This is a genomic window from Ruegeria halocynthiae, assembly GCF_900106805.1.
In the GTDB taxonomy this organism is placed as follows: Bacteria; Pseudomonadota; Alphaproteobacteria; order Rhodobacterales; family Rhodobacteraceae; genus Ruegeria; species Ruegeria halocynthiae.
The window spans coordinates 1-55969 of the sequence record NZ_FNNP01000013.1 but is presented as its reverse complement, the minus strand read 5'-3'; the positions used below and the strand labels follow the sequence as shown (position 1 = coordinate 55969).

General features: G+C 55.8%; 56 protein-coding genes and 3 pseudogenes (1 of these 59 cut by a window edge). 30 read left to right on the top strand and 29 right to left on the bottom strand.

The window, feature by feature from the left end; genetic code table 11:
• Nucleotides 1–439: the beginning of a TRAP transporter substrate-binding protein gene (locus BLU89_RS19625; protein WP_074739193.1), read on the bottom strand. It extends 551 nt beyond the left edge of the window; only the first 439 of its 990 coding nucleotides appear in the window; it begins with the start codon at nt 437–439; its stop codon lies off the left edge, out of view.
• A gap of 114 nt (nt 440–553) precedes the next feature.
• On the opposite strand from BLU89_RS19625, the gene BLU89_RS19620 reads away from it, so the two are divergent.
• The 6 genes and pseudogenes from BLU89_RS19620 (at nt 554) to BLU89_RS19595 (ending at nt 5353) form a co-directional block, all read left to right on the top strand.
• On the top strand, nt 554–1474 hold the full coding sequence (locus tag BLU89_RS19620; RefSeq protein ID WP_074739191.1) for a LysR family transcriptional regulator: 921 nt from the start codon (nt 554–556) through the stop codon (nt 1472–1474).
• Nucleotides 1475–1877: 403 nt separating this feature from the next.
• Nucleotides 1878–2109 (top strand): annotated as a pseudogene (locus BLU89_RS21170) (DDE-type integrase/transposase/recombinase); the annotation flags it as partial.
• 135 nt (nt 2110–2244) lie between these two features.
• Nucleotides 2245–2358, top strand: a pseudogene (locus BLU89_RS21815) (IS6 family transposase); the annotation flags it as partial.
• Nucleotides 2359–2557: 199 nt separating this feature from the next.
• Entirely contained in the window at nt 2558–3604 is a 1047-nt protein-coding gene (locus BLU89_RS19605) for a Hint domain-containing protein (RefSeq protein ID WP_074739187.1), read from the top strand.
• 252 nt (nt 3605–3856) lie between these two features.
• The gene (locus tag BLU89_RS19600) at nt 3857–4540 is read left to right on the top strand and encodes an IS6 family transposase (RefSeq protein ID WP_074739184.1); all 684 of its coding nucleotides are present in this window, start codon (nt 3857–3859) and stop codon (nt 4538–4540) included.
• Between the two features lie 36 nt (nt 4541–4576).
• Entirely contained in the window at nt 4577–5353 is a 777-nt protein-coding gene (locus BLU89_RS19595) for an HlyD family type I secretion periplasmic adaptor subunit (protein WP_074739182.1), read from the top strand.
• 228 nt (nt 5354–5581) lie between these two features.
• Here BLU89_RS19595 and BLU89_RS19590 read toward each other — a convergent pair whose 3' ends face one another.
• On the bottom strand, nt 5582–6151 hold the full coding sequence (locus tag BLU89_RS19590) for a DJ-1/PfpI family protein (protein WP_074739180.1): 570 nt from the start codon (nt 6149–6151) through the stop codon (nt 5582–5584).
• Nucleotides 6152–6340: 189 nt separating this feature from the next.
• On the opposite strand from BLU89_RS19590, the gene BLU89_RS19585 reads away from it, so the two are divergent.
• From BLU89_RS19585 to BLU89_RS19575, 3 genes are all read left to right on the top strand, one after another.
• Nucleotides 6341–6703 (top strand): putative quinol monooxygenase, encoded by a 363-nt coding sequence (locus BLU89_RS19585; RefSeq protein WP_074739178.1) that lies wholly within the window; start codon nt 6341–6343, stop codon nt 6701–6703.
• 290 nt (nt 6704–6993) lie between these two features.
• Nucleotides 6994–7545: a gluconate 2-dehydrogenase subunit 3 family protein gene (locus BLU89_RS19580; RefSeq protein ID WP_074739176.1), complete on the top strand. Its 552-nt coding sequence runs from the start codon at nt 6994–6996 to the stop codon at nt 7543–7545.
• Between the two features lie 42 nt (nt 7546–7587).
• The gene (locus BLU89_RS19575) at nt 7588–9165 is read left to right on the top strand and encodes a GMC oxidoreductase (RefSeq protein ID WP_074739174.1); all 1578 of its coding nucleotides are present in this window, start codon (nt 7588–7590) and stop codon (nt 9163–9165) included.
• On the opposite strand, the gene BLU89_RS19570 is transcribed toward BLU89_RS19575, so the two are convergent.
• From BLU89_RS19570 to BLU89_RS19560, 3 genes are all read right to left on the bottom strand, one after another.
• Nucleotides 9162–9872 (bottom strand): glutathione S-transferase N-terminal domain-containing protein, encoded by a 711-nt coding sequence (locus tag BLU89_RS19570; protein ID WP_176797734.1) that lies wholly within the window; start codon nt 9870–9872, stop codon nt 9162–9164. The two genes, BLU89_RS19575 and BLU89_RS19570, sit on opposite strands and share 4 nt — an antisense overlap.
• 91 nt (nt 9873–9963) lie before the next feature.
• Nucleotides 9964–10917 carry an autoinducer binding domain-containing protein gene (locus tag BLU89_RS19565; protein ID WP_074739171.1) on the bottom strand — a complete coding sequence of 318 codons (954 nt, stop codon included), beginning with the start codon at nt 10915–10917 and terminating at the stop codon, nt 9964–9966.
• Between the two features lie 185 nt (nt 10918–11102).
• A complete protein-coding gene (locus BLU89_RS19560; RefSeq protein WP_074739169.1) occupies nt 11103–11501 on the bottom strand; it encodes a replication initiation protein RepC in 399 nt (132 codons plus the stop codon).
• Nucleotides 11502–11513: 12 nt separating this feature from the next.
• Between BLU89_RS19560 and BLU89_RS22030 the strand changes: the two genes are divergently transcribed.
• The 3 genes and pseudogenes from BLU89_RS22030 (at nt 11514) to BLU89_RS19540 (ending at nt 12804) form a co-directional block, all read left to right on the top strand.
• Nucleotides 11514–11783: a type IV secretory system conjugative DNA transfer family protein gene (locus tag BLU89_RS22030; RefSeq protein ID WP_074739168.1), complete on the top strand. Its 270-nt coding sequence runs from the start codon at nt 11514–11516 to the stop codon at nt 11781–11783.
• Nucleotides 11756–12529, top strand: a pseudogene (locus BLU89_RS21810) (type IV secretory system conjugative DNA transfer family protein). Before BLU89_RS22030 ends, BLU89_RS21810 begins: the two are co-directional and overlap by 28 nt.
• 80 nt (nt 12530–12609) lie before the next feature.
• Nucleotides 12610–12804 carry a YqaE/Pmp3 family membrane protein gene (locus tag BLU89_RS19540; RefSeq protein ID WP_074739164.1) on the top strand — a complete coding sequence of 65 codons (195 nt, stop codon included), beginning with the start codon at nt 12610–12612 and terminating at the stop codon, nt 12802–12804.
• Nucleotides 12805–13362: 558 nt separating this feature from the next.
• Here the strand turns inward: BLU89_RS19540 and BLU89_RS19535 are convergent.
• The 5 genes from BLU89_RS19535 to BLU89_RS19515 are packed head-to-tail and all read right to left on the bottom strand — an operon-like array spanning nt 13363 to nt 18610.
• On the bottom strand, nt 13363–14238 hold the full coding sequence (locus BLU89_RS19535) for a MurR/RpiR family transcriptional regulator (protein WP_074739162.1): 876 nt from the start codon (nt 14236–14238) through the stop codon (nt 13363–13365).
• Between the two features lie 37 nt (nt 14239–14275).
• On the bottom strand, nt 14276–15394 hold the full coding sequence (locus tag BLU89_RS19530; protein ID WP_074739161.1) for a Gfo/Idh/MocA family protein: 1119 nt from the start codon (nt 15392–15394) through the stop codon (nt 14276–14278).
• Nucleotides 15391–16359: a hydroxyacid dehydrogenase gene (locus BLU89_RS19525; RefSeq protein WP_074739160.1), complete on the bottom strand. Its 969-nt coding sequence runs from the start codon at nt 16357–16359 to the stop codon at nt 15391–15393. The genes BLU89_RS19530 and BLU89_RS19525 overlap by 4 nt, the downstream gene beginning before the upstream one ends.
• Complete coding sequence (locus BLU89_RS19520; RefSeq protein WP_074739242.1) at nt 16359–17168, bottom strand: HpcH/HpaI aldolase family protein; 810 nt, start codon at nt 17166–17168, stop codon at nt 16359–16361. The genes BLU89_RS19525 and BLU89_RS19520 overlap by 1 nt, the downstream gene beginning before the upstream one ends.
• An 11-nt stretch (nt 17169–17179) precedes the next feature.
• Complete coding sequence (locus BLU89_RS19515) at nt 17180–18610, bottom strand: NAD-dependent succinate-semialdehyde dehydrogenase (protein ID WP_074739158.1); 1431 nt, start codon at nt 18608–18610, stop codon at nt 17180–17182.
• Nucleotides 18611–18764: 154 nt separating this feature from the next.
• On the opposite strand from BLU89_RS19515, the gene iolD reads away from it, so the two are divergent.
• The 6 genes from iolD to BLU89_RS19485 all read left to right on the top strand — a co-directional run bounded on the left by iolD (nt 18765) and on the right by BLU89_RS19485 (nt 25384).
• Complete coding sequence (gene iolD, locus BLU89_RS19510) at nt 18765–20624, top strand: 3D-(3,5/4)-trihydroxycyclohexane-1,2-dione acylhydrolase (decyclizing) (protein WP_074739156.1); 1860 nt, start codon at nt 18765–18767, stop codon at nt 20622–20624.
• 5 nt (nt 20625–20629) lie between these two features.
• Nucleotides 20630–21523 (top strand): myo-inosose-2 dehydratase, encoded by an 894-nt coding sequence (gene iolE / locus BLU89_RS19505; protein WP_074739240.1) that lies wholly within the window; start codon nt 20630–20632, stop codon nt 21521–21523.
• Nucleotides 21520–22335: an SDR family oxidoreductase gene (locus BLU89_RS19500; protein ID WP_074739154.1), complete on the top strand. Its 816-nt coding sequence runs from the start codon at nt 21520–21522 to the stop codon at nt 22333–22335. The genes iolE and BLU89_RS19500 overlap by 4 nt, the downstream gene beginning before the upstream one ends.
• 92 nt (nt 22336–22427) lie before the next feature.
• Nucleotides 22428–23375, top strand: a complete 948-nt coding sequence (locus tag BLU89_RS19495; protein ID WP_074739152.1) for a sugar ABC transporter substrate-binding protein — start codon at nt 22428–22430, stop codon at nt 23373–23375.
• A 101-nt stretch (nt 23376–23476) separates the two neighbouring features.
• Entirely contained in the window at nt 23477–24562 is a 1086-nt protein-coding gene (locus tag BLU89_RS19490; protein WP_074739151.1) for an ABC transporter permease, read from the top strand.
• A 39-nt stretch (nt 24563–24601) separates the two neighbouring features.
• A complete protein-coding gene (locus BLU89_RS19485; protein ID WP_074739239.1) occupies nt 24602–25384 on the top strand; it encodes an ATP-binding cassette domain-containing protein in 783 nt (260 codons plus the stop codon).
• Nucleotides 25385–25995: 611 nt separating this feature from the next.
• On the opposite strand, the gene BLU89_RS19480 is transcribed toward BLU89_RS19485, so the two are convergent.
• From BLU89_RS19480 to BLU89_RS21390, 4 genes are all read right to left on the bottom strand, one after another.
• On the bottom strand, nt 25996–27042 hold the full coding sequence (locus BLU89_RS19480; RefSeq protein ID WP_074739149.1) for a hypothetical protein: 1047 nt from the start codon (nt 27040–27042) through the stop codon (nt 25996–25998).
• 87 nt (nt 27043–27129) lie between these two features.
• Nucleotides 27130–28965 carry a relaxase/mobilization nuclease domain-containing protein gene (locus BLU89_RS21165; protein WP_083347822.1) on the bottom strand — a complete coding sequence of 612 codons (1836 nt, stop codon included), beginning with the start codon at nt 28963–28965 and terminating at the stop codon, nt 27130–27132.
• Nucleotides 28962–29381 (bottom strand): ubiquitin-activating E1 family protein, encoded by a 420-nt coding sequence (locus BLU89_RS19465; protein ID WP_074739147.1) that lies wholly within the window; start codon nt 29379–29381, stop codon nt 28962–28964. Before BLU89_RS19465 ends, BLU89_RS21165 begins: the two co-directional genes overlap by 4 nt.
• 473 nt (nt 29382–29854) lie before the next feature.
• The gene (locus BLU89_RS21390; protein ID WP_143030629.1) at nt 29855–30055 is read right to left on the bottom strand and encodes a hypothetical protein; all 201 of its coding nucleotides are present in this window, start codon (nt 30053–30055) and stop codon (nt 29855–29857) included.
• Nucleotides 30056–30734: 679 nt separating this feature from the next.
• Here BLU89_RS21390 and BLU89_RS19455 point away from each other — a divergent pair.
• Nucleotides 30735–31247: a class I SAM-dependent methyltransferase gene (locus BLU89_RS19455; RefSeq protein ID WP_074739143.1), complete on the top strand. Its 513-nt coding sequence runs from the start codon at nt 30735–30737 to the stop codon at nt 31245–31247.
• A 68-nt stretch (nt 31248–31315) separates the two neighbouring features.
• Here BLU89_RS19455 and BLU89_RS19450 read toward each other — a convergent pair whose 3' ends face one another.
• The 5 genes from BLU89_RS19450 to BLU89_RS19430 form a co-directional block, all read right to left on the bottom strand.
• Nucleotides 31316–31918, bottom strand: a complete 603-nt coding sequence (locus BLU89_RS19450) for a class I SAM-dependent DNA methyltransferase (protein WP_074739141.1) — start codon at nt 31916–31918, stop codon at nt 31316–31318.
• A 246-nt stretch (nt 31919–32164) separates the two neighbouring features.
• Entirely contained in the window at nt 32165–32701 is a 537-nt protein-coding gene (locus BLU89_RS19445; RefSeq protein WP_074739139.1) for a hypothetical protein, read from the bottom strand.
• Nucleotides 32702–32878: 177 nt separating this feature from the next.
• On the bottom strand, nt 32879–34744 hold the full coding sequence (locus BLU89_RS19440) for a ParB/RepB/Spo0J family partition protein (RefSeq protein WP_074739137.1): 1866 nt from the start codon (nt 34742–34744) through the stop codon (nt 32879–32881).
• 254 nt (nt 34745–34998) lie between these two features.
• Nucleotides 34999–35403, bottom strand: a complete 405-nt coding sequence (locus tag BLU89_RS21610; protein WP_074739135.1) for a DUF3768 domain-containing protein — start codon at nt 35401–35403, stop codon at nt 34999–35001.
• A gap of 525 nt (nt 35404–35928) precedes the next feature.
• The gene (locus BLU89_RS19430; RefSeq protein ID WP_245709802.1) at nt 35929–36267 is read right to left on the bottom strand and encodes a WGR domain-containing protein; all 339 of its coding nucleotides are present in this window, start codon (nt 36265–36267) and stop codon (nt 35929–35931) included.
• A gap of 54 nt (nt 36268–36321) precedes the next feature.
• On the opposite strand from BLU89_RS19430, the gene BLU89_RS19425 reads away from it, so the two are divergent.
• The 5 genes from BLU89_RS19425 (at nt 36322) to BLU89_RS19405 (ending at nt 40831) form a co-directional block, all read left to right on the top strand.
• A complete protein-coding gene (locus BLU89_RS19425) occupies nt 36322–36999 on the top strand; it encodes an ankyrin repeat domain-containing protein (RefSeq protein WP_074739133.1) in 678 nt (225 codons plus the stop codon).
• A gap of 137 nt (nt 37000–37136) precedes the next feature.
• The gene (locus tag BLU89_RS22025) at nt 37137–37646 is read left to right on the top strand and encodes a nucleoside deaminase (RefSeq protein WP_083347820.1); all 510 of its coding nucleotides are present in this window, start codon (nt 37137–37139) and stop codon (nt 37644–37646) included.
• Nucleotides 37647–37981: 335 nt separating this feature from the next.
• Nucleotides 37982–38548, top strand: coding sequence for an OsmC family protein (locus BLU89_RS19415; RefSeq protein ID WP_074739131.1), 567 nt, complete (start codon nt 37982–37984; stop codon nt 38546–38548).
• Between the two features lie 27 nt (nt 38549–38575).
• Nucleotides 38576–39811 carry an NAD(P)-binding domain-containing protein gene (locus BLU89_RS19410; RefSeq protein WP_074739129.1) on the top strand — a complete coding sequence of 412 codons (1236 nt, stop codon included), beginning with the start codon at nt 38576–38578 and terminating at the stop codon, nt 39809–39811.
• 12 nt (nt 39812–39823) lie between these two features.
• Complete coding sequence (locus BLU89_RS19405; RefSeq protein ID WP_074739128.1) at nt 39824–40831, top strand: NAD(P)H-dependent flavin oxidoreductase; 1008 nt, start codon at nt 39824–39826, stop codon at nt 40829–40831.
• Here BLU89_RS19405 and BLU89_RS19400 read toward each other — a convergent pair.
• Nucleotides 40828–41529: a winged helix-turn-helix transcriptional regulator gene (locus BLU89_RS19400; protein ID WP_074739126.1), complete on the bottom strand. Its 702-nt coding sequence runs from the start codon at nt 41527–41529 to the stop codon at nt 40828–40830. The two genes, BLU89_RS19405 and BLU89_RS19400, sit on opposite strands and share 4 nt — an antisense overlap.
• 145 nt (nt 41530–41674) lie before the next feature.
• Between BLU89_RS19400 and BLU89_RS19395 the strand changes: the two genes are divergently transcribed.
• Genes BLU89_RS19395 through BLU89_RS19385 form a run of 3 tightly spaced genes read left to right on the top strand, consistent with a single transcriptional unit; the run spans nt 41675 to nt 43172 of the window.
• Nucleotides 41675–42235, top strand: a complete 561-nt coding sequence (locus tag BLU89_RS19395; RefSeq protein WP_074739124.1) for a carboxymuconolactone decarboxylase family protein — start codon at nt 41675–41677, stop codon at nt 42233–42235.
• Entirely contained in the window at nt 42232–42639 is a 408-nt protein-coding gene (locus tag BLU89_RS19390) for a DUF6632 domain-containing protein (RefSeq protein WP_074739122.1), read from the top strand. The genes BLU89_RS19395 and BLU89_RS19390 overlap by 4 nt, the downstream gene beginning before the upstream one ends.
• A complete protein-coding gene (locus BLU89_RS19385; protein ID WP_074739120.1) occupies nt 42636–43172 on the top strand; it encodes a GNAT family N-acetyltransferase in 537 nt (178 codons plus the stop codon). The genes BLU89_RS19390 and BLU89_RS19385 overlap by 4 nt, the downstream gene beginning before the upstream one ends.
• Nucleotides 43173–43439: 267 nt before the next feature.
• On the opposite strand, the gene BLU89_RS19380 is transcribed toward BLU89_RS19385, so the two are convergent.
• Nucleotides 43440–44396, bottom strand: coding sequence for an EamA family transporter (locus BLU89_RS19380; protein WP_074739118.1), 957 nt, complete (start codon nt 44394–44396; stop codon nt 43440–43442).
• 78 nt (nt 44397–44474) lie between these two features.
• Between BLU89_RS19380 and BLU89_RS19375 the strand changes: the two genes are divergently transcribed.
• Both BLU89_RS19375 and BLU89_RS19370 read left to right on the top strand, forming a co-directional pair.
• Nucleotides 44475–45869: an aminotransferase-like domain-containing protein gene (locus BLU89_RS19375; RefSeq protein WP_074739117.1), complete on the top strand. Its 1395-nt coding sequence runs from the start codon at nt 44475–44477 to the stop codon at nt 45867–45869.
• A gap of 365 nt (nt 45870–46234) precedes the next feature.
• The gene (locus BLU89_RS19370) at nt 46235–46543 is read left to right on the top strand and encodes a hypothetical protein (protein ID WP_074739116.1); all 309 of its coding nucleotides are present in this window, start codon (nt 46235–46237) and stop codon (nt 46541–46543) included.
• A 387-nt stretch (nt 46544–46930) separates the two neighbouring features.
• Here the strand turns inward: BLU89_RS19370 and BLU89_RS19365 are convergent, their stop codons facing one another.
• The 7 genes from BLU89_RS19365 to BLU89_RS19335 form a co-directional block, all read right to left on the bottom strand.
• Nucleotides 46931–47533 (bottom strand): glutathione S-transferase N-terminal domain-containing protein, encoded by a 603-nt coding sequence (locus BLU89_RS19365; RefSeq protein WP_074739115.1) that lies wholly within the window; start codon nt 47531–47533, stop codon nt 46931–46933.
• The gene (locus BLU89_RS19360) at nt 47530–48039 is read right to left on the bottom strand and encodes a cupin domain-containing protein (protein WP_143030628.1); all 510 of its coding nucleotides are present in this window, start codon (nt 48037–48039) and stop codon (nt 47530–47532) included. Before BLU89_RS19360 ends, BLU89_RS19365 begins: the two co-directional genes overlap by 4 nt.
• 135 nt (nt 48040–48174) lie before the next feature.
• Entirely contained in the window at nt 48175–48897 is a 723-nt protein-coding gene (locus BLU89_RS19355) for a hypothetical protein (RefSeq protein WP_143030627.1), read from the bottom strand.
• A gap of 106 nt (nt 48898–49003) precedes the next feature.
• The gene (locus tag BLU89_RS19350) at nt 49004–50548 is read right to left on the bottom strand and encodes a cytochrome-c peroxidase (protein ID WP_245709801.1); all 1545 of its coding nucleotides are present in this window, start codon (nt 50546–50548) and stop codon (nt 49004–49006) included.
• 43 nt (nt 50549–50591) lie between these two features.
• Nucleotides 50592–50804 (bottom strand): YjiS-like domain-containing protein, encoded by a 213-nt coding sequence (locus BLU89_RS19345; protein WP_074739109.1) that lies wholly within the window; start codon nt 50802–50804, stop codon nt 50592–50594.
• Nucleotides 50801–52021 carry a flavin-containing monooxygenase gene (locus BLU89_RS19340; protein WP_074739107.1) on the bottom strand — a complete coding sequence of 407 codons (1221 nt, stop codon included), beginning with the start codon at nt 52019–52021 and terminating at the stop codon, nt 50801–50803. Before BLU89_RS19340 ends, BLU89_RS19345 begins: the two co-directional genes overlap by 4 nt.
• Before the next feature lie 49 nt (nt 52022–52070).
• Nucleotides 52071–53003 (bottom strand): homocysteine S-methyltransferase family protein, encoded by a 933-nt coding sequence (locus BLU89_RS19335; protein WP_074739105.1) that lies wholly within the window; start codon nt 53001–53003, stop codon nt 52071–52073.
• Nucleotides 53004–53171: 168 nt separating this feature from the next.
• Here BLU89_RS19335 and BLU89_RS19330 point away from each other — a divergent pair, with 168 nt between their 5' ends.
• Entirely contained in the window at nt 53172–54206 is a 1035-nt protein-coding gene (locus tag BLU89_RS19330) for a GlxA family transcriptional regulator (RefSeq protein ID WP_074739103.1), read from the top strand.
• 115 nt (nt 54207–54321) lie between these two features.
• Here BLU89_RS19330 and BLU89_RS19325 read toward each other — a convergent pair whose 3' ends face one another.
• On the bottom strand, nt 54322–55599 hold the full coding sequence (locus BLU89_RS19325) for a tetratricopeptide repeat protein (RefSeq protein WP_074739101.1): 1278 nt from the start codon (nt 55597–55599) through the stop codon (nt 54322–54324).
• Nucleotides 55600–55969: the final 370 nt, after the last annotated feature.

The following is a 55969-nucleotide window of genomic DNA, read 5'->3' as shown; positions in this document are numbered from 1 at the left end:
CGCCGACAAAGCCAAAGGTCAGCAAATGAACGTTGGTGGCTTCGTGAAGTTTTTTCGCAAAACCCTGACCGACTTCACCCTCGAGGACACGATAGGCGTGGGATTTGTCTTCGAAGATGTAAGGTAGAACAAAAGCATCCATCAGCGGAAAGTGCGGTGAAATGTTATTGCCGGTGATGATGTGCATGTCGACAGTGCCCAGCTGCATCGCCTTGAACGCTTCGTCTTCGCCCATCAACTGGCCGCAGCAACGGACTTTCACATCAATGGATCCGCCTGAATATTCTTCGGCCAGTTCCTCGAATTTGTTGGCAAGAACAGCATATGAGCTGCCTTCGGCGGCCGCATACCCAAGGTTGATGACGACGTCGCCAGCAAGGGTAGCTTGCGAGGTGAGAACGAGGGCGGATGCCGCCGTGAGTGTTTTAAGGGCTTTCATTGGTTTCTCCCGGTTGGTTTTTGGGTGATCTTTTTTTGTTATTGCCCCGAAATATCACAACTTGTATTGCCGGTATAATATCACTTTGGTACTAATTGATGCCGGAAAAGCATTATGAAATTTGGCCTCAGACATATCCGATATTTCATCGCCGTCGCTGAAGAGCTCCATTTTCGGCGCGCTGCTGAACGTCTTGGCGTTGCTCAACCGGCGCTAAGCCGTGCAATTCAATATCTGGAAAGAGAGTTGGAAGTGACGCTTTTTGTGCGCTCCAAACGTGAGGTTCAGATCACCCGCGCCGGGGAAACATTCCTCAAAAGCTGTCGCGGCGTTGTCAATTCCATCGGTCATGCGGTCGAAACCACACGGATGGTGCATAGTGGCGAAATGGGGTCTTTGCGGATTGGGTACACCGACATGGCCATCGCCGGACAGCTTCCCACTTTGCTGAAAGAATTTCAGGAGCAGCGGCCAAACATCGTCTTGCGGCCGCATCACGACGTTACAGTTACCCAGCTGAAAAAGCTGGATGAAGGCGAGCTGGACATTGGGTTTGTGACCGGCCCAATCAGCCGAACTGGATATGAACAATGTCCTATCCAGTCCGAAAACTTCGTCTGTATTGTCTATGAAAGTCATCCGCTTGCAGGGCGAAATAGCATTCGTCTCGAAGAACTTGCACACGAGGATTTCGTGCATGGTTCGTCAAAAGACTGGGAGCAATTCTATTCGTATCTGTTCCCGCTTTGCCGCAGGTCAGGGTTCGTTCCGAACATCGTGCAGGAAGCGTTCAACTCTGCGGGCATTCTGGGGTTGGTTGCCTGCGGGATGGGCGTAACCATCCTGACCGATAGCGTCAGCAATTCTATCAGCTCCGGCTTGGTCGCTATTCCGATCGAAGACGTCACAGAGCAGCTTCAGACAGTGGCGTTCTGGAAAGTTGGCGCCGAAGATGGTGCAATGGATCTGTTTGTTGAGTTTCTTCAACAGCACGACGTTCACCGCTTTCCGGCGGACACTCCGAAAACGTACTGAAGGATTCGGAACAGGGATGCTGCCCGAAACGCGAACTTTTCACATCTTCCTCCCAGAAGATTTGGGGGTGATGCGCCATAAACAGACATTTATGCTGCCGCAGCGAATTATGCTGCCGCAGCGAATTCGCCGTTTGTCCGCAGACTCCCAGTTGGTTGTCGGCTAGATTTTGCATCCGCAGCGAACGGCGGGATTGACGGGCTGCACCGGGGCATCTGATGCCCCGAACGGAGGGCAGCTTTTGGGCCGTGTGATAAGTTATTAGCGGGGCAGGGACCCTTTCTGCAACGGCACCGGGGTCCGTTGTGAGCCCAAATTGACTGATACTGCGATCGGCATGAATGTCAGCTTTGCGGACCTCTTACACAGCTGTTTCATAGTCGCATACGGGTTGATCAACTTTGCCCTCGACGAGGTTTTCGTGAAGATCAATGGTGAGGCGCGTAACTTGTGGCGCGCCGTGGATCACGAATGCGAAGTGCTGGAAAGCTTTGTCAAGAAGCGCGGTGATCGCAAAGCAGCGTTGAAATTCCTCAGGAAAGCAATGAGGCGGTACGGTCAGCCTGATATTGTCCTCACGGATCGGCTCAGGTGTTACGACGCTGCTATGAAGGGAATCGGCAATGCCCAGCGTCGGATAACACTTGAAAATCCCATGTCGATCACTCCATATCTCCCTGACCAAATCCGTCGGGGTAACGTGTTCACATGGGTCAATTCTTAGTGGAAATTAGGGGGGGCTACCGGGTCACTTCTCAGCGGAAATCAACAATTCTTCTGTCCACAATCACTTCAATCAGGAAAGTCATCTCTACTCACGAGAAAATTTCAAACGTAACCGAACCGTGGCTCTCACCGAGTGGCGGCAGCTTTGTTCCGCATAGGTTCCGGGATCAGGCGGCATACTGAGACTGGTTCGAAATTGTCTGACAACATCACCTCGTGCACAAAGCATTTGTCAAAAATCTTAGGCAAAAACCGCCCGACCTCAAGCGATCGTCAATAGGTCGCCTAGTTGTTTCCTGATTCTCGTGCTATTGTTGCCCTTACGTTATTACGAGTTGCTAAGGTGAGGCAGAAAAAATGGTTGTCTATTATGGCTATCAGAATGCCATTTTTGGGACGCAAAGCACAGTCAACGGCTCTGGGTTTAACTACAACTTTGTCCCGCCCGTTGGCAGCACTTGGAGCTGGTCTGGTACAAGCACAAACTTTGCGGTCAAAGAAAACGACGGTGCCGTCAATTTCAACGGCGACGTGACCAACGAACAGGTTTCGGCACAGGAACAAATTGGCGGTGTCTGGGCGCAGACAGTCGAGATCGGCGGGACCGATCGTCAGGTTATCTGGGACTATACTTTTGAAGTCACAGCCGCTGACGGAACTGTCTACCGCGTGGCGGTGATTGACGTTGATCTGAACAATGATGACGATCTGCAGGATGCTGGCGAGGACGGCTACTATCTGGTTTTTCCGGATGGAATTCCACCTGCGGGCACCGACCTGACCGTCGGCCCCATCGTGAATAACGACAACTCGACGGCGCATCTAGATCTGGGGGCTCAGGTGGTTTGTTTCACCAAGGGAACCTTGATCGAGACGTGTGCAGGCGCAACCCGCATTGAAAATCTTGAGCCTGGGGATCTGGTGTTAACGCAGACGGGGGACTACCAGCCTCTGATTTGGGTTGGCCAGACCACGGTAGCTGCGACCGGAAAGCTTGCGCCGATCGTGATTGCAGAAGGCGCGCTTGGGAACACGCGCGAGTTGGTCGTGTCCCCTCAGCACGGGATCGTGATCAATGACTGGCGTGCTCAGCTTCTGTTTGGCGAGGATGAGGTGATCGTGCGCGCGGTTGATCTTGTGAATGGAGGCACGATTTATCGTCGACCGGGGGGTATGGTTACATATTATCATGTTCTGTTCGAACATCATCAGATCATCTATTCTGAAGGCATTCCGACCGAGAGCCTGTATCCGGGCGTCGTGGCGATGGGTGCGGTCTCGGCTGAGTACCAAGAGGAGCTTCTGTCGCTCTTTCCAGAGCTGTTTCAGGAAGGGGTTTTCCGCGGCCCAAAAACTGCGCGTTTTCTTCGTTCTTACGAAGCATGTTGTCTTAAAACGTACTAGGTTCTGCGCTTCTGCGATCTCCCCGCAAGCACCAGACTGTAACGGGTTACAGTCCTTCAAAACCGCATTTACGCCCGGATGCGGAAATCGAAGTAGGTGTCGTCTTCCACCATAAAGAAAGTGCGATATTTGGCTCACTCGAATTGTAGTTCGTGCAACGCGGATGTGCCGCAAACTCTGGGGTCTAGTTGACGAGCCTGCGTGATTTGAGGTTTGTACTCTTAGAAAAGTTTTCGAACAGGTTACTTGAGCATGATCTCATTGAAGGGCTGTCATTTCCCCAAGGATGCGGTTTTGTACGCTGTGTACTTCTATCTGCGGTACACGGTGTCCTATCGTGACTTGGAAGAGATCATGGCTGAGCGCGGTGTCCGAGTTGACCATGCCACATTGAATAGGTGGGTTGTGAAATACTCGCCGATCGTCGCAGCGCGTGCGCAGTCAAAGAAGCGTCCAACGCTGAGTTCATGGCGCATGGACGAGACCAATATTCGTGTTCGCGGCAAATGGATGTACCTCTATCGGGCCGTCGATAAAGCTGGGAATACTCTTGATTTCATGCTGTCTGAGCGTAGGAACCGTCCAGCAGCAGCACGGTTCTTTGGCAAAGCGCTGGCTTCAAATGGAATCCCGAGCAAGATCGTCATCGACAAAAGTGGAGCCAACGCGGCGGGCATTCGAGAGGTGAACAGGATCCTGAAGCGGTTCGGTAGCCTAGCCAAAATCCAAACGGTCAAGTCCAAGTATCTGAATAACCTGATCGAACAAGATCATCGGTTTATCAAGCGTCGCATACGGCACATGTGCGGGTTCAAATCGTTCAGATCCGCATCAGCTACTTTGGACGGTATCGAAGTCGCCAATATTATCCAGAAGCGGCAATTCTCAAGCGATACGACTTCCGGCTTTCAGCTATTCGCCGAGATCGCAGGATAGGTGTGTCCAGTAAGTCGCTGACTTTGGCCGTTCCAAATGTTTGCGACACATCCGGAGCGGCAGCTGACCTACATCAACGAGGAAATCGCTGCCCAGACAATACTCACAAACAAAGGTCTCGCGCCGGCCAACCAGCTCAGGTCCCTGCAGCGTAATGAGGCGGATCTTTTGGGTCAGATTGCCGAGCACAGATCTGAACTAGCGCGGATCCAAAACTCCATCCGCGATACCGAGCTTGAGCTCTTACAAGGGCAGCGCCAGACGAAGGAGGAAGTGGTCACTCAACTCCGTGAGACGATCACTTCAATACAGGAACTGCGTCAGCAAATTCTAACGACGAGCAAGCAGCTTGACCGGGTCGACATCCGTGCGCCCAACAGCGGTCGGATACACGAAATGCAGTTCAGCACGATTGGCGGAGTGGTGTCGCCTGGCGGTTTAATCCTGCAAATCGTGCCGCTGAATGAAGGTTATGTATTACGTACAAGGATCGATCCAAGTGCCGTAGACCAAGTGTATATCAGGCAACCCACCAAGGTTCGCTTCCCGGCATTCAACCAGCGGACGACGCCAGAGCTTGTTGGGTTGGTGGCAGATGTTTCAGCATCCACATCGGTTGATGAGGCCACAGGCCTCTCGTTCTATTGGGTGACTGTATCCGTCGAGCCAGAGGAACTGGAACGCCTTGGTGATCAGGAGCTCATTCCCGGCATGCCGGTAGAAGCTTATCTGACCACGTCGGATCGAACAGTGCTGAGTTACCTGTCTAAACCTCTGTTGGATCAGGTGAACCAGGCTTTCCGCGAGGAATGATAAGTGAAATTATGATAAATTTGCGCGAGTCCCATCCACGCATTTCGATTTTTCTATCCAGGGACTTCTCCAGACGAGCTTTCCCCAATCTCGTGGACATCATCTTCCGCCAGGTCCATTGGCATCCGAACCCAATCTTAGTCCAAGCGGATTGCACCGGGAGGACTCATCGAGGAACGCTCAGTTCGTTGTGGAGACTCTCGCTACAGCTGTTGTGACAATCCGCAATCAGTTATGCTCGGCAGTGATCATGTCTTTGAACTGAGACACTGTTTCTTGCGGAACACCGGCGACTTCAAAGATAGCGGCGGCAAAGCTCACTGGCGCTGTTCCAGGCGCGGTAACAACACGGTCTGAGGAAACAGCCGTTTTACTTTGAACGTAGTTTGATACGCCGTCATATCCGACAGCGTTCTTGATCAAGAAATCCCCTTCATTCGAAGTGTGCGGTTCCGCGTTTAGCAATCCCGATCGGGCCAGAGCCAGGGTTCCACCGCAAATTCCACCGACAGGAACACCGTTTTCGTACTGAGTCACAAGCAGATCTGAAATGTCCGGTGCGGCCTCAGAGTCCCACACGGTTCCGCCAATGACTGCCACTACATCCGGTTGCCACAAGGCGAGTTCTTCCAGTCCATTGGATACGACAACGGTCATTCCACCCATCGAGCTCAATTGCCCGGGAGTAGGAGAAAAATACGCGACTTCGAGCCCATAAAAGGAGCCGCCGATTCCGCCGATCATTGCGTATTCCCAGTCCGCGAAATCATCTGTGAGTACCAATGCGACTTTCGCCATTTTGGTTATACCTCCTGAGGGTCCCGCTTTAGAACATATAGGGAACATACCGGGTGTGCAATATTACTGGGTAACGAAAGTCTGCTGTCTTTCGATGTGTTGGTCAGGGCAACCGTCAGGCATTTTGCCGATGAGTAGAAAGCACCTATTCTGGGAAAATATGTAAAATCGAATTATTGGAGAAAAGTTATGCCCGTGCCCCAGATTGTGACCATCGTCGGTTATATGACAGTCCCCGAAACCCACGCAGATGCTTTTCGGAAAAACTGTGCAGATATGATTGAACTGCGCAACCAAGAACCTGGCCACTTGGTGTCGGCCTACAGTTTCGGCGCCGACGGGACGGTGGTGTCCCGTGAAGATTATGACAGCGCAGATGCGGTAATCCGCCATATGGAACTGGGCAGCCACATTTTTGAAAGCACTCAAGATCTGGTCAGTATCACCGGGGTCGAATTACATGGTCCCGCGATTGAGCTTGAAAAACTGCGCGACCTGTTCAGCGGAATTTCTCCTGGTTTCTTTGTAACCGAGTTCGGGTTTCGGCGGTAGCCGGGCTTGGAAAAGGGATCTACGGCAAGTCGGTAAGGCAGAGCCCAGCCCAAATAAGACGGTATCATCCTGCCAAAGGAAACCTGCAGAGGCTTGGCACAATCCAAAGGTGCAGCGCTTTGAATCCGCGGCTCAATATGTGGGTTGGTTAAACCCCAAGCCGCGCGGCTGTCTGCAATTAGGATGGACGTCCAATTCAACATTGAAGCCGGAGACAATTCCAAGTTTGACAAAAGCCGCATGGCTGCGACAATCGAGACATCTGTTTGCGATAGGTGGAGACAGGTCGAATGAAGGGCAGACGACGCTTTCTAACTCGTGTGATCCCGACCACATTCTGGGCGTCCATCACAATGCGTAGTCTTTCCCAAAATGCGGAGGCAAAGACCGTCGAAAACACAAGCCACAAAATATTCACAACAACAGAGGCAAAAACTCTGACGGCCTGGTGCGCGGCCATCGTTTCCGGCGCTGAAGAAGCCGGAGTTGCCCAATTTGTCGACCAAAACCTGGCGGGCGATCAGGCCGCGTCCCTGTTGCTTCTCAGATACCTGGATGCCAGCGACATGGCGGGATTTTATCGCAAGGGTATCTCGGGCATTGAAAAAGAATGCCTCCACCGCTTTGGCTTGCCCTTTGTGCAGGTGACCGACGATCAACGTGTAGAGATGATCCAAGCCGCCATCGCTTCAGACATGCAGGTCTGGACCGACCCGGACCCCAATTTCTTCTATTTCATTTCGCGCAGCGACGCGGTGGATGTTGTTTATGGCACGCAGGAGGGGTTTGCGGAACTGAACATCCCATATCTCGCGCATATTCCACCTCCCAGACCCTGGTAGCAAATCCGCCGCCAGCAGAATGACCGGAGATAATGCGGCCCAATGACGAAAATCTCACATGATAAGGTTGAAGTTGTCATCATCGGCTCTGGCATCGTCGGTAGCACAATGGCGGCTGAACTGGGTGAGGCGGGGTTCAACGTGCTGGTTCTTGAGGCCGGGCCGGAACGACGGCTTTCAGACATGATCAGTTCGCAAATCTGGTCCCGGCGGCTCAGATGGGCGGGTCCGGAAGTTCGGGAAACAGGTGATCTTGTGGGGGCCGCGAACTTTGCCATGGGGTGGGGGACCGGTGGCGCGGGCTTGCATTGGTACGCAAACTGGTTCCGGCTGCACCCCGACGACTTTCACGTCAGGTCTCTGTACGGGCGCAGTCTGGACTGGCCCATCGGATATGATGACCTGCGCCCATGGTATGACCACGCGCAATTCTATTTCGGCGTGTCGGGGGATGACGATTCCAATGCGCCGCCCGGTGAGGCTTATCCCATGCCTGCCATTTCCCTATCCAAACAGTCTCAGGCCATCAAAGCCGGGTTTGATGCCGAAGGTCTGACGCTCACGACAAATACCCTTGCGGTAAACTCAGCCCCTTATGACGGCCGGGCCGCTTGCCTGCTTGACGGCTGGTGCGACGCGGGATGCCCGATTGGGGCTTTGGCCAACCCGCTGGTTCTGCAATGGCCACGGGCGAGAAAGGCGGGCGTTGAGCTACGCCACAATGCCTATGCCGCACGGATTGAAACAGACCCTTCGGGATCGAAGGCAGCCGCCGTCGTTTATCTTGATGAGCAGGGTCGGGAGAACCTGCAACCTGCAGACATTGTCATCTCGGCCTGTCACACAATCTGGAATGCACGGCTGCTCTTGCTGTCAGTCAGTGACAAGTACCCCGATGGGCTGGGCAATGGCAGCAAGACACTGGGGCGCTATTTTACCTCTCACGCGCTCACAACCATCCACGGGCTGTTCATGCAGGAAACAGAGCCGCATTTGGGTGTTGCGGGTGCCAACACGCTTTGCCTTGATGGATATGACGACAAGCAACCGGCAAAGGATGCTTTTGGCAGCCGCGCGTGGCTTGTCGGGCAGGCGGCAAAGCCCAACGACCTGTTGGGGACCGCTCTGGCCAGGCCCGAAAAGTATGGTGAGGCTTTGGACGCGTATCTGCATCAGGCCAGTTTGCATTACGGAAACATGACAGTGCTGTGCGAGGAAGACAGCATGCCGGAAAACCGTATCACGCTCGATCCATCAAAACTCGATCGTTATGGGTTGCCGATGGCATATGTGAGCAATTCACTGCCACAGGCAAATGCCGCCAGGTCGGAACTGGCCAAGGCAGAGGGTCTCCGCATCTTCAAGGCGGCGGGGACCAGCGATGCTTGGGCAGGCCCTCGAAACCCGATGCATATGATGGGTGGAACAATAATGGGGAATGATCCATCAGCATCGGTCGTAAATTCATATGGTCAGGTGCATGAAGTCGACAATCTGTTTGTCGCGGGCGCAAGCCTGTTTCCCACGCCGGGCGCGATAAATCCGACGGCCACGCTGGCTGCTTTGGTGTTTCGCACGGCAGAATACATTCGCACCCACCGATCAGAGTTGCTGCCCTAAAGCGCGCTGCGCGGCGGTTGCGACCGCCCCAACCCGTCGAAGGCGTCCAACAGGGTTTCAAACCAGCGGTGTAGTGTGCTGTCTGGAGGCCAGAACGCAGCTCGACTGGCAACCCGCGCCCATTGAAATGTTCCGAACAAGATGTAGTCTGAATAATCCGGCGCATCACCGCCCAGGAAAGAGGTTTCGGCGAGGGTTGCCTCAAGCGGGCTCAGTGCTTGTTTGATCGCGTAACGTGCGGATTCAGGGTCAACTCCGATTTCTTCGATGGCCTGGCCGAATTTGCGCAGTGTTCGTTCCCGATAGTAATCCTTGTCGCAAATCGCCGTCAGAGGAAACTGCTCTGCTATAACAGCGCGAAAGATCAGCGGGTGCAGCGTGTTATCCGCCCAATGATTGACGAACAGCGACTTTGCCTTGCCGGAAGGTCCGGCAAACAGTGGATAGGCCGGATAGGTGTCATCCAGATAAGATGCAATGTTCCAACTGTCCCGAACCCACTGCTCGCCATCCACCAAAACCGGTGCTGTCACACCGCCAGATCGTGCTATCCGTTGCTTTTCGGTTATGTGCCAAGGCTCTGAGTCAAAGCTGAGTTGTTTATTCGCCAGTGCCATGCGGCTGCGCCAGCAATACGGGCTCAGATGGGCTTTTGGATTTGCACCAACAACTTCGAAAAGCCTGCGTTTGATTTCATGTGATATCACGTTGAACCACCATTCCGATTGCAACATTCTAACACATTGCCAGGAACGACCCGGGCCGATCCCGGGTAGCGTGCCGCATCAAGAATCTGACTCAAATACGTCTGATCCAAACAACTTGTTTTTTGTTTGCACCAATTGCCTCAAGTACTTCGTTGATGTCCAGATTGTATTCTCTAGCTAGATTTTCAACTTGAACCGCGTGGAAGCTCTCGAGATTGCGCACCGTTCGACCTTCTTCAAAAGCGATGAACTCGTACGACCTACCACCCCAACGTACGATCCCACCGCTGAGCACTCCGCGCTCAGCATCCGCTAGTTCTGCCACCGGGTCCGCAAAGAAGTCCGTCCACTTAAGAAAGCCAGTACTGACTGCCCTTGCAACCGCCTGTTCGATCGTCCGGCTTTTGAGCTTGGTGGTGATGGAAGCAGTCAGTGCATCGACAGTTCGCGAGGCGTGCCCCGTCTGCCTGGCAATGACTGACGGAATCAAACCAGACGCGAGCATCTTCAATACATCCAGCTCATCCCCAGACAGGGAATCCGACGGAAAGTTGAATACGGTTTCAATGACATCGAGGGCAAGCAGATGCAGAACCTGTGCTTCATGACGTAGGGCAGGGAGCATTTTAGCGATCAAGGCGTCCCATTCGGGGCGAGGCGATTTGGACGTGACGGTAAATACGCCGCGCTCCCCAAAAGGGTTGATCACTGGAATGGAAAGCCCGTTACGCCCAACCCCGAACTTTCTGGCCGCCTGAAAGAGTGCCGCATAGTCGGTCTGGTTGTCGAATGCTGACCAGTCAATCGGTGCAATCATGGTGGCGCCGAACCGAATGAGGGGATCGGCCAAGACAAGATCGTTATCGACATAGTACCTGACCCATTCCTCCGGAAACGTGGTGCAGCCGTGAACAACATTGTGATGCTTGTCGATATGGGCATAGGAGGCATTTTCTAATCCAAACCTTTGGCAAATCTCCTGGAGGCGCGCTTCTCCGGTTTGCCTGAAATCCAGTTCAGAATTGCCAATATCCGCAATTTTCATAGATCGTCTTTCTGCTCTGCGTCACCGTCGAGGCCGCATAGCAACCTAAAGCTGAACAAACTACTCGGGAATTCCCGTAGCCAATCACAGATTTGAATACAGTTCTGTTCCGGAGACGGAAACAGAGCGGAAACTTGCTGATGAGACGCGTAAATTGAGCAGCTGGCGGGCATAATCCGACACGGCTAAATCCGGTTCTTGTGATCCTGCGGAAGCCCGTCCTCCTCCTCTCGGGCTCTTCGTGCCAGCAGCCCCATGAAACTGGAGATCAGGTTCAGTTCACCTCGTTGATCGGCCTGCACCATCCCCCGGAGGTATCCGCCCGGGTTGACCACCTGAGGTAGTTTCGGGTCGCTCAGCCTCGCATCCGTGATCACTCCAGCCAGGATCGCCCCCATGGTGGTCAACCGTTCAATCGCCGCGTGCCAGGCGGAGACATTGGTGCCAATTTCCGACAGACGAGACCAAACGCCGGTCTCGATCGCATAGAGGGTGGGGTTGAAATTCTGGGCGCCGCTTCCAGCGATATCGATATGCATACGAAGCTCGGGAGATGCCAGGTCATAAAGGATGCGGTTATTCACCCGAGGTAGCTTTTGGGCTTTGCGCGGAGCTATGCCCGGGCGGCAGATGAGTTCCTGAATCTTGCCGCCGAAGAATCCAGAATCCTGCGGTCAACGATTTCGGTTATGAACAACTCCGGCCTTCAGCTCTGGCGCAACCCATCTGTAGCCAGAGCTACGCAGGGCAATGACATCAACTTTGAGGATCTGCGTCGGCGCCCCACCTCGATCTATTTTTCTGTGCCGGGGAAAAGGTCAAAGAGTTCCGGACACTCATTCGCCTGTTCTTCCTCGATCTGGTGAACACAATCGAAACCGTTGAGCCGGGCGACGATGAACCGTTCAAGGTTCTGATCCTGCTCGATGAGTTCCAGCGCCTTGGCCATCTGGAACGCGTAGTGGAAGCCTATGACACCATGCGATCCTTCGGCGGTCGGATCATCGTGATTTCGCAAACACTGTCGCGCCTGCAGGACATCTATGGGCATGAAGGTGTGGGGGCGATGCTGGCAAACGCCGGAACGCAAATGTTTGCGGCTTCTGAGGATTGAGAGGTACGCGAACACGTGTCCAGGTCGATCGGTGACAAAACCGTCATGAGCAAGTCAAAATCTCGGGCGCTCGGCAAAATGGAAATGGGCAGCATATCGGAACGTGAGGAAGGCATTCGCCTGCTCCGGCCCGAACACGTTGGCCGATTGCCTGAAAATGAGGTTGTGCTGATCCGCGAAGGCAAGATGCCGGTGATTGCAAACAAGATCCGATATTTCGAAGATCCTTATTTCATGCAGTTCTTGGGTGGCGAAAGTCCGAAGATCAAAGGCACACACCTCGATCTGGCTGCAGAGCAAGCCAGGGACACGGCAAAGGCGCTGGCTGAAGCGAAACTGGCCCCTGCCCCGGTGAAAGAGGTTTCCGAAAAAGATCAGGAACTTCAGGCGGCTTTTGATGCGCAGCGCACGGTCGCAAAGCGGAAAAGCCGGTCAGCGAAAGATAGGGCGATGGTGAAAATGAGAGCCAAACGGCCTGAAAGCAGTGCCTCCGCTTGACGGGGGTGCTGATTCAGTAAATCTGCGTTTAACCATGTTTGTGAGAACATAACGGTCCAACTATCAGAAGGTCAATTGAGATGAGATTGATACTCGCGATTTTGCTTCCGTTTGTGGTGTTCTTTACGATCAAACGCCCATTTCAGGGCTTTTTCTGTCTGCTCCTGCAATTGACGCTCATTGGCTGGATTCCGGCTGCAATATGGGCTGTGTACTCGCTGAGCCAGTACAACACAGACAAGAAGATCAAAGCCGCGACTAAGGATAGGGCATAGAAATGGATGAAATTCGAGCTGGATCGGCTAAAGGGGTCACGTGCGGCTGAGTGTTAAATCCCCCTTTAGGCGATTTCTTGGCAAAGCCGTCTTTCGCGCACGGCGCAGCGGATTCAACGAAAGAGCCCGCTTTGACCGATGCTGCGCGACGTATGAAGGGGAACAAACCACGCATTGCTGCCTTCGATCACCGATGGAGCGCCCCATAACGGACCCTCAGCACCTTACTCGGTTGCCGCGACCGCAGCCCGCTTTATTGCCATCCGCTGCATGCGTGAACTCCGTTGCTGCCCGAATTCAAAACCTCGGGGCATAGCCGCCCTTTGTTGGCGCAGAGTGAGTTAACGCAGAAAACTTTCGCCCATGCAGTATCAAAAATATGCAAACTCAGCAGGATTCGCCCAGCCGCCCATTCAGTTGGGTCGATCTCGCCCGGCTTCAAACAGCCCTTTCGCCAAAGCGACGATCCAACGAAAAACGTGTTAGCGGACAAGCATGAAATTCTGATTGCGTTGATGCGAGCTACTCGATCTCGCAAATATTAATTTAACACCGGCACTACGACTGCAAACTGGTGACAGTGGGAATCTCTACCTTCTCTGACTTGCTTCCGCGGGTGGCCACTGCAACGACAATTGCTTGCGCCAGACAAATGGGGGCGGTCAGGGATCGTGCAATCAGACTTTTGTTTTCAGGAACCGAAAACAGCACATCGGCCGACTTCGCCAGCGGAGACAAAGTGCTGTCAGAAATCGCGACAATGGGAACGTTACGGGCGGCCATGTCTTCGGTAATCGAGACGACTTCATTCGCATAAAACCGAAAGGACACCGCCACGAGCGCATCCTTCGGGCCAATGGTTTTTGCAATATGCGTTGCCAGCCCGCCACTCGGATCAAGCAGAAGGCATTTCTTGCCGACCATGGTCAATAGATAGCGGAGCATTTCGACCACTGGCGCGGCGCGAAGCTGCCCCAAAAGAAAAACGGTGTCTGCGTCCCCTAAAATCTCTGCCGCTTTGGACAGGTCGCCTTTGTGTGTGTCGGCGAGTAGCCCCTGAACGGACGCGGTATCACTGATCACGAGATCTCGGAAATAGTCTGCCTCTGACAAATCTTCGCGGGCCTTCATTTCCTGTTCGAGCGCATTGACGCGGGATTCGAACCCCGGTGCAGCTGTTGCCAGCCTTTGCTGAAATAGCGCCTGCAGATCCTTGAACCCGGAATAGCCAAGCGATTGAGCAAAGCGGACAAAGCTCGAGGCGTGAATTCCGCATTGCTCAGCGATCGAGGTGACCGATCGAACTGCAACGTCATTGGGGCTTTGTGTCAGATAGACAGCAATCTTGCCATATGTCCGGCTCATCGTATCGTGACGATCATGGATAAGCCGGATCAGACTTTCATAGTCGGTTGGAGGGGAAGGTTGCGTCATCTGGTCCTTGGCGGCTGCCTGTCTGGTTTCGGCTGGTCTACACTGAAATCCATGCGTTTGTCGCGGAAGATTTTTGGATTTGTTCGACAAGCGTCTGAATGCGCAACCCGTCACGGAAGGAGAACGGTTCTTTCCCCTGGCGCGCGATGGCATTCACATATCCGGCCACTTCGATGGCTTTCAGGTCGTTGAAACCGATCTGGTGCCCAGGAGCGACGCAGAAATTGCCATAAGGGGGATGGTCCGGGGCGGCTTCTATCTTGCGGAACCCGCGGCGACCCGGTGCATCCTCAACCGAATAGAAATGCAACTCGTTCAGGCGCTCACCGGTAAAGACCAGACCACCTTTGGAACCATGGACCTCAAAGTCGTGTTGCATCTTTCGTCCGGTGGCGATCCAGTTCCCTTCGATCGAACCCGAGGCGCCGTTGGCAAAGCGCAGGAAAGCACGGCCAATGTCATCCACCTTGATGGCCTTTTGTCCCCCCTTGCCGTCGGGACGTTGGGAAATGGCTGTGACGCAATCCCCTATCACCTCGCGGATCGGACCCAGCAGATATTCAGCCGTGGCAAGCGCATGGCTGCCCAGATCCGCAAGCGCGCCGCCGCCCGCCGGATCGTGGCGGAACGTGAAAGGGTCCTTGGCATTCGCCATGTAGTCTTCGGCGTGCAGGCCCCGGTAGGATCGGATTTCGCCCAGCTCTCCGGCCTCGATCATTTCCTTTGCCAGCCGCATCATCGGGTTGCACAGGTAGTTGAACCCGACCTGGGTTTTGAGCCCCGCCTGCTCGGCCGCCTCGGCCATTTCCGCTGCATCCAAGGCAGACGGCGCGAGGGGCTTTTCGCAATAGACATGCTTACCCGCTGCAATCGCCGCCATCGCCATTTCCTTGTGCAGCGCGTTGGGGGCGGTGATGTCGATCACATCAATTTCCGGGTTGTCCAGCATCTCGCGCCAGTTCGAGGTCGCGTGGGCAAAGCCAAAATCATGAGCTGCGCGTGCTGCGGCCGCGTCCGTTATATCGGCGAGCGTGTGCAACTCGATTTCCATGGGAAGGTCGAACACTTTCTGCGCAGTGGCGAAACCGAACACATGGGCTTTGCCCATGAAGCCGGATCCGATGAGGCCAATGGAGAGTTTAGGTTTTTCAGTCATGTGAGTGCATTTCTATTGACGATCAGATCGGGGTCAATCGTCTGATCCAGGTAGGTTAGTGTGTTTTCAATCGACGCCAGCGCCATACGTTCGCTGGCCTCTTCTGTCAGGCCCGCAATATGCGGCGACAAAAGCGCATTGTCACAATTTGTCAAAGCCATGTCCGATGTCGGGGGTTCGGTTTCAAAGACATCCAGCCCCGCCGCATGCACCGTGCCATCGCTCAGGGCCTTGCGCAGCGTGTCCTCGCAGACGACGCCCCCGCGCGCGGTGTTGGCGATAATCATGCCCTGCTTCATCAGGGCGAATTCCGCTGCCGACAAAAGGGGGCTGTCCCCGCGCGGCACATGGAGCGACAGGCAATCGGCCCAACGCAACCCTTCGGGCAGATCAGAAACAGGGGAGACCGCGCCATCGGGCCAGCCATGCGCCAGAAGATTCGGATCATAGGCCCGTACCTTCATGTCAAAACCTGCGGCCATCTGTGCCAGTTTTTGACCAGCGCGACCATAGCCGATGATCAACAGGTTTCGCCCTGAGATCTCTCGTTGTTCCAGCCGGTTGCGCCAGCCCCATTGCGCCGGATCCCGCACGGCGCGGTCCGCCCGGATCGCCTGTTTGGCGCAGGCCAGAAGCTGCATCATTGCATGTTCAGCCACCGAAGCCGAGTTGACGTCTCCGACAATGGTCAAGGCAATGCCACGCGCATTCAGCGCCCCAACATCGACCGCATCATAGCCAACGCCGTGACGGGACACCACTTTCAGGCGCTTTGCCTGCTCAATCGTTGCCGCAGATAGCGGTTGCGTCCGGATCACCAGCGCATCCGCTGTTTCGATATGCTGGCTGTACGAATCCTCGGAAATTTCTTCAATATAGGTGACTTCAACCCCATCGCGTTGCAGGGCGTCCAGCCGGGCGACACCCGTAGGGTGCAACTTACCGGCAACCAGGAGGTGGGGCATCAATACATTCCCCCCTGGTCCTTGGATGCGGCGTCGCGCCCAGTCAGGTCTTTCCATGCGGAAACCGAAGCCGCTGCGGCACCGGCAAGCAGCCGGGAATCTCCGCCAACCGTTGTCAGGTCATACCCCCAGTCAATGGCCTTGGCGGCATAGTCCGGCGTTCCGCAATGCAGGCAGGCTTTGATATCATTGGCCTTGCAGACGTCTGCGATGCGTCGGATCAGTTCGATCATCTCGGGTTCCTGCCGGTCAAAACCGGGAGGCAACCGTCCCTGTTGCGTGCCAAGGGTCAAATCGGCAGGTCCGACATAAATGCCATCAAGGCCGGGAGTCGCGGCTATCTCTTCCAGATTGGCCACGCCATCTGCGGTTTCGATCATTGCCAGCGCCAGGACTTCGTCATTGGCGGCCACGCCGTAGCCCGGCAAGGCAATAGCGGCGCGGGTGGGGCCAAAGCTGCGCTGTCCGTAGGGAGGGTAGCGCATATACGAGACGAACTCCTCCGCTTCGGCGCGGGTGTTCACCATGGGGCAGATGATCCCCATCGCGCCCGCATCCAACGCTTTCATGATATAGCCCGGATCGCGCCAGGGCACCCGCGCCATAAGGGTCGCCCCCGACGCACGCATGGCCTGGAACATGGGCAGGGCACTGGAATAGTCGAGCGCCCCGTGCTGGATATCGATGGTCACGCTGTCATAGCCTTGCGCGGCCATAATTTCAGCGGTGAACGGGTTGCCAATGGAACACCATCCGTTCAGGGCGGGCTGTCCCTTTGCCCAGAGGGCTTTGAGCTGGTTCTTTTGCATCTCCGCCCCCATCAGAAGACGATCTGCGACAGTTTGGTATCAAGGTAATCCTCGATGCCCTCGGAGCCGCCTTCGCGGCCAAGGCCGGAATAATTGGTGCCGCCAAACGGCGCTTCGGACGCGGCAAGCGCAAAGGAGTTGATCCCAACCATCCCTGCTTTCAGCGTTGCCGTTGTACGCCGCGCGCGGTCTGCGCTTTGGGTGAACGCGTAGGCCGACAACCCCATTTCCGAGGCATTGGCGCGTGCCAGCACCTCATCTTCGTCCTTGAAGCGGGTGATGGCCGCAACCGGCCCAAAATTCTCTTCGGCAAACACGCGCATGTCATCTGTGACATTGCTCAGCACGGTGGGTTCGTAGAAATGACCCGCATTGAAAGCTGCCGAACGCTGCCCGCCGGTTTCCAGTTTCGCACCGTTCTGCACGGCATCCTGCACAATGGCGTCGATATTGCCCACATGGCCGACATTGATCAGAGGACCCATTTCAGTGCTCTCATTCAGACCGTCCCCCAGCTTGATCGCCTTGGCCCGTTTCACGAATTCGGCAACAAATTCATCATGCAGGCTGTCATGGACAAAGAACCGGTCCGGGGTGACGCAGACCTGTCCGGCATTGGTAAATTTCGTCGGCACACAGACATCCAGCGCGCCGTTCAGATCGGCATCATCATAGATGATGCACGGGGCGTTGCCACCAAGCTCCATCGAGACCTTCTTGACCGTATCCGCCGCGTCCCGGATCATCTGTTGTCCCACACGGGTCGATCCGGTCAGAGACACTTTGCGCACACGTGCATCCGCCATCACCGGGGCATAGGTGTTGCCCGTCGATCCGACCACAAGGTTCACCGCCCCGCCAGGCAGCCCGCCCGCGTGGATACAATCCACCAGCACCATGGCAACACCGGGAGTTTGCGACGAAGGGCGCAGCACCACCGGGCACCCCGCGGCAAGGGCCGGAGCAATCTTGCGCGCGGGCAATGCGGCGGGAAAGTTCCAGGCTGTGAAGGCGCCAACCACACCAACGGGTTCACGCGTGATTTCAAACCGACCTCCGGGCACGCGGCTTTCGACGACGCGACCATAGATCCTGCGCGCCTCTTCGGCGTACCAGCGGAACTGATCACAGGCGAGCCCCCATTCGCGCCCTGCTTGCACAAGCGGTTTTCCCGTTTCGGATGATATCATGCGCGCCGCTTCATCGGTGCGACGCAGCATCTCATCCGCCACTTTATGAAGGGCATCCGCACGTGCGAACCCGCCCATCTCGCGCAGCGGGGCAAGGGCCGAGCATGCCGAATCGATTGCTGCCAAAGTGTCATCCCGAGATGCGGCTTTCGCGCGTCCCAATGCGTTACCAGTCACCGGAGAGAGAACTTCCATATCAGAGGCAGCCCCCTGCCAGGCACCATCATAGTATAGCCCATAGCCTTCGTACATTGTCGGTTTTCCTCTCTGTTATTGCCGTGCGCACAGGTGCTTTCAGCAATGGTCTGCAACGGATATCAAAGCTTCTGCAATAATCATTGCAACCAGAGCATTTTGTCAATAAGCATTCCATGCGAGTTCGCATTTATCATTTGGAGGAGGCGAGATGGCCGGGGAAACCGTAAAGCTGACAGTGGGTCAGGCATTGGTACGCTATCTGATCAATCAGCATACTGAGATTAATGGTGAACGGGTCCAGCTGTTCGCTGGCGTGTTCGGGATATTTGGTCATGGGAATGTGACATGCCTGTCCGAGGCGCTGGAGCAAGTTCAGGACGTCTTGCCGACATGGCGCGGGCAGAACGAGCAATCCATGGCGCTGGCTGCGATTGGCTATGGCAAGGCCAAGTTGCGCCGCCAGATCATGATTGCCACCACATCTGTTGGGCCAGGGGCAACCAATATGGTCACCGCCGCAGGGGTGGCCCACGCCAACCGCCTGCCGCTCCTGCTGATTTCAGGCGATACCTATAACAACCGCCTGCCCGATCCCGTTTTGCAGCAGGTCGAGCATTACGGTGAGCCCTCGACCACGGTGAATGACAGTTTCCGCGCCGTGTCACGCTACTGGGACCGGATCACCCATCCGGCACAGATCCTGTCTTCGTTGCCGCAGGCCATCGCCACGATGCTGGATCCCGCCGATTGCGGTCCTGCATTCATTGGGCTGCCGCAGGACATTCAAGAGATCGTCTATGATTACCCTGTCGCGTTCTTCGAGCCGACGCTCTGGACCATTCCGCGCCCGCGCCCGGATCGCGATCAGGTCTCGGCGGCGGTCGCGCTGCTGAAAACCGCAAAGAAACCTTTGATCATCTCGGGCGGCGGTGTGCGCTATTCCGGCGCCGAAGAGGCGCTGGCCCGGTTTGCTGAAGCCCGTGGCATCCCCATGGCCGAGACCATCGCAGGGAAAGGCGCGGTTGTGCACGACCACCCGGCCTATGTCGGGGCGCTCGGGATCGAGGGCACTGATGCCGCCAAGGAACTGGCCGAGGGGGCCGATGTGGTGATCGCCGTGGGTACACGCCTGCAGGATTTCACCACCGGGTCCTGGACAACATTTGCCCGCGACAGCCAGTTCATCAATATCAACGCGGCCCGATTTGATGCCCGCAAGCACCGGTCCCTGCCTGTGGTGGGGGATGCGCTGGAAAGCTTGAACGAGATTGATGCCGCCCTGGGAGACTGGCGCTGTGACGCGGCCCGGATGGAAGAGGCGCGTGTTTTGTACGCCAATTGGAACCAGATGCTGGACGAGGGGCAGGCCCCGACAAACGCCGCAGTTCCCAGCTATGCGCAGGTGATCGCCGTGGTGAACAAGGCCGCGCGCCCAGAGGACACCATGGTCACCGCGGCGGGCGGCCTGCCGGGCGAAACCGTCAAGAACTGGCGCGTCAAGGCGCTCAACAGCTTTGACTGCGAATTCGGCTTCTCCTGCATGGGCTATGAAATCGCCGGAGCCTGGGGCCATGCGATTGCCAAGGATGGTACCGGCGTGCCGATCGTTATGGTCGGCGACGGGTCTTACATGATGATGAACTCTGACATCTATTCGTCAGTCCTGTCCGGCCACAAGATGATCGTGGTCGTGTGCGACAATGGCGGGTTTGGCGTCATCAACCGGCTTCAGACCGGAATGGGAGTGCCGGGCTTCAACAACCTGCTGAAGGATTCGCGGGTGCTGAACAAGGACAATCCCCGTCACGTGGACTTCGCCAAACATGCTGAAGCCATGGGTGCCTATGCCCGCCATTGTGACAGCCTGGCAGATCTCGAAGCGGCCATGGAATGGGCGCAAGGCACCGATGCAACCACGGTGATCAGTATTAATTCGGACGCCTATACATGGACCCCTGGCGGGGCCGATTGGTATGTCGGCGTGCCCGAAATCAATGACCGCGAAAGCATTCGCGAAGCACGCAAAGGCCAGGAAGCATTCCGCGCCAAGCAACGTCGGGGGGTATGATCAGAATGCAGGCGAAACTGGGTATTGCACCAATTGCGTGGTGGAATGACGACGATGCGTCCCTGTCCGATGACGTGACGCTGGAAGAAGCGCTGCGTCAGGCTTCGGTCGCGGGGTTCACCGGCATGGAAACCGGGCGCCGTTTCCCGATGAACATGGACGAGCTGGGACCGATCCTCGATCGCTTTGGCATCTCCGTCTGCGGCGGGTGGTTTTCCGGTCTGTTGCTGGACGGCGATATGGAGGCGGAAAAGGACCGGATCGCAGCGCAGCTTGGCTTTTTCAAGGCGGCTGGTGCCCCTTGCATTGTCTATGGCGAAACCGCCCGCTCCGTTCAGGGCGAACGCACCGTTCCTTTGGTGCAAAAGCCTATTCTGAGCGAGGCCGAGATGGCCGATTACGGGCGGCGCATTTCGGATTTTGCGGATTGGTGCGCAGCAGAAGGGATGCCGCTGTCCTATCACCACCATATGGGGGCAGTTGTCGAACGCGAACATGAACTCGACCTGTTCATGAAGCACAGCTCGATCCCGCTGCTGTATGATGCGGGGCATATGGCCTTTGCCGGGGGCGATGTCATGCGTGTGATCGAAAATCACCATGCGCGCATCAGCCATGTACACACCAAGGACGTGCGTGCAGAGGTTGTGAATGCGGTCGACAAGGGTGCTGAGAGCTTCCTTGATGCCGTGATCAAGGGCGTGTTCACCGTTCCCGGCGACGGCAGCCTCGATTTCGAAGCCATCGTCAAAGCGTTGGCGGGCAAGGGCTATGAAGGCTGGTTCGTGGTCGAGGCGGAACAGGATCCCGTCGCAAACCCACCTCTTGAGATGGCAAAGGTCGGTCATGCCGAGCTGCTCTGCGTGATGAGCGCCGCAGGGTATGAGGTTGTCTCATGAACCGGATCGACGGGAAGGTTGCGATCATCACCGGCGGCACCCAGGGGCTTGGCGCGGCCATTGCGCGGCGCTTTGCCCAGGCGGGGGCTGCGGGCCTTGCGATTGTCGGGCGCGATCAGGCCAAGGGCGAGGCCGCGGCGCGCGAGATCGAAGCGGAAACCGGTGTCGCCACCCGGATGATTGCCGCAGATCTGGCTGATATCGAGGCGGTACAGCGGATCGTGCCGGACACGGACGCGCATTTCGGTCGGGTTGATATCCTGGTCAATGCCGCCGGGTTCACGGATCGTGGCAACCTGCTCAACACCACGCCCGATCTGTTCGACAAGATGATGGCCGTCAATGTGCGGGCCCCGTTCTTCTTGATGCAGGACGCGGTGGGCGTGATGGAGCGTGAAGGCGTAGAGGGCCGGATCGTCAATATCGGGTCGACATCAGAACGGGCAGGGCAGCCCTTTCTGGCACCGTACTGCACTTCGAAAGGGGCACTTGCGACGCTGACGCGCCATGCGGGATTTGCCCTGATGCGCAACCGCATTCACGTCAACCAGCTTGATATCGGCTGGATGGCGTCAGACCACAAACGCGAGATCCAGCTCGCCGAAACCGGCGACCTGAACTGGGAGGAGAAGGCCCGCGAAACCCTGCCCTTTGGCAGGCTGCTGGACCCAGAAGAGGTCGCACGCGCGGTGCAGTGGATGGCGTCCGACGACAGCGGAATGATGGCCGGGGCGGTCGTGCATTACGACCAGTCAGTCTGGGGAGGATATGACGGCCAGGCCCCCGCGCCGACCGCACCGCTGACGCGATGAGACACAAGAGATCCCTTTGATGGGAAACCGCCCTCTGTGGGCTTCCGGTTTGAAACAAAGGATGTGCCGGACATCCGATTAGGGAGGAAACTATGAGAAAGATCTTGATTGCAACTGCGTTGACCAGCCTGATGGGCACCACGGCCATGGCCGAAACCATCGGCGCGACGATTGCGCGGTTTGATGACAATTTTCTGACCGTCATGCGCAACGGCATGGTCGAGCACGCCGAGGCGATCGACGGCGTCACCATCCAGGTTGAGGATGCCGCCGACGACGTCGCCAAGCAGCTGGACCAGATCAACAACTTCATCGCTTCGGGCGTGGACGCGATCATCGTGAACCCTGTTGACACATCGGCCACTCAGGCCATGTCGGATGCCGCCGAAGCAGCCGGTGTTCCGCTGGTCTATATCAATCGCCAGCCTGTCAATCTGGACACACTGCCCGACAATCAGGCGATGGTGGCATCGAACGAAGTTGAATCCGGCACGCTTTCGGCCATTGAGGCCTGCAAACTGCTGCGCGCTGCCGGGCTTGGCGTTGTTGGCGCCAAGGGCTACATCATCATGGGTCAGCTCTCCAACCAGGCTGCAATCCAGCGCACCAAGGATGTCGATGACGTGGTTGGCATGGACATGTGCAACTTCATCACCATCGTCGACCGCCAGACCTCGGAATGGTCGCGCGACAAGGCGCAGGACCTGATGGCGAACTGGATCAGCTCGGGCGAAGATTTCGACGTTGTTTTTGCAAATAACGACGAAAGTGCCATCGGTTCCATTCAGGCGATGAAAGCGGCCGGTATTTCGATGGAAGACGTCGTTGTCGTCGGTGTTGACGCCACTCAGGACGCGTTGGTGGCCATGCAGGCCGGTGAACTGGACGCGACCGTGTTCCAGGATGCCTTTGGTCAGGGTTCCGGTTCTGTTGACGCAGCGCTGGCCCTGTCTCGCGGTGAAGACGTTCCACGCAAGGTCTGGATCCCCTTCAAGCTGGTGACGCCGGCCAACATGGGCGACTTCCTGGACAAGAACTGATCGCCCTGCAGCGCAGCACTGCGGGCTGACACATTAGGGCGGAGCGGCAGCCGCTGCTCCTCCCGTTTCCCTCTCCTTGCGTGTAAACACCGGAGCATATCATGGCAGACAGCACCGAAGGCATTGGTGGCCTGAAGTACGACAAGACCAAGCGCGCTTGGCCAAACGAACTCAACATCTTTTTTGCACTCATCGCGATCGTTTTGATCTTTGAAGCCCTGGGGCAGATACTCCCCTATATGAACGGCCAGAGCATGCTGTTCGACTTCAATACCAAGCGCGACGGGACCATTCTGAACATCGCGCGCCTCAAGATCATCATTCTTCAGGTGTCCATTATCGGCATCATCGCGTTGGGGGTTACACAGGTCATCATTTCCGGCGGGATTGACCTTTCGTCAGGACCGCTGGTTGGTGCTGCGGCCATGATCGTGATGTCCTTTGCCCAGACAGAACTGGTCAATGGCAACCCCAACCCCAAAGCCGTGTTCGGCGACTGGGCGTTTGATCTGCCCGTCATTGTTCCGGTCATAGTGGGCCTAAGTTTCGGGGCCTTTATCGGGGCGATCAACGGTTCCCTGATCGCATATACTCGGATTCCGCCCTTTATCGCGACGCTTGGCATGTTCCTGATCTGCCGCGGCATCGCTCAGTGGTGGACGCGTGGCCAGCCGGTTTCGTTCCCGACCGAAGGCTATGCCTGGCTTGGTTCCGGAATGATGCCGGTGGTCTGGTTCCTGATGCTTGCTGTATTGTTCCATTTTGTCCTCAGGCACACGGTCTATGGCAAGCACACCTATGCGATCGGCTCGAACGAAGACGCCGCGCGCATGTCTGGCATCAATGTCCAGCGTCACAAGATCCTTGTCTACATGATCGCCAGCATGCTGGCCGCCTTTGCCGCGATTGTTCTGAGTTCCAAGAACCTGACGGCGCAGACCGGTATGGGGCAGTTCTACGAATTGTTCGCCATTGCGATGGCCGTCATTGGTGGCGTGTCGCTGACCGGTGGCCGCGGATCTGTTGTTGGCACGGTTCTGGGCGCCATGGTGTTCGGCGTGATCCAGTCCGGGTTCACCTATATCCGGCTGGATGCGTTCTATCAGCTTATGGCGATGGGCACGATCATCATCAGCGCAGTTGTTCTGGACCAGTGGCGCCAGAAAACCGGCAAGTCTAGATCTTGAGGAGAGGATGAAACGATGAGTGAACTGAAACTCCACGATATGGGCGACATTATCCTTGAAACACGTGGTCTGACAAAACACTACGGTGGTGTGCACGCGCTGGAAGACGCCGATTTCATTCTGCGCAAGGGCGAGCACGTGGCGATCATGGGGGATAACGGGGCGGGCAAATCCACCTTCGTCCGCCAGATCACCGGGGTCGAACAGAAGACCCGCGGCTCCATTGTCTTTGACGGCAAAGAGGTCGAATTTGCAGGCCCGCTGGACGCGCGCGAGGCTGGGATCGAAACCGTGTTCCAGACGCTTGCCCTGGCGGATTCACTGGATGTGTCGGACAACCTGTTCCTGGGTCGGGAAAAGACCATGTGGAACTGGCTCGGGCCGTTCCGGCGGCTGGACTACAAGGCAATGCGCAAGGACACCCTTGCCGCGCTGGAAAAGACCGGCGTGAAGATCCCCAGTATCCGCAACACGATTCAGAACATGTCAGGCGGTCAGCGCCAGTGCGTGGCCATCGCCCGGACCGCCAGCTTTCATTCGAAACTGACGATCATGGACGAACCGACCGCTGCGTTGGGTGTTCAGGAAACGGCACAGGTGGAAAACATCATCCGTACGCTCAAGGAACAGGGTGAGCCCCTGATCCTGGTGAGTCACAACATGCGGCAGGTGTTTGACCTTATGGACCGTATCATCGTGTTCCGCCGTGGCCGCATCTGCGCCAACCTTGACATCATGAACGAAGATATCTCCGGCGAAGATGTCGTGGCCTATATCACCGGCGCCAAGACCGGCGAAGAGTATATGGAAAGCGCAGTTTGATCTGCGGTGATGGATTAGAAACAAAACCGGATGCCGTGGAGCTTTGCAATCTCCGGCACCGGTCGGACCGGAAAGGTCCATGCCACCGCGATGGTCCTCGCCAAGGCTGCAGGGCCGACGCCCTGATCGTTTCGCCGTGACATCCGGACCATTCAGGCAATCTAGGACGTTGACGATTAGGACTCAATCGTGATCTGCACGCTGATGGTCACCCATGCGGATTTAATCGAATGCTTTTACCGAGCGGGCAAATCCGTGTCACTCGCATTGATACCGAAAGCCTCCTTTCGCCCTACCTGTTGGAACTTGATGTCACGTTGCGCGAACAGCGGCCGTTGTGAGTTGGCGCAGCGAAATGGGGCTTCGTCCCGCATCTTGCCCATTTAAACGCAGCGCAGCGAACACCCGGAATGTCCTGCGATAAGATTCCGCCCCAATCTGAACAGTCCCCACATTGCTCCAATCCGGCAATCTCGCTGTTCCTGGCAACACATTCTCCAGCGCAAACCCTTGGTGGTTTGTGATGCGCTCTTTTGTGTATGTTTTCGTCGCGTATCAAGCCGCAGTGATTGCAGCGAACAAGATCGGAGTGCGAACAATCATATATCATGTCACCCGTGGTTATAGGCTGTGTCCATCATCTTCATGGATGTGGGTGGCCTGTTCGCGGATATGGGCGATCTCCTGCACAACGGCTGCAATCTTGCTGGATGAAACTTGGTGCAGCTCACCGACAACAGCCTCGGCGCGTTTGTAGCTGTCCGGAACGCCTTGGCTGTTGAAATGGGCAGCAGCGGTGGAAATGTCCGCGTCTTTCCAAGTCGCTGCTGTGCCGACTGAAACGCTGTCATGATCGTTGTAGCGGGCCAGAAACTTGTTTCCATCGAGGCCGAAGTGTTGGCGGTTGCAACAATGTCATCACGCACAGCCAGCCATTTTTCGGCCTCAGACGGGTCCAGGTTGTCCAGCTCGGCCGCACTCATGGATGTGGTGTAACTGTCGTCAGCAACAGTGAACGCCTGCAGGTCGGTGTCGTATGGGCGCAGTTCAGCAACATCGCCCTTCAGCTCTCCGATCTGCACGTCCATTGCGGCGCGTAAATGGGGATCTTCGACCTCTCGGGCAAGAGCCTCCATGTTCTCAATGGAGTTTAAGATGTCTTTGGTCTGCTGTTCGTAGTTCTCGAAACCAGCCTGCCCAAGAGCGGATTGCATGTATTGCACATAGCGATCACCGGGCGACTGGTAGTCATCCAAACCCTGAAAATCTTTGTCGCCGGACAGATCCGCAAGCGACGAATAGTAGGGGTGATACAGATCGTATTCCTGAGCATCGGTCATGTGCTGAGAAACCAAAGCCCGCATATCGTTCAGATCTACCGGCTCTCCTGACCGTTCGGCAGCCTCCAATTCGATTTTCAGTTCTTCGACCAGATCTTGTTGCGCCGTATGTTCGTCAACACGGCGGTTGGATTGGTCCTCGATGTCGAAGCTCTTTGAAGCGATGGCTGCACGATCAAAGCCCATCGCCTGCTGTTCTTTCTTGATGATGTCGATCTGCTCTGAAACGCGATCCTCGCGCGGGGCGGATTGATCAAATTTGGAATAGGGTGCGAAGTGTTCGACTTCGTTCAAAAGATAGTCTGTACGCGAAACCATAGTTTTTCCTTTTCGAGTTGATGGATAACTCTGTGATGGTCCTGCAGATGGCGTTGGCGCGCTCATCAGGCAGACCGGGTGTAATCCTTATAAGCTGTGTCCGTCATCGACGCCGCGCCCTTGCAACAGCGGGTGTGTTGCAAGGGCGTGAACCTCTGAGAGTTTTTCTGAGATTGCGATGATCTTGGAAGAAGCAAGCTGGTGCAGCTCGTCAACAACGGCCTCCGCGCGGTCGTGGCTGTCGGCCAAACCCTGACTGTTGAAGTGAGCCGCAGCCGTCGAAATATCGTCGCTGCGCCATCCCATTGTAGTGCCCAAAGTGACGTTGTGATGGTCGCCAAAGCGGGCAACAAACGCCTCACCATCGAGGCCGTAGCTGCTGGCCGTTTCGGTGACTTCGTTGCGGATCGCGGCCCACTTGTCGGCCTCTGGGTAATCCAAGACATCCATTTCGGCGGTGCCCATTCCCATCATCGTTGAATAGCGGCGGTCCTCGATGATGAAGGCTTGAAGGTCCGGATCGTTGGCGCGCAGATCCGTAACGTCGCCCTTCAGCTCCCCAATCTGAATATCCATTGCGACACGCAGATGAGGGTCGTCAACCTCACGGGCAAGCCCTTCCATCTTGTCGATGGATTGCAACAAATCTTTGGCCTGAGTCTGGAAGTCCTCATAGGCCCCCTCGCCCAAGGTGTCCTGCATATAGACCTCGTACCGGCGTGCCGCCGGGGCGTAATCTGCGGACGCCTGGAACTCCTTGTCATCGACAATATCAGCAATGGCAGACAGATACGGATGGCTCCGTTCGTTGTCCCGAACGTCGCTGATATGGGCGACAACCTGAGCCTTCAGCTCGGGCGCGTTTGTCTCCTCAGAACCGCCTAATTCGATGTGTCGCCGCAAGTTGCTCATGACTTCGGGCGACACATAAGACGGGTCTCCCGGCTCATCGTAATCATCAAAATGATGGGCTTGGTCTAGTAGATGTTCCATTCTCGATACCATAGGTTCCTCACTTTCCACGAGTTGGATGGCAAACTCTTCGATCCGGTCTTTGATGGCGTTGGCGCGCTCATCAAACAGATCCGACATTCTTGCGATGGATAGAGTCATCACATCGGCGGCCATGTCGCGGGCCGTAGCTTCGACTTCCGGAGTAGTTTCAACAACCGACATTCCGGCCTGAACCTTCCAGGTGTCGGTCGCAACTTCCTGCCGCAAACCGCGCTCAAGGCGGGTCGTCGCGGTCAGTTCAATTCCATATTCCTCAGCAACCTCAACCTGGATAGAGCGTTGAACGTCGATGTTCATTTCGCTGCTCATACCCATAGCAAGCCACTGCCCATGTTCGACGCCTCGATTGTTCACAACGATGTGGACATGGGGGTTGTCAGTGTCGTTGTGGAACACTGTCAGGTAGTCCCAGGTATCGCCAAAATCACCGCTCCCAAACAGACGATCTGCGAACTCCAAACCGGCCTCATGAGCGGCGTCCGGATAGGTGCCTTCGGGGAAAGAAACGATCATGTGACGGGTGTAACCGTAGTTGGTTTTCCCGTTGAAATCCTCGGCCCAAGTCTCGATCAAGTCACTGACCTGATCCGCATCGAGCGGAGTCACGCCATTGTCTCGGATGTCCAACACACCCTCTGCCCTGACGGTCAGATAGTTGATCTGGCGGCGCAGCTCATGCGCGTTTTTTACCCCGCCTTTGCGGACGTGTTTCACAACAGCCTCGGGCTTTCCGACCACGGCACCCAGTCGCGCCTTGATGGATGAGGCCCGCGAAACCATGAACTTCATGCGCTTGGCGATCTGCAGCTGCTGATTGATCCGCTTGGAACGATCGACACCCCTCTGAGCCTCACGGAAGGCAAGTTCCAGGAAGTCTCCGGCTGTCAGATCACGGGCAGCGGCGTTCATCTTTCTGGTGTCCAATCGTCGTCGCGCAAGATCCGGCGAATGGCGGATTCCGGCTCACGGTTTCGGCGGGCCGCAGTGATCATCGTCTTCAAGTCTTGCCGGTGCTGGATTATCGCGCGATGGAGATTTTCGACGTCGCGGCGGTCGTCGTCCGTCCAGATCACCGTGCCGCGCTTGGCCGATTTCGCAAGCTGGTTGAGGTTGGTGTACCCACCCTGAACCTGCCGCAAGTGCTTCTGCCAGAGATCGACAATAGCGGGGTCCGGATCGAGATAACCGATCAACCGGTAGATCAGACGCTGGATGATCTGATTGCGGCTCTTGGCCCCCAGCACGGTCACAGCCGATTCCAAACGCTCCAGCGCATCCAGTGGCAAACGCACGGAAAAGACGGTGGTGTCGGCGGGCTTGCTCAATGTATACCTCTGGTTGTATTTTGAGTTTGTAACACAACTACTTTATCCTGTCATACACTCCAAGAGGAAACCGGGGGTGATTTTAGAAATCCGCATTTTCTCAATTCGCCCTCGGAACAGTTTTGCTCTTGGAGGCAATCTCCACGCCGGGAAAAGGGTCCCGCCCCTTTTCCAGCCAGAGGGCGTGGATGCCGGTGGACTGGCGCAGGGCAATCATGCACCGCATGGGCTGCGCGAACAGCGCCCGTCACATACCGGCACGTTCAAGTTCATTATGGCATTTTCCGCGCGTCTCAGCGCGCTCAATTTCCCGCCGCCTGCGCGGCGGGTGTGGCAGGGTTGAGGGTTGCCGCACCGCGGAAGGTCACCGCCCCTGCCGGGCCTTTAGGCCGCGCGCCACGTGTGGCGCATATGTGGTCCGGCTCTTTGGCCGGAGCATTGGAAAGGGCGGCTTGCGCCGCCCTGCCCTCCCGTCACTCGGTGACCGGCTCGTCATCGGTCCGTTTCGGGAAGGCCACCATCTCGACGCCGGGGAACATGCTGTGCTTGACCTGGATCGAGGTGATGTTGCCAGTCTCATCGGTGTTGACGAAGAGAACCCCGCAACGATCCCAGAAATTCTTGCCTTCTTTTTCGCCGGTCTTGGCGTTCAGTTTCAGAGTTTGCGTTGCCATTGTTTGATCCTCGCTATGGCGTGTTTCGATGAACATGGGAAAAGCGGGCTTCAAGGGGATGTCAGCAGGGAATTTGGGCCGCGCGGAATGCGCCGCAGGCGCAGGGGAAATTCCCTGTTGAAGCGCGGCGCCCGACACGGGCACCGCGCGTCTTCCCCGACTGCCCGCTTATGTTCATCAATCCAGAAACACGGCAGCCGAGGGTCTTCTCCGGCAACGGAATTGAACCTGTCACACCAGATGAAGGGCAAGTCTTTCTAGGAACGCTGCGCGCGGAATATCTGAATAATGCGATTTGTTTTGTGGCGGCAACATCACTTCGGTCGGACATAGGAGTAACGCACAGTTCCGAGTGCGGGTGGCCTTTCTGAGCTAGTATGACCCTCGTGGCAAAGGATGGAGGATCACCGGCGGTACAAGTCGCGCGTTTCAATTGGCGGAGGCCAAAGACCGGACCGTCCGGCCCTGGTCCGTGCAAGCGCGGATCAGGTAATCAGCCGGACTCAATTTGGGCCGACGATATCAGACCAAATAACTGCCGCTAACACTCAGACATGAGCTTCGCTGCCGCAAGCAAGAATGCCCGATCCCAACGTCTCGCCGCCAGTGAAGGGGACATCTGCCGATCACGAAATATTTCACTTAGCGTTCTGCGGCGAAATCTACTATCCGCCGATTCATGGCTTACAATTACGACAAACTCTACGGTGAAAAACCAAACGCCCTCGGCGAACCCACACAAGTGTTCGTCGCGTTTTTTGATCAGTTCGATCGAACGGGTGCGCGCGTTCTCGACGTTGGGTGCGGACAAGGCAGAGATGCTCTGTTCATCGCGCGACGTGGTCACCATGTTGTTGGTGTCGATATCTCTCCGAACGGTATCCAGGACCTGATCAGGGCAGCACGTTCAGAAGCGCTGACTGTTGAAGGCATTGTAGCCGACATCACCACATATGAACCGATGGGCAAGTTTGATGTGGTTTTGGTCGACCGAACTTTGCACATGCTCTCCGCTACGGTGCGAAAGGCCGTATTGGAACGGTTACTCGATCATGTCGATGTCGACGGCTGGCTTCTGATCGCTGATGAGGCATCCAACATCAACGGGTTCAAGGACGTGATCCAATCTCACCAATCGAACTGGAGCACGGAGCTTTCCAAAAGGGGATACTTGTTCATCCGAAGATCTTGAACGCAATTCGAAAATGCCAATGTTTGGTTAAGCGGACGCACTGGTTGCTCCCGTATCCACACTCAAATTCATTCCGTAATGCAAATTCCCGCTCCCATCAAAACGGGCATTGTCCGCGCATCAGAATTGATTTCGAATACCTGTTCGACCCGAATGGAGCCAAGCCGTGCCGCCTCAAGCGCGGTCTTCATTTGATGCAGCGTCAATCCAAAGCCGTTATCATCTGAAGCCTGCCAATCCCACTGCACGAACTGTCCACCCTTGTGGAGCAGACCCGCCAGCACCGCCACGGCTCCCCTGTAGTCCGGGAGAAAGGCGCAAACGGAAGAGGCGCAGATCAAATCGAAACCTGAAAACCCTATCTCCACCTCCTGTACATTTCCCGCCAGCATATCTCCGTGAACGGCCCTGACATTGGGCAGGTTCTTGGCCTTCAGGACCGCAATCATATTCTCCGAGGTATCAACAGCGACAACTTCCGCCACATGCGGTGCGATTTTCTCCGCCAGCAATCCGGTGCCACATCCAAAGTCGAGCACGCGCTTCGATTTCCAGTTCTTTCCACAAAGGTCCAGGTGCTCGTCGAGCGAGGCAAAAGCGCGACTGGCGTAATATCTGACGTCGTTATTGTCGTCCCAACCATCGGCATAGTCGTTCCAGTCGTCAGTCATATCGCTTGCGTTTCCTTATGGATTTGGGTCGGCTCCACCGCATGTACGCTGAGGCAGATGCGCCAATGGGAACGCGCGACATTGGCCAGGTTTGCGACAACAGTCAATATGGGTTTGAAACAGCCATTGGAGGTGAATGGGCCAACCGCAGAAAACCTCTGTTGACGGTCTTGCACGCAAGAAAAGGCCCACCGAAGCGGGCCTCAAGTTTAACCGAAGGAAAGTCTTGGAGGTATTGAAGAAAGGCTAACGCTTGCGCGCGCGATCGACAACACCGTCGGCTGATATCGTAGCGATCCTATCCTCGGCGCGGCGGGTCATTTCCACCCCGTCACCCGTCATATGCGCCTCGGCAAACTCGGTGAACTTGAAGATACTGCCATCGGCTTCAACATGGGTTTCATCTTCCGCCGAGCGGCGTATGACCGACCCGTCATGTCGGATTTCGATGATCGTGTTGTCGGCCATGCGGACCGTCACAGAATGCTCATCCACGGCGACACCCTGCCACCACATTTCCGCATCGCGGCGCACAACAATACGGTTCGGATGCAGCTTGATCTGCACGTCCTGTGCCGCCTCTGGATCAGCCGCTTTCACAACAACGATGGCCTCTTGCGCGCTGGGGTCACCATGGATCGACGCGCTCCCGTTTTTCGGCGGCCAGAGCTTTGGCTGTTCGCGCGGTTTGCCCTTCTGATCCGTATGAAACCCGACAAACATCTGCGCGGATTTCCAGACACGGCGAGCGGCTTTTTCGAGCTTGTTCGAAGTGGTGTCCATGGGTCTATCCAAATCCGTTTTGATCAAGTGATCGCTTTTGAGAATGAGCCGGGTGACCGACCTCTGTTAGCTATGCGCGATGGGGTGTTCACACAATGCCACTTTGAGTTTTCCTCATTGAGGATGACACAGCCAGAGATTGATAGGCAGGGCGCTGTGCGCCCTGCCCCATTGGGTTCAGAAGCAATCCGGCACCCAAGCGTCGATGTTCGCTTTCTGTGCCTCTGACACACCCAATGCCACCTGATGTTCTGCATCGTTGAACAGCTTGTGCATCGCCTCGTTCTTCGCGCCTTTCTTGGATTTCGCAAAGGCTTTGAACATGTCCGTGTCGACATGCAGTTCCAGCAGGTCTTTGTAGAGATCATCCAGTTGCCAGCCTTTCAACCGTTTGAAGCAGTTCTCAGCCGACGGGGTCCAGATTGCGCGCATGTCAGCACCAATCTCAGCCTCGATTTCGCCCATGAACTCCGGACGTTGGGTCAAGAACCGCCGGGCCAGAAAGGTCGTTATCTCTCCATTGCGGGTTTTCTTACCCAGTTCGCGAAACGCTTTGAACGCCTCCACGCTGCTTTGTGCGGCCATCTTGTGGAGTTGGTCATAAGCTGCCTCTGCAGCCTCATCCCGCTCCCCGCCAAGGCGTGGGTCGAGAATGAACTGGTCGTCGATTTCCGGCGTGTTCCGCTCAGCGCCGCCATAGCCAAACCCAAACAGGGTGCTGGTCAGACCGGAGGCCGGGGTTGCGGAGAAGGCAAACAGGCTCAACACATAGTCGGGCTTGTCCAGAAGGGCCGTTTGAACCGCCGCCAGCCGGATCGCCACCATGTCGTCGATGAACTTCTGCGAATAGGCCGGTTTTGGTGCCTTTTGGTTCTCTGGCTCTTTGACCGGGGCCAGAACACCGGCCTCAATGGCGGCTTGCACATGTTCCGCCGCGACATAAGCCGACGATGTTTTGATCTCACCAGTGTTGCCGACATAGACAAATACACCGGACAGCTTGCGCTGATCGTCGGAATAGAACGGCGCAGCATAGTCCTTGAGCGCGGCCAGCTCCTTTTCGCCCTCCGCGTCCAAAGCCTCAGCTTCATAGAGTTCGACAAGTTCGTCATACCGCTCGGCCTGTTCTTTGGTGAACTCCCGGCTCACCATCTCCAGACGGTGCATGCCTTCGATGCCCGAAAACCCATACGGAATGTAGCTGTCTTCATGGGTGTCCACCCAGTCCCAGCCTTCTGCTTCGCGTAGCTTTGCTGCTTCTGCCGCCAGTTTCTCAGCAAACAGATGATCCAGTAGCGCGCCCTCATTGAACAGGGTTTCATCAGCAAAGAGATCAGCGGTGACCGTGCCGCCTGCTTCAACATAAGCCTCCTGCCCCACAAACACGGCCTTGCGGTTGGTGCTGCTGACAGCCTCAGATGTCAGGGCCTGTTTGACATCATGTTCGCTAAACCACCGACACTCTTTGGCCTGTTCCAGAACCTCCAGAATTTTGTCTTCTTCGGTACTGACTGTCATGGCCTTGGCCATCCCCATGCTGATCTCACCTGCCTTGAGCGCGTCCAGAACGGCGGTAGGCAGACCGGCCAGTGCGAGGCGGCGGCGCACATGCGCTTCGGTCACACCGAACGCATTGCTGATCTTGGCAACAGACAGGGATTTCTCGGCCATCTTGCCATAGGCGCGGACCTCGTCCACCGGGTCCAGTTCCTCACGGGCGGTGTTTTCCGCATTGGCCCATTGCTCGGCCACAAAGGGATTGTCAGTGATCTTCACGGGGACCTGTGCCAGATCGGCCCGTTCGGTCACGGCGATGTTCAGAGCCCGCAGACGGCGGCCACCGGCAACGATGGCGACCTTTCCATCCGGGTCGCGCAGGCCACTGAGGTTCTGGATCAGGCCGCACATGACCAGACTGTCAGCCAGCAGGGTAATGCCGTCCTCACCAACCTCCTGTCGTGGGTTCAGATCGGACAGGTAGAGATCGGACAATGCAACGGTTTCTATGGTTTCAGGTGCGGTGAATGTTTCGAGTTTGCTCATGGGGCAAATCCTTGTTTGAGTGTTTTACTTTGTGCTAAAGGTGCCCTACCCCTCTTGGGGGTAGAGCGAGGCCGCTTAGGCGGCTGCGTGTTGTTTCAAGAAGCGGAGCGCGATGTTGGCTGACAGGCCTCCCTTCTTGAGCAATTCCACAGCTTCACGTGTTCGCTGTTCGATGATCTTTGCAGGCATGATTTCACCTCCTTTCCTGCGCAGGCTGCGCATGCAGGCCCTGCCCCTTTGGGACAGGGCTGGTCTCAGTATTCGCTGGGGCACATGATGGTCAGGACGCGGCGGGTCATTGCGGGATCAAACGGGCGGTCCGACCCGTATGTGTAATCCGTGTCGTAAAGATCGATCTTCCAGAACAGCTTCTGGCCGCTGATTTTCACCGTTCCGAATGTGTGATCGCCATAAGGGTCATTACCCTCTTCGAACTGATCATCCGTCGCCACAGCTTTCAGAGCTGCCGTCTGGAACTCCATCCCTTCGGCGGACACGCCGGGCGTGACAAACACCTGCCCCTGAATGCCTTCCGAGTGCACCTCAATCGCTGCCTTTGGGTCGATCAGGGCTTTCCGAAACAGGTCATTCTGTGCTGCGATCTTTGCCGCCTGAAGGCAGGTGTCGTTCTCGATGTCTGTTGTTGCTTCACTGTTCAAAGCCGTCTCTCCTTTTGTGGTGCGACTATTGAGGCTGATCCCCTTTGGTGCTGGTTTTGAGCCGAGCCCTGAAAGGGCGTCGTCTCTAAAACCTGCCCCGTGGCGAACGCGGAGAGGGGCGAGACAGGACAAATCGACAAGAGTGGTGCGGCCCGCAGCGCAACGCGCGAGGACACGGTCTTGTCTATTTGTCTTGTCCGAGGGGGGAGGCCGCGCCTTCCCCCTAACGTCTGGTGGCGTTTGGCTTGTCCAAATCCCGCCTGACCAACAAATGAAGCCAAAGGATCTTTGATCCTGCAGGAGCGCAAAAGGGATCGTCACCCGAATGGGCAGATCACCACGGCATGGAGCGACCATGACCCAAAGCCCCTGCCCCGGCTCACAAGAGGCGGATCAGGGGCTACTGCGTCAGGGAGATTATGCTGGGGTGTTCTGGGTGGAAGCCGATACGTCGGCTGTAACCTAGAGCCCAGTCACGAGCCGGCTGGCTCGGGATTTGCCAGAGAAACAGATTGCAACCCGAAGTCACTCACCGACCGGAACATACCCTCGACGGCGCTTTTTCTTTTCGAGTTTCTGGAGTGCATCAGCAGCCTGGGCTTCGTTGTTATATGTCACCATCATGGCCTGCCCGTTTGTACCAATACGTCCCCAGGTCCGAAGGACGGACACTTCCCCAAACAGCGTCGGCTGCAATTCTATTCCATAGAACCGCGCCATGTTGACGTCCGGGTCCACATGGATCAGGTGGACAAGTGTGGTTATCGTCAGTTCCATGACGCGATTGTCGATCAATAGAACTCGTCTGTCCAATGACATTGCGAAATCAATTCCCGGGAAAGGATTCTGAATGGAAAATGACATCAAATGCATCCGCTACTACTATAGCTGACCACTATGTAGGTAAAAGGATTGGCCATGTTTCGTTTTCTACTGTTTGCCTTCGTGATGGGTCTTGCCGCCAGCGCAGGCACGGCGCAGACACCGCCTTCGGCTGATGAGGTCGCGCAATACAACGGTCTCTTCGCAGCCGCTCACACCGGCAACGAAGAAATGATCCGGCAACTCGTTGCGGCAGGGGCAAGCGTCAACGCGCGGGACTCGCGGGGTCGCACACCAGCCCATGTGGCCGCGTTTGCTTCAGAGGACGAGGCGTTGAGTACACTGGCTGAGGCTGGCGCCGACATGAACGCACTCGAAGATCAGGCCTACGACGTTGTCACGATTGCGGCCGTTGCAAATGATCCGGAATTGATGACACTCGCAATCAAATTGGGCAACGATCCAGGCCTAACGACCAGCCCTTATGAAGGAACGGCTCTAATTGCGGCCGCGCATCTCGGTCATGTTGAGATTGTCAGACGGCTAATCGCTGCTGGCGCGCCTCTGGACCATGTGAACAATCTGCACTGGACAGCAGCTATCGAAGCCGTTGTGCTTGGTGACGGCGGCCCGGGTCATCTTGCAGTTCTGGATGCACTGTTGGCAGCGGGTGCTGACCGATCGCTTGGCGATCGAAACGGAACTACACCGCTCGAACACGCCGAATTACGCGGATTTTCTGAGATGGCAGAACGGCTAAGAAAAGATGACTGAGACCAGTCCAGCAGGCTGAAGCGGAGCGTTCCGCCTCACAGGTGCCGATGGCAGCTTGGATGAGACCAACCTCAAATCAAATTCCTCTCGTAGCGGAGCGGTGACAGAGTTGAACACATCTCACGGGCAACAGCACAATGGACAAGATCAGAAAAAGTGAACAGAACTGCCACAGGCCACTCGTTTTTGCGAGGCGTGGCTTTCTTGCTGCGTCAGGCTTTGGCGCAATGACGGCTGGCTTGAGTGACTCCGTCGTGGGCCAAACTTCTACGAGGGTGGACGGCGCGATACTTCAACCAAGTGATCCCAACGATACCACATTCATGGAGCGCGCCTTCGAGATGCGCCAGTATGCAATTGACCATGGAGATCAGGGGTATGGTGCAGTTGTGGTGCGCGGCAATGTTATTATTGGCCAATCATGGAGCAGGGTCATCTTAGATCAAGACCCCACGGCCCACGCTGAAATGGCCGCGATCAGGGACGCGGCGCGCCGCCTAAATGACCGAGATTTGAACCAAGCGGTCATGTACTCATCTTCCCGACCATGTCCTATGTGTGAAGCCGCGGCATACTGGGCTGGAGTCCGCCTCATGTTCTATGGCCGGGAAATTAGGAGCGCAGGTTCTCCGAAGCTTTGCAGTTAGAATGGTTCTCAGCCATCAGCGACGTTTCATTTTGCATTTGCCTCCCACGGTGGGAAGTCCGGCCCATAGCCGACCTTGGCCATGCGTTTCAGCGCTGCGGTGCAACTTCACCAGACCGGCCATTCACTGCGTGAGCGAGATCGATAGGTATCGAACTCATTAATTGCGGGACGAAGCAGACTTCCATTTCACAATCTGAATAGCTGCTTCTGCTTACTATCAAATGTGTAGTGGATTGCTTTCGACCGTGAAGTATCTCGCACAGCGCGCGTTCCCTAAAAGTCGCGATATTGAGCTGCACCGTCAACTCAGCACACTTCAAAAGGAACAACACAATGACCACGCAAACCCAAGACAAACCCGTTTCAAATGGTGTAAACACCGAGGCCCTGATCGGAGCACGAGGCGCATTCGCCGAGATGCCGCAAGCCGCCTTGTTTACTTTCCGCAGTACCTGTGACTGGCTCAATGGCAGCGAAAGCCGCAATACTATCAATGGCTATTACGGCCTGGGTGAAGAACACACACGCAAAGAAGCTTTTTCCATCAGTTCGGATCATCCAGAAGTTTTTGCTGCCAGTGACAGCGCGCCGACACCCCCGGAAATCGCACTTTCTGCCTTGGCAAGTTGCCTGACCGGAGGCGTCGCTGCTGTCGCGCAGCATCGGGGCATCCAGCTTCATGACGTACAGTGCGTTGTCGAGGGTGACATGGATATGCGCGGGATTTTGGGTATGGATCCCGACATTCGCAACGGCTTCAGTGCTGTTCGCGTAACCTTCGCTATCGATGCGGACGCAAGCGACGATGACATTCGTGCATTGGTCGCACAGTCGCAAAAGCGATCCACTGTATTTGATCTGATGACCAATCCGACCAACGTACATGTGGTCGTGGCCTAAGCCGCGATTACTACAGGAGCGAGCGTCATGCGACATATTTCGACCGTCATCATTGGCGCCGGGCAAGCCGGGCTCGCAATGAGTAAATGTCTCTCGGACCGCTCCGTCGCGCATGTTGTATTGGAGCGTGGCGAGGTCGCGCAATCCTGGATGAAAGACAGGTGGGACAGTCTGCGGCTGCTTACGCCAAACTGGCAATCCCGGCTACCGGGCTACAAATATGATGGGCCTGACCCAGATGGGTATATGAGCATGCCGCAGATCACAGGGTATCTGCGTGACTATGCCCATGTAATTGATGCTCCGGTCGAAGAGCACACAGCTGTTCATTCTGTGACGTCTCATGGGAACAACTATCTGGTTCGCGCCAACAAGGGCGTTTGGATATGCGATAATGTTGTTGTTGCCAGTGGTGCTTGCGCCCGGCCGAAACTGCCTCAGTTGGCGGGCGCTGTTCCAGAAAGCATCATGCAGTTGTCGCTTAGCACATATAAATCGCCTGACCAAGTTGCGAAGGGCGGTGTGCTGGTGGTTGGCGGGTCAGCGAGCGGCGTACAGATCGCTGCTGAACTTTGCAACGCGGGACATGCTGTGACCCTTGCCGTTGGAGAGCATATTCGCGCACCGCGTCGCTATCGTGGGCGGGACATTCAGTGGTGGATGGATCGCAGCGGTATTCTGGACGTTCGCGTCAACGAGGTGGATGACATTGACCGTGCCCGCCGCGTGCCTTCTGTCCAATTGATTGGTGATCCTGGAATAGATTCCATTGATCTGAATACGCTTCAGGCAATGGGGGTTTCAATAACCGGTCGACTGGCTGGCATTCAAAACGGTATGGCGCAGTTTTCCGGCTCACTTGCCAATCACTGTGCCATGTCGGATCTGAAGATCGACCGACTTCTTAGGCATTTCGACGACTGGGCCGACCGCATGAACATTCCCGACCTTCCCGATGCGCAACAGTTGCCCCCGACGCTATTACCCAATCCGACACACCTCATGTCCAATCTGAAAAACGGCGCGATACAGACCATTGTTTGGGCAACAGGTTATTCCCCAGAATTCAGCTGGCTGAAGCTTCCTGTGTTCGACCAGAAAGGCATGTTGATCCACGATCAGGGCATCGTTGCACCTGGTCTTTACATCTTGGGATTGCCCTTCATGCGGCGTCGGAAGTCAGCGCTGATAGACGGGGTGGGCGGTGATGCGCAGGCTCTTTCCGATCACCTTATTGCCAATCGAAACCGCCGCGCGGCTTAAAGGAATTCAATCATGGACAAGACGATCAAAGCCCCCGTATCTTCGACGGCGTTTACAGATCTGGTCGGGGTGGATCACCCCATCGCACTGGCCCCCATGGCCGGCGCAGTAGAAAGCGACCTGGCTGCTGCCGTTGGCAATGCAGGCGGCTATCCGATCATGCCTTTCTCGTGGAGCAGCAGGGATACCATTGAGGCTGAACTGACAAGCCTGCGTTCAAAAACCGACGCGCCGTTTGCTGTAAACCTTTGCCTTGATATGCCACAAGAAGCTCGATTGGAACTTTGCCTGTCGCATCGTCCCAATGCTGTGCATTTCTTCTGGGGGGATGCAGCGCCGTTTGTAAAGCAGGTGCATACCAACGGGGCCTTGGTGATCCAGACGGTATCGACCGCGATTGACGCCAAACACGCTGTTGATGCGGGTGTAGATATTTTGGTCGCGCAGGGTTGGGAAGCCGGAGGGCATGTTCGGGGGATGGTCGCGACGCTGCCACTAATCCCGGCCGTCGTGGATATGGCAGGATCGGTGCCAGTTTTGGCGGCCGGTGGTATCTCAGACGGGCGCGGGTTGGCTGCGGCCCTCTGTCTGGGGGCCAGCGGCGTTGTCATGGGAACTCGTTTTCTGGCGACCCCAGAAAGTGCGGCGCATTCCGAATACATCGCGCAACTTATTGCAGCCCAGCATTCAGACACACTCCACGAGACCGATCTGTACAATGTTGGCTGGTCAAATGCTGCACATCGTGTGCTGCGTAACGCCGTAGCGAATCGTTGGCTTGCAGAAGGCCGACCCAGCAATAACACACGCCATCGGTCCGGTGAAACGGTTGCAATGCGGGGCAGCGCCCCAATCAAAGCTTATCAATCCACGACACCCCATCATTCGATGACCGGTGAGATTGAAGCGTTATCGATGTGGGCAGGTCAAAGCGTTGGCCTCGTGAACAGCGTTGAACGCGCTGGTACGATTATCGACAGCATAATGGAACACGCTCGCGCAGCACTCCAAATGCGTTAACGTGCCGCCAAAATCTCTTCGGCATTCGGCAAGCTTGCGAAAATGCAATCGGAAAGCCAGCTTGTTATATTGCGTGTCAGAGCCGCCGGTCCGATGATCTCCATCTCGCCAGAGGCTTTGGCCGCCTTATAGGTCGTGTGGCCCAACCAGGCATCCGCCATCGCGCGAACCTTTGTTGTGATAAATACGTCCACGTCTAGGCCGGGATCGGTGGTGCAAACATCAACATTGCCACCTTCAACCGTGATCCACCATTTCGGTTGCTCATCGAAATCCGTAAACTGGAACAACACGACCGTCCTGCTGCCGGGCAGGTTCTCGGGAACAATACTTCGTTGAAGATAAAGCATCAGAAGCTCGACGTCGTAATCCGCGTCGCTCATAAACGCCTTAGACCATTCCATGCCCCAACTTCCAAGTGCCAGCAGGATCGGCTGCAGCTGTCGACAGCTTGCGGTTGGTAGGTATTCGTGCCCCCGACCGCCTTGAATGCGACGCTTATAGACAAGGTCATATTCCTCTAGCGTGACCAATCTGCGCGTCAGAAGCGTGGGAGAGATCGCCCCCAAACCACGCTGGAGCTCCGAGAAACGTGTGCTGCCCATCAACAGCTCGCGTACAATCAGCATGGTCCATTTTTCGCCCAAAATTTCAGTTGATTTGGCGATGGGGCACCATTGGCCATAACTGTGCGACATCAAAATTACTCCATAAAATGTAGTAAGATACTCCAATCGGTATAGTGTTTTGCTCCAATCTGTAAAGCATCGCGTAGGGACGCTGTCAGGTAAGTCTCATCATATGAAGCATTCCAAGCACGGATCTGCAAAACAGAGAGAGCTTATGACCCTACCCATCCACACGACCCAGACAGCCGCCCCGCAATCACGTCCGATATTCAACGCGATCACGCAAGCACGTGGCTTTGTTCCCAATGTCTATGCCGTTTATGGTGGTCTTCCTGATGCGATGACCGGGTTTGCTGGGCTGACCGGCGCATTTGGCAACAGCAGCCTGACACCTGCCGAACGTGAAGTGATCCAACTTGCGGTAAGCGTGGCCAACAGGTGCCGCTACTGCGTCGCGGGTCACACAGCTTTTGCTGCTGATGCCGAACTAAGTGACAGCCACGTCCAAGCGATGCGTGCAGGGTGCGACCCTGATGATGATCGTCTTGGTGCCTTGGCGCGCTTTGCCCGGAAATTGACAACGGACCGTGGTCGTGGCTGCAGCGAAGAATACGCGGGCTTTTTGGCGGCCGGTTATCACCCGGATCAGGCTTTGGAGGTGATCATAGGTGTCGCAAACAAAACTCTGAGCAACATGACAGCCAACTTGCTGGACCTGCCGCTTGACGCGGAGTTTGCGCCTTATGCATGGGTTCCTAAGGCGGAAGCAGTATGAGCCCCAAAAGCCGCGAAAAGGGACTAAAGATCGCTTTGGTCCTGTTTGGGACAATCTGTTTTCTGATCTATCCACTGGCCGCTATCTGGCCTTCGGGGTGGGTCTGGCATGGTGGCGGAGGTCAGCACTATTTCCAAATGATCTGCGGAATTTATGCGGTTCTGGGATGGTTCCTGATCCGGGCGTCCTCAGCCCCGCAAAACCATATGAGTCTGATCAGTTTTGCCATCTGGTCCAGCATTATTCACGCCGTAATTATGGCTATTCAAGTCAGCCACGACCACATGGAGATCGGTCATTTGGTGGGAGATATCCCAGCACTTATCATCATGGCCGCGGTGCTTTGGTATTTGTCGCCACGCGTTTCAGAAACTCCCAGAGCCAGCGAAAGAACATCCAAATGATATCCTTAGTCAAACAGCGCGTCACAGTTAAAACCGCGGAGACTCCGGCTGAAATCGGCGCTGTGCAAGATATGATGCGGGCCTTGGTCGATTGGCTGTTTGTGCGCCATCACACCTACCACGACCTTGTGGCCCGCTATTTTGATCCGGATGAGTTTGAAAGCGAGCTGTCAGACCTGCCTGGCATTTACGGAGCCCCCGCAGGCACGCTGCTAATCGCGAGCGTCGATCTGAAGTTCGCTGGTTGTGTGGGATTGCGCGAAATCGATAAAGATGCCTGCGAAATGAAGCGCATGTTCGTCGATCCAAAATTTCACGGGCAGGGCGTAGGTCAGGTCCTTGCAACACATCTGATCCACCATGCCCGCGAATTAGGTTACGCAAGAATGTATCTTGATACCGGGCCAGAACAATTCGAGGCGTGCGGATTGTACCAAAAGCTCGGATTTCAACCGATCAAACCCTATTACAATGTCAGCGACGAAATGGCAGATTGGCTAACGTTCATGGTGCTGCAACTCGACCCACAGTGACTGGAAAATAGTTTAACCAATATCTTCTTCGCCTCTGTCGTTTCTGCCCGCAGGTCACATCCAAAAGGGCTACTCTGATCCACACTGCAAACAAAGGATCGTGGCGAGTTTCGCCATCATGTCGTATCTTCGCTTGCAGCGTGGATCGGATGAAGCGGGGCGATTGGAGAAGAAGACGCGGTCACGAGTGACTTGGTCGTCCTTCTCTTCCAACGGTTCGCACCGGCTGGCTGTCATCATCGCGCGGGCATAGATGTTGAGCATCGATTACGATTCCGGTGCGGCGTGTTTGAGCGTGTTCTTTCTTAGACTTGCGATCGTGAGGCCGTAGATGCAAACCACCACGACAGCTAACGCCGCGGCTTGGTAGGGTTCGATGGCATCACCTAAGAACGGGACAGCAAGAACCATCGTCACGGCCGGCCAAGGTGTTGTGATCGAACTGGCCAAAGATACGTCGATATGGCGGACAGCGTAGAACCAGACGATCAATTCGAGGAAGTAAACCAGCCCCATGAGCGCTGACATTGTCTGGAAGATCGCGCTTATACCCATGTCTATTCCGGAAGGGACAGCGATGACTAAAACGACCGTCAGGAAGAGGGTCGAGATCGCGACCCGGAAAAACGTCACCTGAGTGGGCGTGATTGGTGTATTGCTCAGTTCCTCCTTGATTATGACATGCGCGATGCTCCACAGAAGAGGGACACCGAGTGAGACCAGGAACCAAGGCGACAAGCCCGATATCAGGAAGGTTCCGCCGGTCCCAAGGTAGTAGAGTGCACCAATCAGAATGGCGGTCAGGGTGAGTTCAATGGCGGTCTTGCTACGCTTCAGAAACAGGGACTCCCAGAAGATCGCGAATAGCGGGTAGGCTTGGATCGCGATAGCTGCATTCGCAGCCCCGGCTTTTTCGACTCCCAGCACATAAAGATAGGTCGAGAGGCCAAAGAGCGCACCTGTGAAGAGAGCGACGAGTATCATCTGGCGACGTACCCGGCGGGACAGATCAATGCCGAAGATTCCCTTGGCACCCCTGCGCAGTTCCCATCCGAACACAGGCACGGCAAACACCACCTGCCAAACCGAAAGTGCGAAGGCGAAGCTGAGCGCTCCAACGTCGGAGGGGCGCAGGTTGGAGATGATTGGCATGACTCCAAGCAGTGTGAGGCTAACGAGAGAGAGTGCGATGCCTTTCCCGATTGATGGAGAAAAAAGTGTCATAGCAGCAGACCATAATTGATTTGACGTCTACAGAAATTGCATCCACTAAACTACTGGTGCAATAAAAAGATTGATCTGATGGCAATTTGGGTTCCTGATTTATCAAGTCGCAATGGTCCGAAATATATTCGGATTGTAGAGGCGATGGCGGAGGACATCGCAACGGGCCGCTTACCTGAGGGAACGCGCCTGCCACCCCATCGCGAACTGGCTTATCAACTCGACGTGTCTCCGAATACGACCAGTCGCGCCTACGGCGAGGCAGTAAAGCGGGCGCTTCTAAGGGGTGAGGTTGGACGAGGAACGTTTGTTCGATCGACTGACACCGACCCGACACAAGCAGAACCAGAAACTCTGCGCAGGTCAGACAGCGGCCCGATAGACCTGTCCCGCAACCTACCGATGTCAGGGTTTTCCGAGCAACACATCCGTCGCGTTATGTCCGAGATCGCAAATGATACCGGCCTACGGTCCTTGCTGGATTACCAGACAGACGCTGACCTCGAGCATCATCGTGCTGCCGGTCAGACATGGCTGGCGTCTTGCGGTCTCTCTTCTGAAATTAACTGCATCGTTCCTATTGTCGGTGGGCAGCACGGCATTTTGTGCATTCTCATGGCGCTTATGCAGCCAGGCGACCTGTTGCTGGCCGAAGCACTAACCTACACTCCGGTCCTGGCAATGGCAGCGCGTCTCAATCTGCAAATCGGAGGCGTTGCGATGGACGAGGAAGGCGTGGTGCCAGAGGCGTTCGAGGCATGGTGCCGTGAGGCCAACCCCAAAGCATTTTACATGACCCCCACCTTGCAAGCGCCAACAACTGTCACGCTATCTCAGGCACGACGGACAAGGATCGCCGAGATTGCTACACGCTTCGGCGTGATCCTGATCGAGGACGATGTGTTCGGGCCGCTCAAATCCGACAAACCTGAGCCGCTGGCGAAGATCGCGCCAGAGGCCGCAATCTACGTAACAAGCTTATCAAAGGCGGTCGCACCCGGATTGCGCGTGGGTTTTCTGAATGCCCCCACGAAGCTGGCTGCCGCACTGCATCTGTCTGTCAATCTGAGCGTTTGGATGGCACCACCGTTGACTTTGGAAGTGGCGAGCCGGTTGATCGAGGATGGCACGGCAGCCGAGTTAACCGGCCAGCAACAACGCATCGCCAGAGTCCGACAGCAGCTCGTTCAGCGTATTCTGGGGGTCGCCGTCATCCCGAAACTCTCGGACGGCTTTCATGTCTGGCTTACGCTACCGGAGGGCTGGCGTGCGGATGTATTCACCGCGGAATGCGCCCGTCTGGGCGTTCGCGTCAGCGAAGGCCGCAGCTTCGCCATCAATGCAGGTGACGCACCGGAAGCTATTCGCCTTTGTGTCAGCCACGAGGCAAATGAAGTCCGATTGCAACGCGGCTTGGAAATTGTGGCGGGTGTGCTACGGCAAAAGCCGAGCGGGTCCTCGATGGCGATCTGACAAATGGGCATCACACAAAGCCGTCATTTACTCGCTGTGCGGCATGTGTAGGGATGGGCTCATACCAGACTCCGGTGCCGTTGCAGAAAGGGCCCCTGCCCCACCTATGACTGATCATGCGGACGGCCCAGAGCCGACTTCCACCAGCTTAGTTGAATGCTACGTCGCAGCCCATCAAACCGGACTTTCGCTGCGAATGCAAATATTCCGGAAATCTGAACTCACACAACTCGGGACATAGCTGACCCTATTCAAACCAAAGGGAGAGATTGGAAGGAGTAGAATTGTTTCTCTTGTTCTTCTCAACAATGGTACCCAAAAATGAGTTATGTGAAACACTATTGGCACTGAGTTGAGTAACACAAATGGATGCAGAATGGCGAAGGATCGACACGAGGGCCGAGTTCATCGACATCTTTGCGGACAAGGTTCTGTTTGGTGATAACCTGAGGTTCACTATCCATTCATCAGGCGACATTACCGGCCAGGCTGGTGGACAAGACTTCTTTGGCTCTTGGTACTGGGAGGATGGCTTCTTCTGTCGAGCTGTGTCGAGTGGAGAAGAAAACCACGGGTTGGATTGCGAGGTTACTGAATATCGTGGCCTCCACATGCGGTACACGCGACAGATGGGACAAGGGTATTCCTCAGTTGTTACCATCGAACAGGTGTGATGCGATTGATCTGCACCTGCAACTGAATGAGCCCAAACGGCTCGTCGCCGCAGCCGAGACGCCGACTGTAATTGCAATGTGAAGTATCTGTGGTTGCAGGGCAAAATCCTCATAAGTTTCGATCCAAACAAAGCCCAAGGGTAAATCTGTCTCAAAACAAGTTGTATGAACCAACTCAGTTTTGGGCCCCTTCCACGACAAACCAACGTTTGTGGAAGAACTCACGTTAAATCGCCAATCCCATCAGATGTTCCGATCGCTACGCGAAATGCATGGTGCAGTTCCTCCGTCATTCACACGTCGCAGGAGACCATCTGCGAAACGCAGGCCACGGGTCCTGATGAGTCGGATGAAATTGCGCCTGTTCCAATTTGAGGTCTGAGTTCATTAACGGATGTCTGAAGCCAGCGCGTCCTGGACGAATCCAAGCGACTCGATCCGCGTTGCATGAGCCTGAATGGCCGGCCAGTCCCGAGCGCATAGACCAGAGTCACCCATCCACCGAGACATGACATACAAGTAATAATCCGCAGCCGTATGCGTATCGGCGCACAGAGAACTTTGCTCAGACAATTTTTGTTCGGCCATGGATAATCGAATTTCCAAGTGGCGTTGTCCTGGTGCCAGGAACTCCTGCGGTGTTCCAGGCCGAAACAAAGGGCTGAAGCTCTTGTGGATTTCGGTCCCCACATAAGCCAACCAAATCATGGCCTCTTGCCGCTTGTGCGTCCCCTGTGCACCCAGCAGGCCCGCCTCGGGTGCAACAAAATCGATCCAATCAATGATAGCGATGACTTCTGTCAGACATCTTCCGTCACTCAATTGTAATGCCGGAACATAAGCCATTGGATTGATCCGGCTATAATCTGAGCCGTCACGCAACTGGCGCGTGACATAGTCGACCTCGATCAGTTCAAACCGCATTTTTGCCGCTCGCAGTACAATGTTGATGACCAGCGAACACGCGTCGGGGAAGTAGTACAGCCTCATTGAACAAACGCTTCTTCAGTCGGTGGTTCTTTCAGTACAACAAGGGCAAGGTCGTAGGGTCCATCGTTCACCTCAAACATGCGGTGCCCCTTGCCATTTAGGTCACAGGCCAGAAACTGATCCCCTGCTTGCAAAACCCGTGTATCCATATCGGTTGTCTGAATGCGAACTGCACCCCGAAGGACGGTTCCGAGAACAATTGCAGGCGCGGTGTGCCAGTCGTCAATGTAACCAGCGGGATGATGCATCATCAGCACCCCCTCAGCGTTCAATTGAGAAGTGGTTGTGTATCCCGCCGGTGATGGCGGTGTGTAACGACCCTCCTCAAGCGTCCAGTGATGATCTGAAAACCGCGATCCGAAATTATCATCTTGGTTTATGCGAATAATTTTCATAGCAAGGTCTTTCTTTGGTTGGTGATAATGTTGAAAGCCGCGTTGCCAATGCCAAAGCACCTCTTTTTCAATCGACGCGCAATCTGCACGGCCAGGACCCGGATTTGCCAAGTGCCAAACTCTATTATCGCGTTCTAAACGAAGTTGGGCGGACAAGACGCGACGGTTCTGGGGTCTGTTAACATGGCGAGAACTCTCGTGCTTGGTTGGGTTTGGGCAAGTACGAGACCTGCCCAATCCTTGACCTCACAGGCTAGTGCGTTCGGGCAGCGCCACATACATTTGAACATGTGTAACGGTTGAAAACTCTCCGGGAAGTGGGCCATAGGTCTGACCATCAGAATGCCAAGCCAACCCCAGATCAGCAGCCAGGTGCTCTCCGCTCAATTGCAGGCAAGGCGAAATGGTGCGCTCAAAATCAGCTGATCCGTCACCGTTCGCGACAAAGGTATTCTCTGACCCATCACGCGCGCCAAAGGGCAGGTCATATGTTCCGATGAACGGGTCGGTCGGTGGCCACACCATGAAATCATGCCAGATAGTGTAGACTCCACCGGGCACGAGGTTTTCAAAGGCCAGATCAACGGTTCCAACCCCATTGCTACAGGTGTATGTCCCGCTCCCCTTTGCCGCGAACCAATCGCCGAGCGTGAGGCCAAGCGGTCGACCCTTTGGATAGGGGCCGGTATCGGTTGTGTCCAAAAAGTTGTGCTTTACCTCAATACCCGGCGCATAGAGCGGAACATCCATGTCACGGGTCGCAGCTGTGGGGCGGAACACCTCACCCGAGCCGGGGACCCTTTCATAAAAAACATCCTGCTCGGCCATGCCGTCGTCAATGTGGAAGATGAACGTCAGCGACATGCTTTCTGCGGCGTCATAGCTGACTTTGATATCATCCTGGGCGTTCGATTGAGTTGCCATGGTCACGGCCAGAACGGCAACACTGGTCAATAGAAAGGGTCTCATGTCATTGGTCCTTTGGTTAGATTTGGGCATATGTGCCCGGGGAACCGGCCCCGATGCAGAGCCGGAATTCTGATAATTGGTTTCATGCGGCGCAGGTTCTAAGGCGCTAGCCGTCGGGCTCGAGCGGTGTTGGCTGCGGTTCCAAACCCGACGGAACAGCTTGGGGAATGAGCGCGGAACGATCCTTGGCGGTCGGGTCCGTCAAAGAATCCAGGAAGGCCATAAGCTCAGCGATTTCGGGCTCTTCCAGCTGCACCGGTGCCAGCGTGTTTGCGTTCGCAATCCGCTCCCGCAACTCAGCTGCGCCGTGCACCCAGCGGTCGCGCAAGTCAAATGCAGAACGACGCTCGGGATTAAGTGGACGAAAGATCAACTCTGATCCATCTCCAGTTTTCTCGATGATCTGGTCAAGCTCCCGTAACGACACGGTATCAGCATCAAAAGCTTCAAGAGAAGCGACACTGTCCAAATGGTGGCGCACCATCGCCTCCAGATCATCAAATGCACCGTCATGCCCCCAGGGGCCTGTCAGCGAGACATTGCGAAGGCTGGGCGTGCGGAATGCAAATAAATCGTCCATTTCAAAGGTGACGCGGTAGCGCCCTTCGTCCTCTGTGTGCAAACCAAAACCCGATGCGCGCCAATAGCTCGTATCCCCACCATGCCCCTTGCCCGGGCCAATTTGAGGAACGGCAATGGCATGGAAATCGTGATCCGTCAGCAATGCACCGGAATGGCAGTCTGCGCAGCCAGCTTTGCCATAAAACAGATCCGCACCTTTGCGTGCTGCGTGAGAAAGGGCTGTGTGATCGCCTGCGATGAATTGATCAAACGCGGTTTGGTTGGAGCGAAAAGCCACCGACTGAAACGCAGCCAGTGCGTTTGCGGCCTGCACCATTGTGACTTCATTATCTTCGGGAATAGCCGCGCGAAACAGGGTGCGATATTGCGGCTGGTCGGCCAACCGTTCGGCTAGCAAATTCCAGGCGTCTGTTATGCGATCTTCTGCAACGGCGGTGGCGACCGGATTCTCACCCTTTTGCCCGGCCATTTCTGAGGCCGAGAGCACCGGAAACATCGCCTGCGCGGCCAATACGCTGTCCAGACCAACGGGCAGATGTTCGCGAGCCGGGCTCCAGAACCCGCTGTCAAATGTTGCAAGCGGGTCAGGTTCTACCCGCCCGTCATGGAACATCGAACGATATTCCTTTGCGCCAATGTTCCATAGAGCCTGCGCGTTGCGTGGGATGCGTTCGGTAACCCCGTCTGCAGTCCGACGCTTATCGCCGAAACCTGTTCCCCCTTCGCCAATCGACAGAGCGACCTCATCGCTGGTGCCGCGTGCCGGGTCATGACAGGTGCCACAAGAAATATTGCGATTACCTGACAGGATCGGATCAAAAAACAGATTCCGCCCCAACTCGACCAGCTCTGCTTTCGGCTTGCCGTCATGCAGAAAGTCACTGTCCTCTAAGGCTGAAGGCAAAAGGGACGATAGTCCGCTTTCCGGTTGGGCATGCACCGAGTCCAAAGTGCCAACAATCAAGAGAGCCGATCCGGTTGCAGCACGTAGAACCCGCGCGCGCAAGGAAGCCAGTGAACCCGTCCTTCCTGCCATCTCGGCTAGTTTCCCTGTCTTGAAAACGGACATTTTACTTTCCTTTGATCAATAGATTTCGAAAATTGCGCGCGTCTCAAAACATGCGGTGATGGTCTGCAGTGTCCGATTTCAAGTCGCGCAGATGTTCGAGGCCAACGTCCCGCAAGAGATCGGTGGGCAATTGCGCCAGTTTTCGCAGGTCACGTTTGTTCCTTTGGCGTGCCCGCCACCAGTTAAAGAATTTGGCGACGTTCATCCTTGCGCGACGTCTGCCACTCAGCCCCTTGGGTTGATCCATCATGGTCATTGAAGAGTTCCTTTCAGAGTAAGCGATTGAGGGGGATCAAGCTGTGCCGCACGCGTTGTCCGTCTCTCATTCGACAGCTGCGAGTTTTGCGCCGAAATGCTGGTCGCAAGGCGAGTTGCACTGACACCGGCGGCATAGAAGAAGCCTTCGAATGACACACCGAACCCTGTGAACCAAAGGCCCGGATTTCGGTTGTCCTTTTGACCCGCCGGGCACAGCGGATACCCACGCTTGTCCAATGCGCCAAGATGTCCAAACAGGTCCTCCAGACCCGTCTGGTAGCCCGTTGCACAGATCACCACGTCAGGATCGACTTTGTGGCCGTCTGCCAGTTCAACAGTGTAGGGTGAGAAGCCGACAGCCTGACCCACGACCTCGAAACGACCCATTTTCAACGCTTTGACAAACCCGTCATCCAGTGCGGGCGTCACCCCATCATTGATCAGGCGTGATCCGCCGCCTTTGCGATGTCGGGGCAATCCATGGCGGCGCAAGTTGCCAAAATTCATCCATTGCATCCCTGCCATCAGCGGATCGAGAGCCCATTTGGGGGTGCGGGAAAACAACCTGGCCATTCTGTGCATCGGATATCCAAATATCCGCGTTGGCAGGATCGAAGGCCCGTTCCGGACAGAGATCCAAACCTGTGCAGGATTGGCCCGCGACAAGTGGTTCAACACATCCGAGCCGGAGTTTCCGGCGCCCACGACAAGCACCTTTTTGCCGTCATAACTGGATGGTTCTTCGAAATCAGCGGCGTGAATAACCTTACCGCCAAACTCATCTAGGCCAGGCCAGATGGGCATGTCGGGCTCTTTTTCGCGCCCGGTTGCAACTATCAGATGAGCGCAGGTATATGTGCCCTTGTTGGTCCCAACCTGCCAACCACCTACAAGACGGTGCACCGACTGGACGCAGGTTTCAAATTGGATATCGGACGCCAATCCAGCCGCATATTCGCTGAGATAATCAACGACCGCATCCCGGGGCAAATACGTGCCGGGATGGCGAGGTTCATGGTGACCTGGGAGCCGGGCAAAATGGCGGTGAATGTTCAGCCGCAACTTCGGATGGCGCGCACGCCACGGGTCGGCAACCCGGTCAGAGGCCTCCAGAATCGTGACGGGTATTTTGCGGTCACGCAATTCAGTGGCAGCTGCCAGACCGGACAGTCCAGCTCCGATAACGATGGCGGTTGTTGAATGAGAATGTGTCATCTTTAATCTCCAAAAAAGGGCGCGTTTAGCAGCCCATTCGAGGCTGATATCAACGGGTCAATGCGGCACAGATCTGGGCCAGATGCCTGTGATCTGTCCCACAGCATCCACCGACAACACGCATGCCTGGAAGCAATTGCCTCAGCTGCGCGTATTGCGCGCCCAATTCGACCGGATCGCCATCGTCTAGCGTTTCACAGCAATCAAGTTCTGCATGTGACATGCGCGAAGCATTTGCACGCACGCCTCCGATACGCTGCGCCCAATCGGAACCCTCAGGGATCATGGTGCGAAAGTGATCGGGGTGGGCGCAGTTGACCATGTAATATGCGGGCTTTGTTGTGGCCGCGGTATCAACCTGTGTGATGGCGTCTTGCAGCATCTCGCCTGTAGGAAGCCGCCCATCGGTTTCAACCGTAAAGCTGATAACGCAAGGCACACCCAACTCTGCGACGGCATTGGCGACACCAACTGCCTCTGGCACGTTAGTGAGTGTCAGCGCGCTGATCATGTCGACGCCTGCGTGAGCAAGGACCCCAACCTGAAAACCATGGTAAGCCTGCGCTTCCTCGATGGTCATGATGGATTTTGGATCATAACCATCGCCACGTGGACCAATGATGCCATTGACAAGGACATTCAACCCGTGGCCCAACGTGCGGCGCAGTTCCTTGGCATCCTGTACAGCTTGGCAATTCACATGCCGCAGATGATCCAAATCGTGGCCGAGCTCCTGACCCCAATCAGGGTTGGCGCGCCATGTATAAGTGTCCAGTAAGAACCCTGTTCCATTTTGGCGGGCCAGTTCAAAGATCGGGGCAAAGTACTCCTTGAATGCGGCGCGACCTTCTTCCAGCTGTGCCAGTGGGTAGGCCGCAAAGCAGGGCATGTCGAAACCCTTCTCAAATACAAGCCAGGTTTCAAGTCCGGCATCTGTCAGAAATAGCTGATCAGATTGATGCGGCAGTATTGTCGACGTCATATTACGCTCCATTCAGGTCATTCAGTTTCAATAAGGGACAGATCTGAGAAAACGCTGGATGGCGTTCCACTTGCTCGAACTGTCACATTCAATGCAACCGTATTGCCTGACGAGATCGTGTCGTGATATGCCGATATATGACCAAATCGGTGAATATCGGACATACCCATGCTGGATAAGAAAACCACCTGCCGCACAGCGGTTCTGACCATGCCCTGCGTCGGAACTTCGACAGCCTATTGTATTCTTGATGCTTTGGCGTCTGTGGGACGGGACTGGGAAATGCTTCATGGTAATACGCCCAGACCACCTGTTTTTGACGGCGCATTACTGTCGGTTGATGGTGCGGCTTATGACGACATCAACGGACGACGCATTACACCGGATGGATCGTTGGAAAGCTTTGGAGTACCCGATCTTGTCATCATTCCTGACTTTCATTTTGCGCCAGGTACGGGAACGCCGGAAGAATTTGCGCAATTCATCCCGTGGCTCAGGAAAGCACAAGACGATGGCGCGTTGATCACGTCGGTTTGTTCCGGAGCCTACTTGCTTGCCGAGGCCGGAATGCTGAATGGGCTCGATGCCACCAGCCATTGGAGCTTTTGCGACCTACTCGCTCGGCAATACCCCGAAATCAAAATGCGGCGCGAACGTATCCTTATCCCTGCGGGCGAAGGGCATCGGATTGTGACTGCCGGTGGCGCTTCGGCCTGGGGCGATCTGGTGCTTTATCTGATTGGGCGGATTGCAGGCGCGGATGAAGCCCGCCGCATTGCCAAGATCTACTTGCTGCAGCCGCATAGTGAGGGGCAGCTGCACTACGCTTCTCTCACCGCAGGCGCTCAAACCGAAGATGCATTGGTTGCTGATGCTCAGGTTTGGGCCGCTGATAACTACGCCCTTGCGACACCAGTTGCCGCGATGGCCGCACGAAGCGGCTTGACAGAACGCAGCCTATTGCGGCGTTTCCGAAAGGCCACGGGTCAAACGCCTGTCGACTACATCCAGACGCTTAGAATTGAGGAAGCCAAGCAGATGCTCGAAACAACCGATCTGCCAATCGACGATATTGCCGAGGAGGTTGGATACACAGAACCGTCGAGTTTCCGAAATGCCTTCCGGCGATATGTTGGGATGCCCGCATCGACTTACCGCAAGAAGCGTTTGTTGTTGATGCCTGTCGGCTCCGAAGGGCAATAGCATGACCCACGGCTACTGATTGGTAATATGGGTCTTTCATCGCCTTCCAAGAAAACCGCAGAACGTAGCCGCGCATCGGCGCCGGACGGCCAAAAGTGTTTTCCAGATTGCCAAGTCAAGCAAACCCGGCGACGGGTGCGGCATGGCTGAAAACCGGGCGGCGCGCCATGATTGTCCGATGCGCTTCTTCGGCATGGCCCGATTTCAACAGCAGGTTCAAGTAAGTTAGCTCCAACAGGTCGCGCTGCGCCCTGCTCCCGCCGAGACGCGCGTGATCCGCCATGGTCGGCGTCAGATATTGCAGGGCAGCGGTCCAGTCTTGCCTAGCTATCGCGCCCCAAGTCCGGGCAACCGGGCGTACAAGATCCGCCGCAAAACCCGACTGCGTCTCTGCCAGGGTCGCGAGACGATCGCCGTCTCCTGCCATGGCATAAGCCAGCGCGCTGTGGATATCTGCAAAACTCATGCCCGGGTTTGGAAAAAACCTTGATGCGTAGTCGCTGAGGTCGCTCCAAAGCTCAGGCGCCACGTCGAGGCCCGCGATCTCAGCACGGTACAGTAGGGCTGCTGCGTCGGTTAGCACATTTACAGGCATCGAATGAGACGCGGCAGGCGCTATCGCGTCGCCGTATATCCCCCATAGTTCGGCCTCATCCTCTTGCTCTAAGGCCCACAGTGCGCGATGCCAGCTCAGGTGTCCGTGCAACACCGACCGTTCATCGTAATCCGCAATCCAGTCGGCAAGGTAGGCGCGACCAGCCTCTCCCGCCCCTTGTTCGTAAAGTGTATGCGCTTTGAAATGCGAGGCATTCGCATTGACATTGTTCAGGGCAAGTGAGCGCTCCATCATGGACATCGCCTCATCGAGCTGCCCGACCTCGCAAAGCGCCTGGCCATGCACGCTCATGATCCACCAATCCTCACCCAGGGCATCGAACAGTTGCGTCGTATAGGCAAGTTGAAGGCTTTCTCGGCCAGGTTCGCCAGACATGCCAATCAAACCGAAAATGTTGGTGCAAATCTGCGCGACCAACACATCGCGCGGATAATCTGCAACGTGATCCTGAACTGCGCGTCGTGTCTCGGAAATGCGTCCTTGAAGTAGCAGTTCGAAGACGGTGAGATGAGCTGCCTCACGCTGGGTCAACTGCGTTGCACAATCACGGGCCGTCGCCATCGCCTTTTGGGCACCGGGCATGTCGGTGTCGTACATCCGTGCTCGTGCAAGTCCGACATGACCCAGGGCGAAGCCGGGATCGGCCGCGACAGCGGCGGCAAAAGCGTCGCTCGCGCCAAATGTTGCCGCAAGGATATGATCAATCCCGCTGACATAGGCGTCTCGCGCCTCAGGCACGCTGGTGGTCAATGGCAATCCGTATTGATCGGCTAGCATTTCAGGGTCTCCTATTTTGCCGACACATCAAAGAGTGCCTGTTCCAATATCGCTCCAGCACTTTCTGAGCATCAAAGCCCAGAAACGGTTTCTTGGATACTCAGAAAATTGAACCATTCAGGAGCGAAATTGGAAGTTAACGGTTTTTTAGCCTTCAAAGCTGAGCGCTGCGGCCCCTACAAGATCGGCTTCACGGCACTGCAGCGTCGCCCTATTTCCTGATCACTCGGTTTTTAGGAACGGCCCAAAGCTGCCCTCCGTTCGGGGCATCAGATGCTGCACTGCGGCCCGTCGAACCCGATGGGGTGGATAGCTCCTGCTCCAACCGGCGTCGCAATGCGCCATACTGCAGTTGTGTATCACTGCTAGG

What these genes read in the sequence shown, in the direction of transcription:
- BLU89_RS19620 (WP_074739191.1), top strand. Translation starts at nt 554, where the DNA reads ATGAAATTTGGCCTCAGACATATCCGATATTTCATCGCCGTCGCTGAA.
- BLU89_RS19605 (WP_074739187.1), top strand. Translation starts at nt 2,558, where the DNA reads ATGGTTGTCTATTATGGCTATCAGAATGCCATTTTTGGGACGCAAAGC.
- BLU89_RS19600 (WP_074739184.1), top strand. Translation starts at nt 3,857, where the DNA reads ATGATCTCATTGAAGGGCTGTCATTTCCCCAAGGATGCGGTTTTGTAC.
- BLU89_RS19595 (WP_074739182.1), top strand. Translation starts at nt 4,577, where the DNA reads ATGTTTGCGACACATCCGGAGCGGCAGCTGACCTACATCAACGAGGAA.
- BLU89_RS19590 (WP_074739180.1), bottom strand. Translation starts at nt 6,151, where the DNA reads ATGGCGAAAGTCGCATTGGTACTCACAGATGATTTCGCGGACTGGGAA.
- BLU89_RS19585 (WP_074739178.1), top strand. Translation starts at nt 6,341, where the DNA reads ATGCCCGTGCCCCAGATTGTGACCATCGTCGGTTATATGACAGTCCCC.
- BLU89_RS19580 (WP_074739176.1), top strand. Translation starts at nt 6,994, where the DNA reads ATGAAGGGCAGACGACGCTTTCTAACTCGTGTGATCCCGACCACATTC.
- BLU89_RS19575 (WP_074739174.1), top strand. Translation starts at nt 7,588, where the DNA reads ATGACGAAAATCTCACATGATAAGGTTGAAGTTGTCATCATCGGCTCT.
- BLU89_RS19565 (WP_074739171.1), bottom strand. Translation starts at nt 10,917, where the DNA reads ATGAAAATTGCGGATATTGGCAATTCTGAACTGGATTTCAGGCAAACC.
- BLU89_RS19540 (WP_074739164.1), top strand. Translation starts at nt 12,610, where the DNA reads ATGAGATTGATACTCGCGATTTTGCTTCCGTTTGTGGTGTTCTTTACG.
- BLU89_RS19535 (WP_074739162.1), bottom strand. Translation starts at nt 14,238, where the DNA reads ATGACGCAACCTTCCCCTCCAACCGACTATGAAAGTCTGATCCGGCTT.
- BLU89_RS19530 (WP_074739161.1), bottom strand. Translation starts at nt 15,394, where the DNA reads ATGACTGAAAAACCTAAACTCTCCATTGGCCTCATCGGATCCGGCTTC.
- BLU89_RS19525 (WP_074739160.1), bottom strand. Translation starts at nt 16,359, where the DNA reads ATGCCCCACCTCCTGGTTGCCGGTAAGTTGCACCCTACGGGTGTCGCC.
- BLU89_RS19520 (WP_074739242.1), bottom strand. Translation starts at nt 17,168, where the DNA reads ATGCAAAAGAACCAGCTCAAAGCCCTCTGGGCAAAGGGACAGCCCGCC.
- BLU89_RS19515 (WP_074739158.1), bottom strand. Translation starts at nt 18,610, where the DNA reads ATGTACGAAGGCTATGGGCTATACTATGATGGTGCCTGGCAGGGGGCT.
- iolD (WP_074739156.1), top strand. Translation starts at nt 18,765, where the DNA reads ATGGCCGGGGAAACCGTAAAGCTGACAGTGGGTCAGGCATTGGTACGC.
- iolE (WP_074739240.1), top strand. Translation starts at nt 20,630, where the DNA reads ATGCAGGCGAAACTGGGTATTGCACCAATTGCGTGGTGGAATGACGAC.
- BLU89_RS19500 (WP_074739154.1), top strand. Translation starts at nt 21,520, where the DNA reads ATGAACCGGATCGACGGGAAGGTTGCGATCATCACCGGCGGCACCCAG.
- BLU89_RS19495 (WP_074739152.1), top strand. Translation starts at nt 22,428, where the DNA reads ATGAGAAAGATCTTGATTGCAACTGCGTTGACCAGCCTGATGGGCACC.
- BLU89_RS19490 (WP_074739151.1), top strand. Translation starts at nt 23,477, where the DNA reads ATGGCAGACAGCACCGAAGGCATTGGTGGCCTGAAGTACGACAAGACC.
- BLU89_RS19485 (WP_074739239.1), top strand. Translation starts at nt 24,602, where the DNA reads ATGGGCGACATTATCCTTGAAACACGTGGTCTGACAAAACACTACGGT.
- BLU89_RS19480 (WP_074739149.1), bottom strand. Translation starts at nt 27,042, where the DNA reads ATGGTTTCGCGTACAGACTATCTTTTGAACGAAGTCGAACACTTCGCA.
- BLU89_RS21165 (WP_083347822.1), bottom strand. Translation starts at nt 28,965, where the DNA reads ATGAACGCCGCTGCCCGTGATCTGACAGCCGGAGACTTCCTGGAACTT.
- BLU89_RS21390 (WP_143030629.1), bottom strand. Translation starts at nt 30,055, where the DNA reads ATGGCAACGCAAACTCTGAAACTGAACGCCAAGACCGGCGAAAAAGAA.
- BLU89_RS19455 (WP_074739143.1), top strand. Translation starts at nt 30,735, where the DNA reads ATGGCTTACAATTACGACAAACTCTACGGTGAAAAACCAAACGCCCTC.
- BLU89_RS19450 (WP_074739141.1), bottom strand. Translation starts at nt 31,918, where the DNA reads ATGACTGACGACTGGAACGACTATGCCGATGGTTGGGACGACAATAAC.
- BLU89_RS19445 (WP_074739139.1), bottom strand. Translation starts at nt 32,701, where the DNA reads ATGGACACCACTTCGAACAAGCTCGAAAAAGCCGCTCGCCGTGTCTGG.
- BLU89_RS19440 (WP_074739137.1), bottom strand. Translation starts at nt 34,744, where the DNA reads ATGAGCAAACTCGAAACATTCACCGCACCTGAAACCATAGAAACCGTT.
- BLU89_RS19430 (WP_245709802.1), bottom strand. Translation starts at nt 36,267, where the DNA reads ATGTCATTTTCCATTCAGAATCCTTTCCCGGGAATTGATTTCGCAATG.
- BLU89_RS19425 (WP_074739133.1), top strand. Translation starts at nt 36,322, where the DNA reads ATGTTTCGTTTTCTACTGTTTGCCTTCGTGATGGGTCTTGCCGCCAGC.
- BLU89_RS22025 (WP_083347820.1), top strand. Translation starts at nt 37,137, where the DNA reads ATGGACAAGATCAGAAAAAGTGAACAGAACTGCCACAGGCCACTCGTT.
- BLU89_RS19415 (WP_074739131.1), top strand. Translation starts at nt 37,982, where the DNA reads ATGACCACGCAAACCCAAGACAAACCCGTTTCAAATGGTGTAAACACC.
- BLU89_RS19410 (WP_074739129.1), top strand. Translation starts at nt 38,576, where the DNA reads ATGCGACATATTTCGACCGTCATCATTGGCGCCGGGCAAGCCGGGCTC.
- BLU89_RS19405 (WP_074739128.1), top strand. Translation starts at nt 39,824, where the DNA reads ATGGACAAGACGATCAAAGCCCCCGTATCTTCGACGGCGTTTACAGAT.
- BLU89_RS19400 (WP_074739126.1), bottom strand. Translation starts at nt 41,529, where the DNA reads ATGTCGCACAGTTATGGCCAATGGTGCCCCATCGCCAAATCAACTGAA.
- BLU89_RS19395 (WP_074739124.1), top strand. Translation starts at nt 41,675, where the DNA reads ATGACCCTACCCATCCACACGACCCAGACAGCCGCCCCGCAATCACGT.
- BLU89_RS19390 (WP_074739122.1), top strand. Translation starts at nt 42,232, where the DNA reads ATGAGCCCCAAAAGCCGCGAAAAGGGACTAAAGATCGCTTTGGTCCTG.
- BLU89_RS19385 (WP_074739120.1), top strand. Translation starts at nt 42,636, where the DNA reads ATGATATCCTTAGTCAAACAGCGCGTCACAGTTAAAACCGCGGAGACT.
- BLU89_RS19380 (WP_074739118.1), bottom strand. Translation starts at nt 44,396, where the DNA reads ATGACACTTTTTTCTCCATCAATCGGGAAAGGCATCGCACTCTCTCTC.
- BLU89_RS19375 (WP_074739117.1), top strand. Translation starts at nt 44,475, where the DNA reads ATGGCAATTTGGGTTCCTGATTTATCAAGTCGCAATGGTCCGAAATAT.
- BLU89_RS19370 (WP_074739116.1), top strand. Translation starts at nt 46,235, where the DNA reads ATGGATGCAGAATGGCGAAGGATCGACACGAGGGCCGAGTTCATCGAC.
- BLU89_RS19365 (WP_074739115.1), bottom strand. Translation starts at nt 47,533, where the DNA reads ATGAGGCTGTACTACTTCCCCGACGCGTGTTCGCTGGTCATCAACATT.
- BLU89_RS19355 (WP_143030627.1), bottom strand. Translation starts at nt 48,897, where the DNA reads ATGAGACCCTTTCTATTGACCAGTGTTGCCGTTCTGGCCGTGACCATG.
- BLU89_RS19350 (WP_245709801.1), bottom strand. Translation starts at nt 50,548, where the DNA reads ATGTCCGTTTTCAAGACAGGGAAACTAGCCGAGATGGCAGGAAGGACG.
- BLU89_RS19345 (WP_074739109.1), bottom strand. Translation starts at nt 50,804, where the DNA reads ATGACCATGATGGATCAACCCAAGGGGCTGAGTGGCAGACGTCGCGCA.
- BLU89_RS19340 (WP_074739107.1), bottom strand. Translation starts at nt 52,021, where the DNA reads ATGACACATTCTCATTCAACAACCGCCATCGTTATCGGAGCTGGACTG.
- BLU89_RS19335 (WP_074739105.1), bottom strand. Translation starts at nt 53,003, where the DNA reads ATGACGTCGACAATACTGCCGCATCAATCTGATCAGCTATTTCTGACA.
- BLU89_RS19330 (WP_074739103.1), top strand. Translation starts at nt 53,172, where the DNA reads ATGCTGGATAAGAAAACCACCTGCCGCACAGCGGTTCTGACCATGCCC.
- BLU89_RS19325 (WP_074739101.1), bottom strand. Translation starts at nt 55,599, where the DNA reads ATGCTAGCCGATCAATACGGATTGCCATTGACCACCAGCGTGCCTGAG.